The organism is Paenibacillus sp. FSL H7-0331 (assembly GCF_001956045.1).
On the sequence record NZ_MRTH01000001.1, the window covers coordinates 288,356 to 345,610 of the forward strand.

66 protein-coding genes (2 of these 66 only partly in view) are annotated in these 57,255 nt (G+C 46.2%); 11 read left to right on the plus strand and 55 right to left on the minus strand.

The annotated features are described in order from the left end of the window. The 3 genes from xerD to ald all read right to left on the minus strand — a co-directional run. Positions 1-259, minus strand: the 5' portion of a protein-coding gene (gene xerD / locus BK127_RS01375) for a site-specific tyrosine recombinase XerD (RefSeq protein WP_076227789.1). Its footprint begins 653 nt before the window's first position; the window shows 259 of its 912 coding nt (coding positions 1-259); the start codon lies at positions 257-259; the stop codon falls past the left edge of the window. Between the two features lie 100 nt (positions 260-359). Beyond that, positions 360-593 carry a DUF4227 family protein gene (locus BK127_RS01380; RefSeq protein WP_076227791.1) on the minus strand — a complete coding sequence of 78 codons (234 nt, stop codon included), beginning with the start codon at positions 591-593 and terminating at the stop codon, positions 360-362. Positions 594-902: 309 nt separating this feature from the next. Continuing rightward, entirely contained in the window at positions 903-2,057 is a 1,155-nt protein-coding gene (gene ald / locus BK127_RS01385; RefSeq protein WP_076227793.1) for an alanine dehydrogenase, read from the minus strand. 178 nt (positions 2,058-2,235) lie between these two features. On the opposite strand from ald, the gene lepB reads away from it, so the two are divergent. Further along, positions 2,236-2,784 carry a signal peptidase I gene (gene lepB / locus BK127_RS01390; protein WP_076227795.1) on the plus strand — a complete coding sequence of 183 codons (549 nt, stop codon included), beginning with the start codon at positions 2,236-2,238 and terminating at the stop codon, positions 2,782-2,784. Positions 2,785-2,853: 69 nt separating this feature from the next. Here the strand turns inward: lepB and fur are convergent, their stop codons facing one another. The 4 genes from fur to BK127_RS01410 form a co-directional block, all read right to left on the minus strand. Further along, entirely contained in the window at positions 2,854-3,303 is a 450-nt protein-coding gene (gene fur, locus BK127_RS01395) for a ferric iron uptake transcriptional regulator (protein WP_076227797.1), read from the minus strand. Positions 3,304-3,443: 140 nt separating this feature from the next. Then, positions 3,444-4,085, minus strand: a complete 642-nt coding sequence (gene spoIIM, locus BK127_RS01400; protein WP_076227800.1) for a stage II sporulation protein M — start codon at positions 4,083-4,085, stop codon at positions 3,444-3,446. Between the two features lie 69 nt (positions 4,086-4,154). Continuing rightward, on the minus strand, positions 4,155-5,429 hold the full coding sequence (locus BK127_RS01405; RefSeq protein WP_076227802.1) for an endonuclease Q family protein: 1,275 nt from the start codon (positions 5,427-5,429) through the stop codon (positions 4,155-4,157). Position 5,430: 1 nt separating this feature from the next. Beyond that, a complete protein-coding gene (locus BK127_RS01410; RefSeq protein ID WP_076227804.1) occupies positions 5,431-5,991 on the minus strand; it encodes an NUDIX domain-containing protein in 561 nt (186 codons plus the stop codon). A 199-nt stretch (positions 5,992-6,190) separates the two neighbouring features. Between BK127_RS01410 and mciZ the strand changes: the two genes are divergently transcribed. After that, positions 6,191-6,406, plus strand: coding sequence for a Z-ring formation inhibitor MciZ (gene mciZ / locus BK127_RS45655; protein WP_076227806.1), 216 nt, complete (start codon positions 6,191-6,193; stop codon positions 6,404-6,406). On the opposite strand, the gene BK127_RS01420 is transcribed toward mciZ, so the two are convergent. Both BK127_RS01420 and BK127_RS01425 read right to left on the minus strand, forming a co-directional pair. Continuing rightward, entirely contained in the window at positions 6,336-7,517 is a 1,182-nt protein-coding gene (locus BK127_RS01420; RefSeq protein ID WP_076227808.1) for a DUF3866 family protein, read from the minus strand. The two genes, mciZ and BK127_RS01420, sit on opposite strands and share 71 nt — an antisense overlap. 210 nt (positions 7,518-7,727) lie before the next feature. Continuing rightward, positions 7,728-8,864: a M20/M25/M40 family metallo-hydrolase gene (locus tag BK127_RS01425; RefSeq protein WP_076227810.1), complete on the minus strand. Its 1,137-nt coding sequence runs from the start codon at positions 8,862-8,864 to the stop codon at positions 7,728-7,730. A 72-nt stretch (positions 8,865-8,936) separates the two neighbouring features. Between BK127_RS01425 and prli42 the strand changes: the two genes are divergently transcribed. Then, positions 8,937-9,032 carry a stressosome-associated protein Prli42 gene (gene prli42, locus BK127_RS43535; protein WP_179097345.1) on the plus strand — a complete coding sequence of 32 codons (96 nt, stop codon included), beginning with the start codon at positions 8,937-8,939 and terminating at the stop codon, positions 9,030-9,032. A gap of 11 nt (positions 9,033-9,043) precedes the next feature. Here the strand turns inward: prli42 and BK127_RS01430 are convergent, their stop codons facing one another. From BK127_RS01430 to lpdA, 4 genes are all read right to left on the minus strand, one after another. Further along, on the minus strand, positions 9,044-10,399 hold the full coding sequence (locus tag BK127_RS01430; RefSeq protein ID WP_076227812.1) for a dihydrolipoamide acetyltransferase family protein: 1,356 nt from the start codon (positions 10,397-10,399) through the stop codon (positions 9,044-9,046). 197 nt (positions 10,400-10,596) lie between these two features. Next, on the minus strand, positions 10,597-11,580 hold the full coding sequence (locus tag BK127_RS01435) for an alpha-ketoacid dehydrogenase subunit beta (RefSeq protein WP_076227815.1): 984 nt from the start codon (positions 11,578-11,580) through the stop codon (positions 10,597-10,599). After that, complete coding sequence (locus BK127_RS01440) at positions 11,580-12,593, minus strand: thiamine pyrophosphate-dependent dehydrogenase E1 component subunit alpha (RefSeq protein ID WP_076227817.1); 1,014 nt, start codon at positions 12,591-12,593, stop codon at positions 11,580-11,582. Before BK127_RS01440 ends, BK127_RS01435 begins: the two co-directional genes overlap by 1 nt. Positions 12,594-12,685: 92 nt before the next feature. Further along, positions 12,686-14,107, minus strand: a complete 1,422-nt coding sequence (lpdA, locus tag BK127_RS01445; protein WP_076227819.1) for a dihydrolipoyl dehydrogenase — start codon at positions 14,105-14,107, stop codon at positions 12,686-12,688. 297 nt (positions 14,108-14,404) lie between these two features. On the opposite strand from lpdA, the gene BK127_RS01450 reads away from it, so the two are divergent. After that, on the plus strand, positions 14,405-14,674 hold the full coding sequence (locus tag BK127_RS01450) for a DUF2627 domain-containing protein (RefSeq protein ID WP_076227821.1): 270 nt from the start codon (positions 14,405-14,407) through the stop codon (positions 14,672-14,674). A gap of 50 nt (positions 14,675-14,724) precedes the next feature. Here the strand turns inward: BK127_RS01450 and BK127_RS01455 are convergent, their stop codons facing one another. The 4 genes from BK127_RS01455 to BK127_RS01470 all read right to left on the minus strand — a co-directional run bounded on the left by BK127_RS01455 (position 14,725) and on the right by BK127_RS01470 (position 17,919). Further along, the gene (locus tag BK127_RS01455) at positions 14,725-15,585 is read right to left on the minus strand and encodes a hypothetical protein (RefSeq protein WP_179097346.1); all 861 of its coding nucleotides are present in this window, start codon (positions 15,583-15,585) and stop codon (positions 14,725-14,727) included. 59 nt (positions 15,586-15,644) lie between these two features. Beyond that, positions 15,645-16,400, minus strand: coding sequence for a glycosyltransferase family 2 protein (locus BK127_RS01460; RefSeq protein WP_076227826.1), 756 nt, complete (start codon positions 16,398-16,400; stop codon positions 15,645-15,647). Beyond that, the gene (steA, locus tag BK127_RS01465; protein WP_076227828.1) at positions 16,388-17,452 is read right to left on the minus strand and encodes a putative cytokinetic ring protein SteA; all 1,065 of its coding nucleotides are present in this window, start codon (positions 17,450-17,452) and stop codon (positions 16,388-16,390) included. The genes BK127_RS01460 and steA overlap by 13 nt, the downstream gene beginning before the upstream one ends. Before the next feature lie 191 nt (positions 17,453-17,643). Continuing rightward, on the minus strand, positions 17,644-17,919 hold the full coding sequence (locus BK127_RS01470; RefSeq protein WP_076227830.1) for a hypothetical protein: 276 nt from the start codon (positions 17,917-17,919) through the stop codon (positions 17,644-17,646). A gap of 175 nt (positions 17,920-18,094) precedes the next feature. On the opposite strand from BK127_RS01470, the gene BK127_RS01475 reads away from it, so the two are divergent. Beyond that, positions 18,095-18,772, plus strand: a complete 678-nt coding sequence (locus BK127_RS01475) for a DUF421 domain-containing protein (protein WP_076227832.1) — start codon at positions 18,095-18,097, stop codon at positions 18,770-18,772. Here the strand turns inward: BK127_RS01475 and BK127_RS01480 are convergent. Together BK127_RS01480 and BK127_RS01485 are read right to left on the minus strand one after the other, a co-directional pair. Then, entirely contained in the window at positions 18,769-18,975 is a 207-nt protein-coding gene (locus tag BK127_RS01480; RefSeq protein ID WP_076227834.1) for a hypothetical protein, read from the minus strand. The two genes, BK127_RS01475 and BK127_RS01480, sit on opposite strands and share 4 nt — an antisense overlap. A 26-nt stretch (positions 18,976-19,001) precedes the next feature. Continuing rightward, positions 19,002-19,904: an ATP-dependent DNA ligase gene (locus tag BK127_RS01485; RefSeq protein WP_076227836.1), complete on the minus strand. Its 903-nt coding sequence runs from the start codon at positions 19,902-19,904 to the stop codon at positions 19,002-19,004. Between the two features lie 182 nt (positions 19,905-20,086). Between BK127_RS01485 and BK127_RS01490 the strand changes: the two genes are divergently transcribed. After that, positions 20,087-20,476 (plus strand): hypothetical protein, encoded by a 390-nt coding sequence (locus BK127_RS01490; RefSeq protein WP_076227838.1) that lies wholly within the window; start codon positions 20,087-20,089, stop codon positions 20,474-20,476. Positions 20,477-21,073: 597 nt separating this feature from the next. Here the strand turns inward: BK127_RS01490 and spo0A are convergent. From spo0A to BK127_RS01580, 18 genes are all read right to left on the minus strand, one after another. After that, positions 21,074-21,877 (minus strand): sporulation transcription factor Spo0A, encoded by an 804-nt coding sequence (gene spo0A / locus BK127_RS01495; RefSeq protein ID WP_076227841.1) that lies wholly within the window; start codon positions 21,875-21,877, stop codon positions 21,074-21,076. A 210-nt stretch (positions 21,878-22,087) separates the two neighbouring features. Further along, positions 22,088-23,419 carry a SpoIVB peptidase gene (gene spoIVB, locus BK127_RS01500; RefSeq protein ID WP_076227843.1) on the minus strand — a complete coding sequence of 444 codons (1,332 nt, stop codon included), beginning with the start codon at positions 23,417-23,419 and terminating at the stop codon, positions 22,088-22,090. A 117-nt stretch (positions 23,420-23,536) separates the two neighbouring features. After that, positions 23,537-25,231: a DNA repair protein RecN gene (gene recN / locus BK127_RS01505; RefSeq protein WP_076227845.1), complete on the minus strand. Its 1,695-nt coding sequence runs from the start codon at positions 25,229-25,231 to the stop codon at positions 23,537-23,539. Between the two features lie 15 nt (positions 25,232-25,246). After that, complete coding sequence (gene ahrC / locus BK127_RS01510; protein WP_076227847.1) at positions 25,247-25,696, minus strand: transcriptional regulator AhrC/ArgR; 450 nt, start codon at positions 25,694-25,696, stop codon at positions 25,247-25,249. A gap of 1 nt (position 25,697) precedes the next feature. Next, positions 25,698-26,171: a hypothetical protein gene (locus BK127_RS01515; protein ID WP_076228368.1), complete on the minus strand. Its 474-nt coding sequence runs from the start codon at positions 26,169-26,171 to the stop codon at positions 25,698-25,700. Between the two features lie 64 nt (positions 26,172-26,235). Further along, positions 26,236-27,072, minus strand: coding sequence for a TlyA family RNA methyltransferase (locus tag BK127_RS01520; RefSeq protein ID WP_076227850.1), 837 nt, complete (start codon positions 27,070-27,072; stop codon positions 26,236-26,238). A 33-nt stretch (positions 27,073-27,105) separates the two neighbouring features. Then, positions 27,106-28,992, minus strand: coding sequence for a 1-deoxy-D-xylulose-5-phosphate synthase (gene dxs, locus BK127_RS01525; RefSeq protein WP_076227852.1), 1,887 nt, complete (start codon positions 28,990-28,992; stop codon positions 27,106-27,108). A gap of 200 nt (positions 28,993-29,192) precedes the next feature. Beyond that, positions 29,193-30,098 carry a polyprenyl synthetase family protein gene (locus BK127_RS01530; RefSeq protein WP_076227855.1) on the minus strand — a complete coding sequence of 302 codons (906 nt, stop codon included), beginning with the start codon at positions 30,096-30,098 and terminating at the stop codon, positions 29,193-29,195. A gap of 1 nt (position 30,099) precedes the next feature. Continuing rightward, positions 30,100-30,354: an exodeoxyribonuclease VII small subunit gene (gene xseB, locus BK127_RS01535; protein WP_076227857.1), complete on the minus strand. Its 255-nt coding sequence runs from the start codon at positions 30,352-30,354 to the stop codon at positions 30,100-30,102. Then, positions 30,329-31,705 carry an exodeoxyribonuclease VII large subunit gene (gene xseA, locus BK127_RS01540; protein ID WP_076227859.1) on the minus strand — a complete coding sequence of 459 codons (1,377 nt, stop codon included), beginning with the start codon at positions 31,703-31,705 and terminating at the stop codon, positions 30,329-30,331. Before xseA ends, xseB begins: the two co-directional genes overlap by 26 nt. Positions 31,706-31,709: 4 nt before the next feature. Beyond that, positions 31,710-32,576: a bifunctional methylenetetrahydrofolate dehydrogenase/methenyltetrahydrofolate cyclohydrolase FolD gene (gene folD / locus BK127_RS01545; protein ID WP_076227861.1), complete on the minus strand. Its 867-nt coding sequence runs from the start codon at positions 32,574-32,576 to the stop codon at positions 31,710-31,712. Positions 32,577-32,602: 26 nt separating this feature from the next. Beyond that, on the minus strand, positions 32,603-33,052 hold the full coding sequence (gene nusB, locus BK127_RS01550) for a transcription antitermination factor NusB (RefSeq protein ID WP_076227864.1): 450 nt from the start codon (positions 33,050-33,052) through the stop codon (positions 32,603-32,605). A 101-nt stretch (positions 33,053-33,153) separates the two neighbouring features. Further along, positions 33,154-33,393 carry a DUF2273 domain-containing protein gene (locus BK127_RS01555; protein WP_076227867.1) on the minus strand — a complete coding sequence of 80 codons (240 nt, stop codon included), beginning with the start codon at positions 33,391-33,393 and terminating at the stop codon, positions 33,154-33,156. Between the two features lie 14 nt (positions 33,394-33,407). Then, positions 33,408-33,968, minus strand: a complete 561-nt coding sequence (amaP, locus tag BK127_RS01560) for an alkaline shock response membrane anchor protein AmaP (RefSeq protein ID WP_076227869.1) — start codon at positions 33,966-33,968, stop codon at positions 33,408-33,410. An 89-nt stretch (positions 33,969-34,057) separates the two neighbouring features. After that, the gene (locus tag BK127_RS01565; RefSeq protein WP_076227871.1) at positions 34,058-34,468 is read right to left on the minus strand and encodes an Asp23/Gls24 family envelope stress response protein; all 411 of its coding nucleotides are present in this window, start codon (positions 34,466-34,468) and stop codon (positions 34,058-34,060) included. A gap of 138 nt (positions 34,469-34,606) precedes the next feature. Next, a complete protein-coding gene (gene accC / locus BK127_RS01570) occupies positions 34,607-35,965 on the minus strand; it encodes an acetyl-CoA carboxylase biotin carboxylase subunit (RefSeq protein ID WP_076227873.1) in 1,359 nt (452 codons plus the stop codon). A gap of 89 nt (positions 35,966-36,054) precedes the next feature. After that, positions 36,055-36,561, minus strand: a complete 507-nt coding sequence (accB, locus tag BK127_RS01575) for an acetyl-CoA carboxylase biotin carboxyl carrier protein (RefSeq protein ID WP_076227875.1) — start codon at positions 36,559-36,561, stop codon at positions 36,055-36,057. Between the two features lie 82 nt (positions 36,562-36,643). Next, complete coding sequence (locus tag BK127_RS01580) at positions 36,644-38,650, minus strand: sensor histidine kinase (protein ID WP_076227877.1); 2,007 nt, start codon at positions 38,648-38,650, stop codon at positions 36,644-36,646. A gap of 127 nt (positions 38,651-38,777) precedes the next feature. Here BK127_RS01580 and BK127_RS01585 point away from each other — a divergent pair, with 127 nt between their 5' ends. Both BK127_RS01585 and BK127_RS01590 read left to right on the plus strand, forming a co-directional pair. Next, positions 38,778-39,464 carry a response regulator gene (locus BK127_RS01585; RefSeq protein ID WP_076227879.1) on the plus strand — a complete coding sequence of 229 codons (687 nt, stop codon included), beginning with the start codon at positions 38,778-38,780 and terminating at the stop codon, positions 39,462-39,464. A gap of 144 nt (positions 39,465-39,608) precedes the next feature. Continuing rightward, entirely contained in the window at positions 39,609-39,845 is a 237-nt protein-coding gene (locus BK127_RS01590; protein WP_076227881.1) for a hypothetical protein, read from the plus strand. Positions 39,846-40,092: 247 nt separating this feature from the next. Here the strand turns inward: BK127_RS01590 and BK127_RS01595 are convergent, their stop codons facing one another. The 9 genes from BK127_RS01595 to BK127_RS01635 all read right to left on the minus strand — a co-directional run bounded on the left by BK127_RS01595 (position 40,093) and on the right by BK127_RS01635 (position 46,640). Then, positions 40,093-40,980: a SpoIIIAH-like family protein gene (locus BK127_RS01595; RefSeq protein WP_076227883.1), complete on the minus strand. Its 888-nt coding sequence runs from the start codon at positions 40,978-40,980 to the stop codon at positions 40,093-40,095. An 80-nt stretch (positions 40,981-41,060) separates the two neighbouring features. Then, positions 41,061-41,693, minus strand: a complete 633-nt coding sequence (gene spoIIIAG, locus BK127_RS01600) for a stage III sporulation protein AG (protein ID WP_076227885.1) — start codon at positions 41,691-41,693, stop codon at positions 41,061-41,063. Positions 41,694-41,761: 68 nt separating this feature from the next. Continuing rightward, entirely contained in the window at positions 41,762-42,622 is an 861-nt protein-coding gene (gene spoIIIAF / locus BK127_RS01605) for a stage III sporulation protein AF (RefSeq protein WP_076227887.1), read from the minus strand. A 39-nt stretch (positions 42,623-42,661) separates the two neighbouring features. Continuing rightward, positions 42,662-43,945, minus strand: a complete 1,284-nt coding sequence (spoIIIAE, locus tag BK127_RS01610; protein WP_083689014.1) for a stage III sporulation protein AE — start codon at positions 43,943-43,945, stop codon at positions 42,662-42,664. A 36-nt stretch (positions 43,946-43,981) separates the two neighbouring features. Next, a complete protein-coding gene (spoIIIAD, locus tag BK127_RS01615) occupies positions 43,982-44,371 on the minus strand; it encodes a stage III sporulation protein AD (RefSeq protein WP_076227889.1) in 390 nt (129 codons plus the stop codon). A 10-nt stretch (positions 44,372-44,381) separates the two neighbouring features. Beyond that, a complete protein-coding gene (spoIIIAC, locus tag BK127_RS01620) occupies positions 44,382-44,585 on the minus strand; it encodes a stage III sporulation protein AC (RefSeq protein ID WP_076227891.1) in 204 nt (67 codons plus the stop codon). Positions 44,586-44,630: 45 nt separating this feature from the next. After that, positions 44,631-45,149 (minus strand): stage III sporulation protein SpoIIIAB, encoded by a 519-nt coding sequence (spoIIIAB, locus tag BK127_RS01625; RefSeq protein ID WP_076227893.1) that lies wholly within the window; start codon positions 45,147-45,149, stop codon positions 44,631-44,633. Continuing rightward, positions 45,143-46,204, minus strand: coding sequence for a stage III sporulation protein AA (gene spoIIIAA / locus BK127_RS01630; RefSeq protein WP_076227895.1), 1,062 nt, complete (start codon positions 46,202-46,204; stop codon positions 45,143-45,145). Before spoIIIAA ends, spoIIIAB begins: the two co-directional genes overlap by 7 nt. A 109-nt stretch (positions 46,205-46,313) precedes the next feature. Then, on the minus strand, positions 46,314-46,640 hold the full coding sequence (locus BK127_RS01635; RefSeq protein ID WP_256711134.1) for a YqhV family protein: 327 nt from the start codon (positions 46,638-46,640) through the stop codon (positions 46,314-46,316). A 145-nt stretch (positions 46,641-46,785) separates the two neighbouring features. On the opposite strand from BK127_RS01635, the gene comA reads away from it, so the two are divergent. The 3 genes from comA (at position 46,786) to BK127_RS01650 (ending at position 48,997) form a co-directional block, all read left to right on the plus strand. Continuing rightward, the gene (gene comA, locus BK127_RS01640; RefSeq protein WP_076227897.1) at positions 46,786-47,619 is read left to right on the plus strand and encodes a phosphosulfolactate synthase; all 834 of its coding nucleotides are present in this window, start codon (positions 46,786-46,788) and stop codon (positions 47,617-47,619) included. 93 nt (positions 47,620-47,712) lie between these two features. Beyond that, complete coding sequence (locus tag BK127_RS01645) at positions 47,713-48,453, plus strand: 2-phosphosulfolactate phosphatase (RefSeq protein ID WP_076227899.1); 741 nt, start codon at positions 47,713-47,715, stop codon at positions 48,451-48,453. A 79-nt stretch (positions 48,454-48,532) separates the two neighbouring features. Then, positions 48,533-48,997 (plus strand): DUF441 domain-containing protein, encoded by a 465-nt coding sequence (locus tag BK127_RS01650; RefSeq protein ID WP_076227902.1) that lies wholly within the window; start codon positions 48,533-48,535, stop codon positions 48,995-48,997. 14 nt (positions 48,998-49,011) lie between these two features. On the opposite strand, the gene BK127_RS01655 is transcribed toward BK127_RS01650, so the two are convergent. The 9 genes from BK127_RS01655 to BK127_RS01690 form a co-directional block, all read right to left on the minus strand. After that, entirely contained in the window at positions 49,012-50,268 is a 1,257-nt protein-coding gene (locus BK127_RS01655) for an aspartate kinase (protein ID WP_076227904.1), read from the minus strand. Positions 50,269-50,446: 178 nt separating this feature from the next. After that, positions 50,447-51,034: a histidine phosphatase family protein gene (locus BK127_RS01660; protein WP_083688963.1), complete on the minus strand. Its 588-nt coding sequence runs from the start codon at positions 51,032-51,034 to the stop codon at positions 50,447-50,449. A 423-nt stretch (positions 51,035-51,457) separates the two neighbouring features. Next, positions 51,458-52,912, minus strand: coding sequence for an MATE family efflux transporter (locus tag BK127_RS01665; protein WP_083688964.1), 1,455 nt, complete (start codon positions 52,910-52,912; stop codon positions 51,458-51,460). A 32-nt stretch (positions 52,913-52,944) separates the two neighbouring features. After that, positions 52,945-53,406: a VanZ family protein gene (locus tag BK127_RS01670; protein WP_076227906.1), complete on the minus strand. Its 462-nt coding sequence runs from the start codon at positions 53,404-53,406 to the stop codon at positions 52,945-52,947. A 57-nt stretch (positions 53,407-53,463) separates the two neighbouring features. Beyond that, positions 53,464-54,372 carry an aminoglycoside phosphotransferase family protein gene (locus BK127_RS01675; protein WP_076227908.1) on the minus strand — a complete coding sequence of 303 codons (909 nt, stop codon included), beginning with the start codon at positions 54,370-54,372 and terminating at the stop codon, positions 53,464-53,466. A 132-nt stretch (positions 54,373-54,504) separates the two neighbouring features. Beyond that, entirely contained in the window at positions 54,505-55,275 is a 771-nt protein-coding gene (locus tag BK127_RS01680; RefSeq protein WP_076227910.1) for a hydroxypyruvate isomerase family protein, read from the minus strand. 71 nt (positions 55,276-55,346) lie between these two features. Beyond that, entirely contained in the window at positions 55,347-56,738 is a 1,392-nt protein-coding gene (locus BK127_RS01685; protein WP_144026333.1) for a glycoside hydrolase family protein, read from the minus strand. Positions 56,739-56,749: 11 nt separating this feature from the next. Next, positions 56,750-56,914, minus strand: coding sequence for a hypothetical protein (locus BK127_RS43540; RefSeq protein WP_179097348.1), 165 nt, complete (start codon positions 56,912-56,914; stop codon positions 56,750-56,752). 258 nt (positions 56,915-57,172) lie between these two features. Next, positions 57,173-57,255: the 3' end of an alpha-mannosidase gene (locus BK127_RS01690; RefSeq protein ID WP_083688965.1), read on the minus strand. It continues 2,602 nt past the right edge of the window; only the last 83 of its 2,685 coding nucleotides appear in the window; its start codon lies off the right edge, out of view; the stop codon is at positions 57,173-57,175.

The following is a 57,255-nucleotide window of genomic DNA, read 5'->3' on the forward strand; positions in this document are numbered from 1 at the left end:
CGCGCACAAGAAATTGATAAAACGCGCGAATGGACACCACCGTTCTGGATTGAGTAGCTGTCGCTCGTCCCAGCTGCTTTAAATGCAGCAAATAATTAGCTATATGTAATTTTTTTGTGTCCTTCAATGTCAAAAATCCCTGTTCACCAAGATAATCGAGATACTGGGAAATATCTCTTTTATAGGATTCCAATGTATTCTTCGACAGTCCCCGCTCTTCGGACAAAAAATGTACAAAATCATGCAATTGGTTTTTCATGCAAAATTCCCTTCCTATTGTCAACCCTATACCACATACTCTTACTGTCTAGAACAAATTCAACATGGAAGATCAGAATCCTTCTTATTTTGTCAAAAGCTTATTCGCCAAGCCAATAAAACAGCTTCAAGCGCTCACCCATAGGCCCCTGATCCGTTAGCTTGGTATGGTTTTGAAATACCTTCACCGATCCGCCGACCGGCTCCTTATACTTCTCCACCGGCTTGATCCATTCGGTCACAAACAGCATCATATGGTACAAAATTGAAGTCAGCACTAAAAAAAACAAAATATACTTCCCCCGAATTAACCAGTCGCGAACATAAATGATCATAGGATAACCTCCTGTGAGTTTTATTAGGAAGCTTGCTTTGCGTTAGCAAAATGAGCATCTAAGTTTTGCAAAGCAAAACTTCTCCTTCTACCTACCACTCTCTTAAAAGTTCGGTGAATGGAAAGCGGAGTGGCCAGTGTGATCTGGAGAAGCGGAGCGCTCGCCTTTGTTTTCGAATTTCAACCTATACATCATTTATACAATCAGGAAATTCGAAAACAACAGCGATCAGAAGAGCACTCTGGCCGCGCAGCGGCACTTTATTCACCAAAACTTTCTCACTCTCATTTTATGCCTTCCTGTCCACATTTATGTTCCCTTGTCCTGATCACCAGACAGCAGGATATCCAACTCTACCCACGGTAGCTTCAAGGCTTCAGCAACTGCAGCATGCGTAACATGCCCCTGGAAAGTATTCACACCCGGTCGCAGCTCAGGATGTACGCGTATCGCTTCTCCAAGCCCCTTCCCGGCGAGCTCGGAAGCATAAGCCAACGTGACATTCGTCAGCGCCATTGTAGACGTCCTAGGTACGGCTCCAGGCATGTTGGCCACAGCGTAATGGATAACACCATGCTTGACGTATACAGGATCGCTATGTGTAGTTACCCGATCGATGGTCTCTATGGTACCTCCTTGATCTACAGCCACATCGACTATTACCGAGCCCTGCTTCATTTGCTGAACCATTTGCTCGGTAACCAGCTTTGGCGCTCGTGCGCCAGGTATCAGCACAGCACCGATTAACAAGTCTGCTCTTTTTACAGCGCTCGCAACATTGTAGGGATTGGACATCAGTGTACGGAGTCTTCCTTGAAACACATCATCCAGATAGCGAAGCCGATCTGTACTGCGGTCGATAATGAGGACATTAGCCCCAAGCCCCATCGCCATCTTGGCCGCATTGGTTCCTACAACCCCTCCACCCAAAATAATGACATCAGCAGGCGGCACGCCTGGAACTCCACCCAGCAATATGCCCCTTCCCCCATTTAACCGTTCCAAAAACTGCGCTCCGATCTGAACTGACATCCTTCCTGCTACCTCACTCATCGGAGTAAGCAATGGCAAGCTTCCGTTCGTCATCTGGATCGTTTCGTATGCAACTCCGGTTACATGAGACTTAATTAGCGCTTCAGCTAGCCTCGACTCGGCAGCCAAATGCAAATAGGTAAACAGTAACAAATCCTTTCTAAAGAAACCGTACTCTTCTGGCAATGGCTCCTTGACCTTCATAATCATATCGGCTTGGCCCCATACATCGGCTGCTTGATCCAGTACTTCTGCACCTTCATTCAAGTAGTCCTGATCCGTAAATCCACTACCCTCGCCGGCCCCTGATTCCATCAGCACCCGATGCCCCTGCACATGCAGATAGGCTGCGCCTCCTGGCGTTAACGCGACACGATTTTCGTTATTTTTGATTTCCTTGGGTACCCCTATGATGCTGTGATGTCCTGTCATTGATTCCAACTCCTCTCGAAAGATCAGCCAGCTTATGAAATCCTAATCACCCTAATTTCCCCTATTTGCCCGTCAATTAATCTTATTTTAAGTGTATTCGCAATCTTTGAAATTGGAGTCTCCAGCGTGTTATACTTTTAATATTCATCATAGCAACCGAAAGGAATTGGCTCTATTTATGAAAAAAATAACTTCAGAGCTCCGCAGCTGGGTTAGTTCGATCGGAATAGCTTTTGGTTGTGCAATGTTAATTGGAGTATTTATTATTCAACCGACCAATGTTCTCGGCCATTCCATGGACCCAACCCTTCATGACGAGCAACGCATCTTCGTTTCCAAAATCTCGCACACCTTGAATCAAGAACCCAAATACGGGGATATCGTCATTATTGACAGCCGTGTAGACCGCACACGCAATCTGATTGATGATTTAGCCGAGCATCCCTTAATTACTTTATTTACAGGAAACAGTGACCGCAGCTTTTATATTAAACGTGTCATCGGCAAACCAGGTGATGTGCTTGAATTTAAAGACCATAAGGTATTTCGCAATGGGGTCGCATTGGACGAGCCTTACCTGAACGAGCAAATGAACTATACGTCCGAGCACTCCATCACAGTTCCCGCCAAACACCTTTTTGTCATGGGTGATAACCGCAACAACAGCAAAGACAGTCGCAGCATTGGATTTATTCCACTGGACCACGTACTCGGAACCAAAATGTAAGAAACTGAAATAAACCGCCAGATGGCGGCAAAAAACCTTCTCACACTTGTGAGAAGGTTTTGTTTGATATTATGAATTGTTTTTGTCACGGCAGCGATGGCAGATACCCTGGAAATCCAATCGATGGTCGAGAACTTTAAAGCGGTACTCGCTCTCCACTCGCTCTTCCAGCTCTGTCAGCCAGTCTTCCATGATTTCATCCACAGTTCCACACTGCACACAGATTAAATGATGATGATGATGACGATTACTTTCATTACGAAGATCGTAACGGGCTACTCCGTCACCGAAATTCATTTTTTCAACCACATGCAGTTCACTCAACAATTCAAGTGTGCGATATACGGTTGCAAGGCCGATTTCAGGCGCCTTGTCTTTGACGAGCATGAACACATCCTCGGCACTAAGATGATCCTCTTCATTTTCCAACAACACACGAACCGTAGCTTCTCGTTGAGGAGTTAGCTTATAGCCATGTGATTGGAGCTGCTGCTTAATTTTTTCGATGCGAGCTTCCATGTTCCTCCCCCTACGGGTTTTGCGACAACAAAACCTGCTACATAAGCTATTGCATCCCGTTATACATAACAAAATAGACCGGGAAATCTGCTGGGCTTCATCTTATATTATAGGGGGAGGAATGCCGGAAAGTCAAACATTTACGGAGTCATCGTAATCAGCATGGGTGTTACCCACTTCATCATAATCGGTGAAACGCTAGCTTCGAACATTGCGACACCCGCCAGTAACAAGCCGGAGAGTAAAATAGTTCCAGCATAACGCATAAAAGGCTCATAAAACATCCCGTTTCGAACCATCAACCGATTTTTGACCAAATGGATGGAAAAAGCTATTGCAGTCACACTGCACACCCATAAAGCAGGTATGACGATCAAATTTTGCGGCGCAATCGATACAAGAGCAAACAAAAGACCCTTCCAGGCAAATTGCCCGACCAGATAACTGACGCTGAAGCCGATCAGCACCCCTTTTAAAAAATCAAGGATAAGGATTAATGGCAGCCCGATTACGGACATACCCAGCACCCATATAATTAAAATCCACTTCATATGCAAACCGAATGACTGGAGGAATGTAGTTCTGACATCCGCCAAGGCCCCTTGCTCCACCGATGAAAAAAAATTGCCTATGAAGCGCATAATCTCCTGCTTTTGCTCCAAAGACAGCGCCCCCGCCATCACGGTTCCGAAAACAACACCTGTAAGAAAAATCACTCCGACAAAAATATACAGCGACAGATGCTCTTTCATATAGAGCTCCATTGAACGATTACGGTTCATGGTGTTGGCCCCCCTTGCACGTTTATAGTACAAGCATATGAGGAGACAGCATCTGTTATGACTAACTGGCTAGGATTTATCGGTGTGAACCATTGCCTGAGTATCTACAGCTTTACCACGTGAATGATTCACCACTTTACCGTATTGCCCCCCACCGCCTGTCTGAAGAGTCAGCTTATCCTCGCGGGCCTGGATGATGAAATCAGCAATATCCTCACCCACCGTCTCCAGCAATTGCTGATGGGTAACATGATGCAATACACGCATCTCTGTTCCGAATTGCTCCAATAGCAGATTCAGCTTTCTGGGACCGAGGCCAGGCATATATTCCAAAGGCACCTGATAGTGATAAGGAGGTCGGCTCGGCGGTTCGGTCATTACATTCTTAGCTGATGAATCTGTCGATGCACTGTCAGCAGCCAGTGAACGATCCGCGATGTCCAGAATACGATCCATCACGCCGCGTACGACTTTCTTGCTGCCACAAAAGATGCACCGCTCAACAGTCGTTTCCCGCTCATCTAGAATCGTACTGCATGCTGAGCAGTAGGTTCGGTGATACTTGCCAAGACGAGGATTCAGGCCATAATTAGCTAACACAGATCTCCCATCCTGGTTCGCCAAGGCTTTACGCAGCTCTTCAAAATTCGGTTCCGCCAGCTGCAGCACGTTGTATTCACGACCGATTTTGGCCAAAGAATGTGCATCCGAATTGGTCAGAAACGTATATCGGTCAAGCTCCGATATCACTCCAGCCATGTCCGAATCAGCGCTTAAGCCCAGCTCAACAGCAGCAATCTTGTCCAGGTCCAGCACATGCTCCATCCGTGTGGAACAGCTACCGTACATGCTTTTATGTGGAGTGAAGATATGTGCAGGAACCAGCAATCCGCCGCGGCCCACAACTTCATCCTGAAGTACCTTGGCAGGAACATAGATCCGCTGCGAGCTGAGTCCTACATTTTTCATATGCTGGGACATCCAACATGTAAACTCCTGCATCTTAGCCAGTGTTGGCAAATAAGCCAACAAGTGCGCAGTGCCCATACCAGGATCACGAATCTCTATCTCACTGCCTAATATGACCGTTGAATGATGGTAGCGAATCCCACCTTCAGCAAGCTCCTCCATTTCGCCTTTATCCAGATAATGCTGCATTTCCCGCTGAACAGCAGGGGATTGACAGTCGATGATACCTACCATATCCATTCCTTTACGATCAGATGCTTCACGGGCAATGTTATAAAACGTCAGATCCTTGGACCCGCTAATTTTTACGGCCTGTCCTTCTTCGGTTCGTCCAATATGAATGTGAAGGTCTCCGTAAAACGGTCTCAGTTCCATCTTAGAAGCTTCCTGTCAGCTTATATACCTGCCATGCATACACAGCGGTAATCGTTTTGGCATCGCTAATCCGCTGCTCACGCATGTATTGCTGAGCTTGCTCGAGCGTGATGCTCTCCACGTCAAGAAATTCGTCCTCATCGAGATGGGCGTCGCCTTTGGTTAGCTGGTCGGCCACATACAAATGAATGATTTCATCGGCAAAGCCCGGGGAAGTGTAAAACGAACACACCAGCTTCATCGTATCACAGCTATACCCTGTCTCTTCTTCCAGCTCCCGCTTGGCCGCTTCCAACGGATCTTCACCGGCATCAAGCTTGCCTGCTGGAATTTCGATCTGGTTTCTTTCCAGCGGTTTGCGATACTGCTCCACTACGAGCATCTTATCGTCCACTAATGCTAATACGGCTACTGCTCCCGGATGCTTGACGATCTCGCGTGTAGCTGTCTTGCCGTTAGGAAGGCGGACTGTATCCACCTGCAGCGAAATGATTTTACCTTCAAAAATCGGTTGGGTAGAAAGCGTAACTTCTTCAAATTTATTATTATTTATTTGCGACATCGATGATTCCTCCGTTTTAAATAACTCAATTTGCTGTAATACTAATAACAGACACTTGACTTAAGGTTTCATTATATCATAGTCACATCCTTGTTATATAGCAGGGTCCGTCGACTCCAATATAAATAAATGACATAATTGCTCCCGGCAGCACATACGGTGTAAAGATCCTATTTTACCGGAAAAGAGGGACAAGATCATGAAAACCTATGTATCCGAAAAGCAAATTAGTATGGTGGGACAAGTATGGGAAATTCGTAGATATTTGCAATTGGCGCAACGGAAGCGTTCCGAGGACACGAGTCTTTTGACGTATTTGGCAGAACAAACCGATTATACCCATACTAATTCCGTGTCTCCAGCCAATAGTCCCATGCAGCCTCCACAGCCGTCCCTATTCCTGCAAAATATGTAGGATCCGCCGACAATCCCCTACCCATTGTAAGTATAGATAAGGCATACGGGGCTATAGCGGCCTCCCACAAGGACCCAGATACCGGAGTACGCCATTCAAGCTCGTGCTTGTGTGATAACAATGCTTGTTCTGCTTGCTGCCTAAGGTACGCACCCTGCTCGTGTTGAAGGTTAGGTAGAACCACTCTGCATCCGGTAGCAGCGATATCTTGCAAAACGGTTAAGGTATGATGGCTGATCCCGTGATGACTGGGACGTGAGTCGGCAAAGCTGATTCTGGGAATAAGCCATGGGAAGCCACCCAAAGCTATTGAGGCATTCATGAGCTCTCCTGTCTCCAATCCGCTGAAGCCCAGCCTCGTACCTGTACCAACACTTCCCGGTCCCATCGTAACGATTACTATATCGGCCTGTAATACATGCTTGGCAGCCAATAACGCTGTATATTTGTTAACGGCTTCTACATCACCTCCATAAGCATGACCATATGTAACAGTACCGACAAGCCAGTTCAGCTTACGCAGCTCGGCTATATGACGGCTGAATGCAATCGGCAGTGCCCCGCCATCCGACATGACATAGACAATACGGCACGCGATTCCGAATTCGCGCGAAAGCTGTTGAAGCCGGCATACCGCAGCAGGCAGCATACTGTGCAGCTCACCGATAAGCACAGGCACCCCCTGCAGTGATTGCCTGTGCTTAAACATCGTGTGATATGGACTAGCCGGCTCCTCAACCGCGAGTACCGGACGCTGCAGTGATGTATACCGCAGCTTCATAATATGTCCGCGGCTACGATCTATCGGTTTGGAATCGAATAGGCATGAATGACACTGGACTTGTTCAAATGCACTTAAGGCATTTGCCTCACAAGTTTCTTCGCCATTTCTTGGCATAACAGCATGGACAATATGATACCCTCCTGTACCCAATTTTAACGAAACAGCTGTTGTATTCAACAGCACTTGATCGTTGACTGTCACCTGACAATGATCGTCTGTATAGTGAATTGCTTTGCTAACAGATCCATTCTGCATCTTGACATTTAGCTCTTGCAAACCATGGCGGTGTTCCAAGATCTGAGTCACTATAGCAATCTCCCATTGCACTTGTGTTCACCCTCCTACAGCTTTCATGTACGACTCATATTCCAGCACTGTGTATTAACTATATGAAGGACTCGCAGTTCGAATGATTGCAACACAACATTTATTGAAGCTTTCGCGAGCAACAAGAAATCGAATTCAACCCAAAAAAACCGTCAATCCAGATACTGGAATGACGGTTTGCTTTGTATACGATTTTCGTGGTGTTGTGGATTATTGCTGCTCTGCTACATCTTTAATAATTTGAACCACTACTTCTGCTACCTTCACCATATCCTTAATAGCGATTTGCTCTGCTGTCGTGTGGATATGCTCATATCCAACGGCCAGATTCACTGTAGGAACGCCCATACCGTTGAAAACATTGGCATCGCTGCCTCCTCCGGAGTGGAAGGTTGTAGGACTTAGACCGATTTTCTTCATTGCGTTCATAGCAAGCTTCACGACTGGTGCCTCTTCGTCAAACATATATGCCGGATAGATCAACTCGCTATGAAAGTTAAGCTTAGCCCCCATCTCTGCCGCGGCTTCCTCACACGCCTTGCGCATAGCCTCCACTTGGCGATCCAGCTTATCCTGAACGATACTGCGCGCCTCGGCCTCAAGCTCTACATGGTCTACGACAATATTCGTTGCGCCATTCACACCACCCGCAAATCGACCGATATTAGCCGTTGTTTCTTTATCTATACGTCCAAGCGGCATCCGTGCAATGGCTTTGCTCGCAACCGTTATAGCACTGATACCCGCTTCCGGATTAACCCCGGCATGTGCGGAACGTCCGGAAAAGCCTATGATGATTTTGGCCTGTGTAGGCGCGGCTACGGCAATATCTCCGATATTTCCATTGGAGTCCAGCGCATAGCCAAAATCAGCTTCCATCCAGCTCGGACTCATGGCACGAGCACCCTTCAATCCGGCTTCCTCGCCTGCCGTAATGACGAACTGAATTTGCCCATGCTTGATGTTCTGCTCCTTCAGCACCCGGATAGCCTCGAACATCGCGGCTAAGCCTGCTTTATCATCACTGCCAAGAATCGTGGTTCCATCACTGCGGATAATTCCATCTTCACCAATCTGTGGCTTGATACCTTTTCCTGGTGTTACTGTATCCATGTGCGAGGTAAAAAATAATCTCGGAACCTTAGCATCCGTTGTTGCTGCCAATGTGCAAATCAGATTGCCGGAGCCGTGTCCGATCTGGGCCGCTACATCATCCTCCACAACCTTTAACCCAAGTGCTGTAAACTTTTGCTTCAAGACCTTGCTAATTTCCTGCTCGAACCTAGTTTCACTATCCACCTGAACCAACTCAATGAATTCCGATACCAATCTTTTTTCCTGAATCATCTCTTTCCTCCTCAGCATGATTTAAGTTAAAATAGAATTATACGATCAAGCCCATATAAGGAGTTGAACTTCATGCGCAACAAACTGGTATTCAAAATTATTATTTACGCAATGTTAGCTTCCATGCTATTGTCCACCATATTGTTTTCCTTAAACTCGTTTTTGTAGGAACCTATCACCTAGTACAATTTGGTTTCCTGGTTATACGACTCCAGGTTCTCTTTAATTCGCTGCAGGAATCGGCCGCATATAACACCGTCCAGAATCCGATGATCCAGGGACAAGCACAAGTTGACCATGGAACGTACAGCAAGCATATCCTGAATAACGACCGGTTTTTTTACAATCGATTCAAAGGTTACAATCGCCGCTTGTGGGTAATTGATGATTGGGTAGGATAATATGGAACCAAAAGCACCTGTGTTATTGACCGTAAACGTACCACCCTGCATATCACTCAGCGTCAACTTGCCGGCTCTGGCTTTTCGGGACAACTCGTCGATTTCCCGGGCTAGACCGGCAATGCTTTTTTGATCAGCCTTTTTAATGACAGGGTTGACGACAAAATCCTCCGTCCCGACGAGAAGCGTAAGATTGATATCGCGTTTCACGATTATTTTGTCCACGGCCCATACCGAGTTCATGATCGGGAAATCTTTAAGGGCACTGACAACAGCCTTCAACAAAAAGGAAAGATAAGTCAGGTTGATCCCTTCCTGCTTTCTGAAATCATCCTTCAGCTTATTACGGAGCTGTACCAGATTCGTAACGTCAACCTCGATCATCGTCCAGGCATGAGGGATTTCGCTCACACTCTGGCGAGTCCGGCTGGCAATCATATTACGAATCGGAGTCACATCGATAAAATATTCATTCCCCGGTTCTCCGGTTGGCTCCTCCACTTCAATCTTGGGCAAGGTCGGATTCTCAGAGAGGTGAATACCTGTCGTTCTCACCATATTTCTACGTGTTTTGAGCTGCTCCGCTTCCTCAGCCGCTGCATTTCCAGATGAGCGCTCTGCTGCCTGATGGTTCGCACCCGCCACTTGCGTATTCTGCTTGCTGGCATACTCCTCAATATCCTTACGCGTGATACGACCGCCTAAGCCTGTGCCTTGAACATTTTCAAGACGAATGCCATACTCTCCTGCAAGCTTTAACACCGAAGGTGAATAACGGCTCCGCATACTCGTATCCGCTGCCTCAGACACATGATTCACGCTGCTGGCAGCTGACTGGGATGGTTTAGGCGTTGTAGACGCGTTCTCTCTTTGGAGGCTGGCCGGTTCTTCAATCAGGCATATCGCTTCACCTACTGCAGCTGTCTCACCGTCTGCTACCAGAATCTGTACCAGACGCCCTGCGATGGGCGAAGGCATTTCTGTAGTTACCTTCTCGGTAATCAACTCACATAATGCATCATATTCCTCTATGTAATCACCGGGCTGCTTAAGCCATTTACCGATGGTCGCCGCAACAAGACTTTCCGCCAGATGCGGAACAGTCACTTCGGTTCCTCGTGTGTTTGGATTCATTGGGTTTCCCTCCTAAGGACTTTCTGTTAAGAAAGTCTTCATCGTAAGCGTAAAACTTTGTTTTCCGTAGGAAAACTATCTTCGTAAGCATAGGCTGGACTTTCTGTTAAGAAAGTCTTCATCGTAAGCGTAAACTTTGTTTTCCGTGGGAAGCACAGGATAGGCTTTCTATTAAGAAAGCCTTCTTCAAGCATAACCTAATATAAGGCAAGCTCCCGCATAGCTTCCTTGATTTTGTCGGAGCTGAGCAAGTAAAACTTCTCCATTGGCGGATTCATCCCAACAGCCGGGACATCAGGTGCACATAATCTTCTGATGGGAGCATCCAGCTCAAACAGCATTTCTTCGGCAATAATTGCCGATACTTCAGCACCAACGCCACCCGTTTTGTTATCCTCATGGATAATCAGGACCTTACCGGTTTTGGCAGCTGCTTCAAGAACTGCCTCTTTATCCAGTGGCTGAAGCGTCCGCAGATCCAGAATATGAGCACTAATGCCTTCTTCCTTACTAAGCTCTTCTGCCGCTTGCAGTGCATAATTCACCGTGATGCCATAGGAGATCACCGTAATATCAGTTCCCTGCCGCTTTACATCCGCTTTACCGATTTCCACTACATAATCGCCTTCCGGAACCTCTCCCGTAATGCCCAGGTAGCATTTTTTATGCTCAAAATAAAGAACAGGGTCCGCATCACGAATGGCTGCTTTCAGCAGTCCCTTTGCATCGTAGGGATTAGAAGGTGCAACCATTTTTAATCCAGGAGTTCCGAAAAAAACCGATTCCGGACACTGCGAGTGATACAGAGCACCGCCTCCTGTAGCACCATACGGGGCACGAATAACAATAGGACAATTCCAGTCATTGTTGGATCGGTAACGTATGCGTGCCGCTTCGCTAATAATTTGGTTGGTTGCCGGAAATATAAAGTCAGCAAATTGCATTTCAGCAATGGGCTTCATCCCGTACATGGCAGCACCAATAGCTACACCTGTTATCGCAGATTCTGCCAAGGGCGTATCCATAACCCGCTCTTCACCAAATTTGTCACGCAGCCCTTTGGTAGCATTCAGTACGCCGCCCTTGCCAACGTCCTCGCCCAATACGAACACATTCTCGTCGCGTTCCATCTCTTCCTGCATGGCGGAACGGATGGCCTCCAAATAAGTAATAACCGCCATTACCGCACCTCCCCTTCTTCTGCATACACATGGCGCAGCGTATCCTCAGGCAAAGGAAATGGTGCCTGATCAGCATAATGCGTAGCATCGTTTATTTCCAGCTTCAGCTGCTCCAGCAGTTCTTCCTCCTGCTCATCACTCCACAGCCCGCAATCGACAAGATATTTACGATATAAAGGAATGCCATCCTTTGCCCGGTTCTCATCGACCTCTTCCTTCGAACGATACAGCATGTCATCATCGGATGTAGAGTGTGGCGATATACGATACATAACTGCCTCGATCAAAGTTGGACCTTCCCCGCGAACAGCCCGTTCACGCGCTTCCTTCATGACTCGATATACCTCAAGCGCATCATTTCCATCAACCTTAACACCTGGAAAGCCATATCCCAGTGCCCGCTCGGCAATGCTGCCGGAAATTTGCTTATGCAGCGGTACGGAAATCGCATACTGATTGTTTTCGCACATGAAGATCGCTGGCAGCTTATGAACACCGGCAAAATTGCAGCCTTCATGAAAGTCACCTTGATTGCTGGAACCTTCACCAAAGGTAGCAAAAGCGACGAAATCCTGCTTCTTCATCTTGGCAGCCAACGCAAAACCAACCGCATGAGGAACCTGCGTCGTTACAGGACTTGAGCCCGTCACAATGTTCAGCTTCTTGTGTCCAAAATGACCCGGCATTTGGCGCCCCCCACTGTTGGGGTCCTCAGCCTTGGCAAAAACGGATAACATCAATTCTCTTAAGCTCATTCCAACCGAAAGCACAAATCCATAATCACGGTAGTAAGGAAGAAAATAGTCCTTGCCCTTCTCCAAAGCAAAAGCGGCGGCAACCTGTGCAACCTCTTGTCCGATACCTGATACGTGAAATCCGATCTTGCCAGAGCGCTGCAATAAAAAGCCGCGTTCGTCAAACTTTCTTGCTCTTTGCATATATGTGTACATCTCAACTGCGCGTTCATCTGATAATCCCAGCTTGCGGTGCTTCATCAATTGTCCGATGGACATGGACGTAACCCCTCTCCACAATAAACTTAATACCAGGTACTAATACTTGGCACTATATATATTATAAACCGTTTCAATGATGAAAACAATTGTTACATGTTAATAGCTCGTCCATCAACTGCAAGCATAGCTTCGCCCAGAGCCTCGGAAAGAGTTGGATGAGGATGAATGGTTTGCCCTACCTCCCAGGCCGTAGCATTCAACAATTGAGCCAAAGCCGCCTCTGATATGTAGTCAGTAACATGAGCGCCAATCATATGTACACCCAGTATATCGTTCGTCGTCTTATCTGCGATTACTTTCACAAAACCGTCCTGCTCACCCTGCACCAAAGCTTTTCCCAATACGGAATAAGGGAATTTACCAACCTTGATCTCGTGCCCTTGCTCAACTGCTTGGGCTTCCGTCCAACCGATAGAGGCTGCCTCAGGTCTTGTATAAATACAACGAGGCACTTGATGCGCCTTTTGGTGATGGGGTTTCTGTCCGCTTGCATGCTCTACAGCCTGAATTCCTTCATGGCCAGCTACATGGGCAAGCTGAAGACCGCCAATGCAATCCCCTATCGCATAAATGTGAGCTTCTGCCGTCTGAAAATTCTCATTAACACGGATAACGCCTCCGGCAAGCTTAACATCCGTATTTTCCAAGCCAATCCCCTCGATGTTCGCCTGACGGCCTACACACACCAATACTTTATCAGCCTGAAGTGCTCTACGCTCGCCCTTACGTTCGACTTCAAGACTCGCTTGTCCTGACTCAATCTTAACCGTTTCTGCGAGTACTGCAGCGTCCGTGAATATTTGAACGCCTCTCTTTTTGAGCAGTCGCTCCATTTCCTTCGACACATCGGCATCCTCAGTAGGCAGCAGTCTTGGAGCATATTCCACAACTGTCACCTTAACACCAAAATCATTCAGCATCGAAGCCCATTCCATACCAATAACCCCGCCTCCGATAATGATCATCGATTCGGGTAGCTGCTCCATCTGCAAAGCGTCATCACTATTTAATATATGATTGCCGTCTATAGTCAGACCTGGAAGTGTACGTGGTCGGGAACCTGTTGCAATAATCAGCTTGTCCGGGACAAGCGTAATAATTTCCCCATCCGCCTGTTCAACCGAAATCGAACCGCTGCGGGGTGAGAATATAGAGGGCCCAATAATTCGACCGTTTCCATAGACAACTTGTATGTTATGTTTTTTCATTAAGTACTGAACGCCTTTATGCATTTGCTCGACAATGCCTGTTTTCCGGGATTGTACTTTAGGAAAATTGAGCTGTACAGAGGCCGCTTCGATTCCGAACCTCTCACTCTCTTGCATCGTTGCATAAACTTCCGCACTGCGCAGAAGTGCCTTGCTTGGAATGCACCCTCGATGAAGACATGTCCCTCCGAGCTTATCCCGTTCCACGACGGCGACCGTTTTTCCTAATTGAGCAGCCCGAATGGCCGCGATATATCCACCCATACCTCCCCCAAGGATAACGATATCAAAAGCTTGCGTCATGTAAAAACCTCCTAAATAGTTTTGCGGAGCAACAACTTGTTGTGCACTGCACCGCTTTAGTTGCAAATCAAAGCTCATTCGTGATCTTCCACTTCTTATGTAAGCATCTGATTGGTTTCCGAAAGAGACGACTGCGTGAGCAGTCTCTGACCTCTGATGTTTATCCTATTGTAACTCTAATAAGTGTGGAAAATATAGTACAATTTACGAAACATACATGAATTGTTGACGATAGTATGTTACCTTAAGGAATGGAATTCCACAATCCGCAAATTCGGATATAGCAAAGGAGCACATATGAAAACTACACTTTCCCGTTTTATAGCTGTATTAATGTTAGTCATTCCTGGACTTATAGCTACCTATGGCTTCTTAGCCATGAAGGATGCTTTTTTTGCACAATTTGGAGCGGCAGAGGCGAACCCTCATGTGTTATGGGGGAAGTTCACAATTGGTTTGATCATGTTTCTGGCCGGGGTTGCTTTTCTCGGGGGGTGGACTTTTTTTCGCGATCGCAAACGCAATTATGTGGCTCCACGCTTTAAGGTCAAGCGCAAGCGCCCTTAATTTATAAAAATATCACTTAAGTCGTTAACAGCACTCTTTGACGGTTCCATCTATCTACTGGTTTTATTTTTATTGCGACCCAGTAAATCGAACCACAGCAGCAGCCGATTGGCTTCAATCGACTGCGATACTGAGGAACGCCAAGCCATGATATGCAGTACCAGCATGAATACAATCAGAACAGCCTGCAGCTGCCAGGCCGATCCAAGGATCACCCAGCAGCCTATTGCAAATCCGAGCATATTGGCTCCCGTATCCCCAATCATCAGTTCGGCCCGAAGATCCGGCCCTAATAAAACATAAGCACCGATGTACACAGGCATTACATAGGGAGCTAGCTTTATTGCCATCTGTAGTAGCTCGTCTATATGAAATTGTCCACTTACAGCGTTTACAATTAACTGGCCTATCGTTCCTGCTACAGTGATCATTAGGAAGCCTTTAAGTGCGCGGCCTGGACGCACGTCCAGTAAATTGACACCATTGGTCATCAGCCCCAGCAGCAGCAAGTCAGCACCAACATGCCACCAAGAGTCGTGTGCTATGACACCGACAAACAAAAGAGACGCAATCCCGGTTACAATTGCTTTTATCAGACCTGTACTGCAAATCTGTTCCTCCTTCCAGAGCCGCCAATGCCCCTTCAGGCCCTTTACTGCCTTATCGCCTATTGCATCGTCTGCAAATCCCGCTAAGGCAACCGCGGACAACGCGGCGACATAGCTTACAAAGGGCACCTGATCAAAGCCAGGCAGCCTCTCATGCCCTCGAAACAGCACTGCCAGTCCATTCATCACTACGGCATTAACTGTTACAAGCAGCCATATGAGTATTCCGCAACCTGTAGCTATTTGCTGTCCTTTATAGTTGGGCTGCAGCATTCCATGATTCGTCATAAACATCCTGATCATTGGAAGTAAGGAGCGCCCCAGCCAGAGCAACCAAGCACACAATAACAACCCGACCATTATCAACATATGGGATACCTGTAACGTTCCCAGAGAGTTCGACCTACCGCAGAAAATTGCTTTCCACGATGAAGCCAGCTCCGCAAGTCCCGCCCACTTTCTCGATGAGAGAAGGATACTTCACATTCTTGAACATGGTACCCGAGCCTCACAGCATCAATCGTCAGGCCTACCTCCACTCCAAAGCCTTCACCAAAGCGTCCTATCTGCTTCATCACATCGCTGCGGATAGCTCTTTGACCTGACAATGGTGCTGCGGGATCGAATCCAGACAACCGGTACACACCGAACTGCGCCAGTCTCCTTACCATCCCGAAGCCGCCCGGTTTGACAGCTTTAGGCAGCTTGGCAATGACCATATCTGCCTGACCTGCCCATACAGGCTCTACAATCAAAGGAAAGCTAGCCGCTGATGAACCGAGATCCGCATCCAGAAATACAAGAATGCTACCTCTTGCCATACGGCAACCTGTGTTCAAGGCTGCTCCTTTACCGAATGAACGTGGATGCGTGACAATGATATCCGCCCAGGACACTGCTATATCGTAGGTGTCGTCGCTGCTCCCATCATTAACAACAATAATTTCCACAGCTTCTGCCCCATTGTCAATACTTGCCGAGCTTCCGCGATGGCTTGCCCATTGTTGAATTCCGGCTCGAATGGCTCGAAGCGTATCCCCGATGAGTCTCTCTTCGTTATAAGCAGGCACTATAATCGAAATCCCCTTGCAAAAGAGCTGATTCGTCACATCAACCATCCCAACAGCCTCCTCAACAAGCGCTTCCAGAGGTGTTCTTGCTCATCAGGAAACAAGCTATGGAAGCCTTTAGCATCAGTCAGCTTACTTCCGACCTTAATTCGGACGAGCATTGAGCTGCCCATACCGAGCCTTCCCTTTTTCATAAAATCAAACATATGATTGTGCGTACCGATCGCAATGATGGATTCGCAATCGTGATCATACGCCAATAGAAGCGCCATATCCTCACTCGTGCCACAGGCTGGAAGCGTGATGGCCTGAAGCCCCATAGCCAGCAGCCTGCGCATACCTGGTGCTGTCCCATCTGAATAAGCTTGCACTACGAGCTCAGCCCCGCATAGCAGTGCTGCATCCGATACGCTGTCCATATCTCCAACAATAAGATCAGGCCTAAAGCCTTGTTCAAGTATAGCATCTGCTCCACCATCCACACCGATAAGGACAGGCTGCTGCTTATGAATATAGCCGTGAAGCGCCTTCAGATCACTAATATAATGATCGCCGCGAATCACGATAAGCACTGGCCGACCTTCAAGTCTCGTTTTCATGGCTTTACAGCGCAGTGGTTTCAGAATTCGTTCCTTTTCCAAGGAAGCAAAGGCAAGCGTATTATCCATAAAAATACTCAGCTGCTCCTGCATAGTGCTTAATGCCTTGTGATAATGTAAAAACCATTTCTCTCGTGTAAATCTCTCACATGGAAGCACATGGTTATCAATGACAATACCAGCCTCAGTCAATTGAAGCTCACTGCGATCAGGGATAAACGGAAGCCACATGGGTTCTATTTGAACAATAGGTATCCCTTTGTCCAACAATAGCAGGGGCCCTCGCACGGGAACTGTTCCTGACATGACGGGACCTGCGTTCACAACTAGTCTCACATCGGCTCGAATCAAACCTTCTGCAGCCAGTTCATCCATATCCATATGATGAATCACAGCAATCATGCCGGGTTCAATATTCCGCATAAGCTGTTTCGTCCGTCTATCAACTTGGGCAATCCCCTTAATATGGCCTGTTAAAGATTCCTCTTTTCTAATTGCCATTGGCACGCACTCCGCTTCTATAGCTCTTGTTCCCTCTATTTTGGGTCAGAACGTGCCATATCATGCATGAATCCGATATTTTATAATAAAAAAGTCCAGGTATGGATATGATCTCTTCTCAGTAGACATATCTTCACCTAGACTTTTGCTTGCTATCTTATGTTGTTGCTTATACCATCTCAAAGAACAAACTATAGAAATAAACTACCTTCAAACCAATCCTTATAGGCCGTAGCTGGCAAACTATGCTGAATATAGCTGACTATCGAGGTTTTTTCCTCCGGTTTAAACTGGTACTTACAGTCCAGTCCATTAAAAAGCAGCTTGATCCCCAAAGAGGTCCCATCTTTACCGAGAATAAGCTGAATGACATAGAGCTCATCAGGCTCATCATCGAATCGGCAGCCAATGTCAATTTCAACAGACTGCTCAGACTCATTTTCGAATTCACAATAATCGAATTTCATTATTTCCTCCCACACAAATGGTTTTTATATACTAATATTTGACAAACTTCTACATCACTTGCATATTGAGCGTTCTCATAATGTCGATAATAAAATACTGTTTTAGGGGATAATACAATATCTAAATTACGCCTTATCTCTGGTTATCATATCACATGTATTGGAGGTCAAAATAATGTCAATTGCTGAAATTCTTCTTCGTTCCGTTATTTCATTTGTTGGTTTAGTATTTTGGGCACGTATTATAGGAAAAAAACTAATATCTCATTTAACTTTTTTTGATTTTGTTGCTGGAGTCACGTTCGGTTCTATTGGTGGTAACCTCATTTTCAATCCCAATGTATCACTATTTGTTGGTGTGATCGGTTTAACCATGTTTTCTATACTTGTTCTTGTTTCAGACTATATTTCTCTAAAAAGTTTTATTGGAAGAAAAATATTAGACAGTGAGCCGCAGGTCATTATCAAAGAAGGTCAAATTTTGCTGGAGAACATGAAAAGAGTCCGCCTAACTATCGATGAACTGCTCATGCTCTTAAGAAAGAAAGATGCTTTTTATATTGATGAAATCGAATTTGCCTTTATGGAAACAGATGGAACCTTATCCATCATGAAAAAAACTAATAACATGTCGATAACCCGCACAGATATGAATATTAAGAGTCAATCACGTGGAATTCCACAGGCATGTATTATTGACGGTAAAATTATTGAAGAGAATTTACAAAATATCCAGAAAGACTCAAAATGGATGAAGAAATTTTTGAAAGATAAAAATATTCAGCTTGAGCATATTTTATTGGCTCAAATCGATCAACAAGATCGTGTGTTTATTACTTTAAAAACAAGCTAAACCTCAATGCTAAATATAATCTTATCTTTGCTTAAATTTCCTAAAGCTAATTGTTTATCTAATTCTTCTTTATCAAGAACTTGGTAACCCTTATTGTTTAAAGAATCGTTTAAAGTTTCAGGTGAATGAATAACAAAATACGATCTATTAGTTTCTCTGGAAAGCTGTTTTGAGCGGTCAATCGCAAGTTCTCTATTCATCATATATCGCCATCTCCTATTATTGTTGTTTATGTCCATCTACATTCCTCTGGTTTCTTATCGAACAAAAATTCCCGAAACACCGTTGTTCTTAATTGATGTGTATCGGTTCTTTCAAGATATTCTATACGACAACATAAACACGGCTCAATCCATTGTGTTTTCTGATCCTTAACCGTATGGAGCTGCTTTGCAAGTCCAAGGAAGTGTTCTTTTTCTTCTGGTTTACATTCTAACTCTACAACACCTACAGGCTTATTTTGAACAGTTCTAAAGTTCAATCCAATAATAAGCTCAAACGGGTTGTCTTTATATCCCAGTATCATAACGTCAATCGTCTTGAAGTGCTTGATCTTTAACCAATCAGGACTTTTAGTGTCCAGATAGTATTTAGATTCCTTGCGCTTTGCCACAATTCCTTCCATATCACGATCTTTGGTCAATTTAAACAAAGCTTGCCCTTGCGCCTCAATATACATGGTGGGTGATATAACAGGCGTTGCAGAGACAATGTCAGTCAGCCGCTGCTTCCGAATCATTAGTGGCTCATTCAAATGCTCACGATCCGTATATAGAACATCAAATACTACAAATGTCGCTGGATGTGTTTTTACCGCATTAGTGATTCTTGATGAAAGGCTTAGTCGCCCTCGATAAGAGAAATCATCAAATACAGGTCTACCCTCACGCAGTACAATACCTTCGCAGTCCAGAATTGCGGAGTGTACTGTTATGGCATCAGAAGCTTCCAATAACTCTGGAAACTTATTGGTTACGATGTTTCCGTTCGGTGTGTAGGCTTCAATGCGATTGCCTTGCTTATGTATAAGTAATCTCCATCCGTCCCATTTGGGCTCGAATATGAACCTTTCATCGTTGAACGGTTCACTGCCTATGCTGACAATCATTGGCTTGATTTGTGTAAAAAGCATTGTGGATCACCTCTTACACTATTTTGATGTTTATTTCTGGTATATAAACGCCTTATTTCGTAATTAAATCCGCTGGTTAACGGAGTCATTCACTCAGGACAACCAGCGATTATTTAAATACTATGTGATGTAAGACGAGTTACAGCAAAAAAGAATTACCATGATGAGAGGGGAATAAAAAAATGGCAGTTTTCGCTTATTCAACCGGTTCTGTATTAAAAACTGCAGCTACACCAGCAGAGGTGCAGGTCACTATCAATAACCGAACTACATCGACTCAGTTATATCGTGTAATTGTCTGGGATACTTCAGTAGGTGTCAAAACACCTATCAGTGATTCAAATCAACAGACTGTTGCAGGAAATAATACAGCACGATTTTCAGTTGCTGTGGGTAATGCTACTTTGACGGCAGCAACACTGTTTGAAGTAGAAATCCGCGTGTCAGACGAGCATATGGCGCCTTTTGCCGAGTTGGTGTTTACACCGGGAGTTGCAGGTGGTGCGGTAAGAACAGATACAATCTATCCGGGCCAGTTTTTGGTCAATAATGATCCTAACGGAACCCCGTAATTCTTTAGGAACTGCCTAACTTAAGACGCTCATGTCGAAGCATTCTCTTAGCCGAGAGTGCTTTTTTATTTGTCATTAACATGACAATGAATATCCGTAGTCACGGCTTGAACCGATCCGGACAGACTTCGAGTTTCTTGTCGCAGCTTACGCAGTTGAACGGAATATGGGCTCTCGCGTCACTTGCTCTCACTGTCATGTTTTACTTTTGTAGTAGCGATAAAAATGTAGATTCAGATACGGATACGGATAGGGACGTTACAAAAACCAAAAATACACAACCCAAACGAAAAATAAGCGTCTTTCCCTGCCAAACGGACAGAGGAAACACCACCCAACGGATGCATAAGGCAAATAGCGCCGCATACGGATACTATCCGCGGAAACAGCGCTACAAATTCACTGCGTATTGTCAAATTTCGGTTACAATGGAACAAGCTGGTATTCCGATAAATTAGACTGACCGGGGAGGTGCAAAACGTACGAAGTTTATCGCAATGATTCGTAAAAGTTTATCGGAACCCCACCGCTAATGGGCGATAAACTCTCACGAACAAACGTTCTAAACAACGAGCAAACTCCGCGTCAGTCGCGCTTTCAAGATACCTTATGCTCAATTCTGAGCTTATCCGCAACCATGGCGATAAATTCCGAATTGGTTGGCTTCGATTTCGAGATATTAATCGTGTAACCGAAAAGGTGCGAGATGCTGTCGATGTTGCCACGCGTCCAAGCGACTTCAATCGCGTGACGGATAGCACGTTCTACGCGGCTTGGGGTAGTTTTGTATTTTTCGGCAATTTGTGGGTACAAGGTTTTGGTGATAGCACCCAAAATTTCTATATTGTTATAGATGATCGTAATGGCCTCCCGAAGGTACTGATAGCCTTTAATATGAGCAGGGACACCAATTTCATGAATAATGGTTGTAATGTTGGCATCAAGATTTTTACCTTTGGGAAGCTGCACAATGTTGGCTCTTGTGCTTGTTGTGTTGGAAGTGACTGAATTACTTTGGTTATTGGAGACCAGCTGCCGGATTCGGCTCGTCAATATTTCCATATCGAACGGCTTTAGTATGTAATAAGAAGCACCCAATTGAACCGCCTTTTGTGTAATGTTTTCTTGACCGAAGGCCGTCAACATGATGATCTTGGGTTGCGGATTCAAATTCATATCACGCAGCTTTTCCAGTACGCCCAGACCGTCCAGATGCGGCATGATAATATCGAGGATAAGTACATCTGGAAGCCGATTGCCTTCTTCGATCAAACGAAGAACATCATTGCCATTATAGGCTATTCCCGAAACACGCATGTCATCCTGCTCATCAATATATTCAGACAGTAAGTTAGTAAATTCTCGGTTGTCGTCAGCCAGCAATACTTCAATCGTTTGCAAAATTAGCTTCCTCCTTCAAAATGGGTAAAGATGGATGTTTAATTGTTTTCTTTAGTATACTTTCGACATGATAAATAAAATTCCTTCTGTCGAAATTTATTTTTCTGGATTTTTTTTTGTATTTATCATATAATTAATATTTTGTTTCAAGATAGCTGAACATTCGACAGGTTTAGTCAAAAAAACAAGTTCCCCCATGAGGGAGAACTTTTAAGATGCTTTCATCGTTTCATTCAAAGTCTGGCGAAGCATAATGCCTGCATCCTGCAGCATCCACTCAATAAAACATCCGTAACCACTAGTCGGATCATTAACAAATACATGAGTGACAGCACCAATCACTTTACCATTCTGAATAATAGGACTCCCGCTCATTCCTTGTACGATACCACCGGTCTTTTCCAGTAAGCGCGGGTCTGTGACTTTAATAACCATACCTTTGGTTGCCGGAAAGTCCTGCTTGGTCACGTGCATAACTTCGATATCGAACTTCTCAACCTTTTGCCCACTCACAACCGTATAAATCTGGGCTGGTCCTTCTTTTACTTCTTCTGAAAAGGCGACTGGTAAAGCTTCCTTGGAAAAGCTGTGATCAGGCAGCTCATTCATTTGACCAAAAATTCCGAATGACGTGTTTTTCTCGATGTTGCCGAGCACTTTACTTTCCTTGGAAAACTGTGCTCTTTTTTCTCCTGGCTCCCCATTTTGACTCTTGGAGATTGAGGTCACATTGGAATGAACAATTTCCCCGGTTCCTACAGCAATCGGTGTTTGTGTGTCCATATCCGTGATAACATGGCCCAATGCTCCATAAACACCTTGATCAGGTGCGTAGAAGGTCAGTGTCCCTACACCTGCCGCTGAGTCTCGAATATACAGCCCAAGTCGATATGTTTTATCCACAATATCGTAGGCTGGCTGCATACTCAGCTCAAGCTCTTCATTATTTCGCTTTACCGTCAAAATAATGGGTTTCTTGCTTTCACCAGCCTCGGATACCAGCTCAGAAACCTTGGACACGTCAGTAATCGGCTTACCATTCAGCTTGACAATCAAATCGCCCAATTGAATTCGGGCATCTTCGCCTGGTGAAATCTTCTTCTCATCTGCTATCGTCACCAAATGATGACCGACAACCAGAACACCAGCTGACTTTAACTTCACTCCGATGGTATGCCCACCTGGAATAACCTTGAGGTCAGGGACCACATTGACCTTGACGGTTTTGAGTGGAATCTTGCCAAAAAGTTTTAGCGTAAGCTCCGCTTGTCCTGCTTTGTAAGATTCCAAAGAAATGGGATGATGAAGATCCACTTGAAATGAGTGCTTGTTCGATCCATTAACTTTCACAATTTCCGGATCATTCACGCTCACCTGGGCGCTAACAGGCATCGCCAACTGAAGACTGGTCTGCTGACCAGTGAACAGTCTTAGTTCTTCTGGAAATGAGGCAAAGCTTTGGAAGGGTGTGGATAGGCTACCCAGACAAACGAAGAAGATAAGCATCAATCCGATCAATCTTTTTCTCCGGTTGGAACTCATGGTGTCACGCTCCCTTGCTTCCTGTGCACGAGCGGCAATGACTCACCGCTTAATGCGTACCCTTAAGGTATCCCCACACCATTCGTTTTATAAGTGAAAATGATCCCACACTTGGGGCTACAAACTTCCTTTCTTGACATCTGCCAGATCCAGCATTTCCTGAGCATGCTGTAAGGTCGTGCCGGTGACCTCTACCCCTCCGAGCATGCGTGCTAACTCGTGAGTACGTCCTTCAGCAGATAAATCGTCTACATGGGTAAAGGTCCGCTTACCGTCGTTGGTTTTATGAATCAGGTAATGAGCATCAGCCATACATGCTACCTGGGGAAGGTGTGTAATTGAAAACACCTGACAATCACGGGACAGCCTGGACATTTTCTCGGCAATTGCCTGAGCTGCACGTCCGCTAACTCCAGTATCGACTTCATCAAATACGAGTACCGGAATACGATCGACTCGGGCAAAAATCGATTTTAAGGCAAGCATCACTCTGGAAATCTCCCCACCTGAGGCGATTTTACTTAAGGATCGTAACGGTTCACCAGGATTGGCTGAAATCAGAAACTCCACTTCGTCCGCACCACTTGCACCGCAAGCTTCTTCATTAAATTTAATTTGAACCTTAAATTGCGTTTTTTCCATATGTAGATCACGCAGCTCGGCCACGATTTCACCAGCCAGCTTGCCCGCTACCTGCTGTCTTTTCTCAGATAAACTTTTGGCGTGCTTGCGTAAATTTTGAACAGCTTGATTTTCCTGCTTCTGCAGTTCCTGCAGCTTTTCATCCTTATTCTCAATCATATCGAGCTCATGCTGTACTTTCTTTAAATATTCAAGAATGTCAGCGATACTTTCTCCATATTTTCGTCGAAGCCCAGCCATGGTATGTAAGCGTTGTTCGATAAATTCAAGCCTTGTCGGATTGAATTCGATGTCATCACGATAATCACGGAGCTGATAAGCAGCATCTTCAAGCTGATAATAAGCATTTTGAACCTGCTCCAGAACAGATTGAAGCTTTATTGGGTCCAAAGCAGCAATATCTTCGATTTTTTGCATCACTTTACTAATCGTTGTAAGACCCGTTCCGGCTCCACTTAAAGAATCGTAAGAATCCGCAGCGTTCTGATATAACTTTTCCGCATTCGCTAGTATGCGTTTTTCTTCGAGTAATGATTCATCCTCGCCCACCTTTAATTGAGCCGAGCTGATTTCCTCAACCTGAAAACGATATAGATCCAACATTTGCAGAGACTTTTTACTGGTTGCCTCAAGCTCCTTCAAGCTTTTACGAATCCCGCTATACGTTAAATAAGCCTTCCCGTATTCGCTTTTTAATGGGCCTATCTCCGCTTCCCCAAACAAATCGAGCCAATTGATATGCTCATCCACATGGAACAGCGATTGATGCTCATGCTGACCATGAATGTTCACAAGCCAGGCACCTACGGATTTCAGTCCTGCCAGGTTAACCATTTGCCCATTAATACGGCTTGTGCTTTTACCTTGTGCTGTGATTTCACGACGTATGATTAAATGCTCTTCCGAATCGGCTTCAATACCAAGCTCCTCCAAGGTTGTCCAAACCGGATGCCCCGACTCGATATGAAATAAAGCTTCAATGGAAGATTTATCGCTGCCGTATCGAACCAAATCGGCTGAGCTTCTTCCTCCAGCTACAAGGGTTAAAGCGTCAATAATTATGGATTTACCTGCACCTGTTTCTCCGGTAAGGACATGAAACCCTTTACGAAAGTGAAGGTGTACGAATTCTATAACAGCTAAATTGCGTATTGTCATTTCAAGCAGCATCGTCAACTCTCCCTGTTAGCTAAGCATGGATAAAATCTGATTTACCACCTTGCTGCTTTGTTCTTTGCCGCGGCAAATCATCAGTATAGTATCATCGCCACAGATCGTTCCCATAATTTCCGGCCATTCCAGACTGTCAATCAACGAACCTATGGCATTGGCCGTTCCTGGAAGGCTCTTTAATACGACCAGGTTATCGGTATAATCGATATGTACAAAATGATCATTCAAGGCTCTCTTCAAACGGTGCAGAGGATTGTAGCGCTGATCGGCAGGAACCGAATATTTGTAGCGGCCATCATCCAATGGAACCTTGATTAAATGTAATTCCTTGATATCCCGTGAAATGGTTGCCTGAGTAACCGTATAACCCGCAGATTTCAATCGATCAACCAGCTCATCCTGAGTTTCAATTTCATTATTCGTAATAATTTCGCGTATTTTGATATGTCGTTGGCCTTTCATTTTATACCTCATCCTCGTTGTCTATTTGAAATCGGATACACTGTATCCTCTGCTGCTGCGGATCTACATAAAGAATGCCTGAAGTTTGCGGATACAGTAAATGGAAGACAAGCAGATGATCACGTATCGAACTTCCTGTGGCTTCCATAGGCTTACGCTCTCTGGCAACCTTTACTGTATAATACAGACCGTCCTGCTCCACGAAGTAATCAATAAACAAACGGCTGTGCAAGGGCTCCCCCTCATTAATCGTAATGTGAATGGGAATACGCTGTTTGCCGCTAATGACCTTGAATCCATTTTCCTCCAGTAACCGAGTAACTTCATCCGACGATACCGGGGTACCCTCCGGAAGTGGAAGTCCTTCCCCTTCACTTTCCATAGTGCCCTTCATTCGATTGCGAATATACAGGTATAACCAGAATCCCACGATCAAAATAATCAAAATTATAACAAAGCCATCGCCACTTTGCATCCCGTTCACCTCAATGGTAAGTATTCGAGAAGCTCGACCAATATCCTCCAAAAAAACAAAAAACTCATCCTCCAGATGAGTTTTGAAGCTTTTGAGCATCGATGACTACTTGCTGAATCCACTCGTCTTTGAGTTGTGATGATACAATTGATTGAGGACTTGCTGATTGAAAATAAGCTAGAAACTCAACGTTGCCTTCGCCGCCGCGTATCGGAGAAAAGGTAAGTCCCTGCAAATAAAATCCTGCTTCCTCCGCGAACCCCAGTACAGTTTGAAGTACTTCTGTGTGAACAGACGGATCACGTACAACCCCCGTCTTGGGAACCTTGTCGCGACCTGCCTCAAATTGCGGCTTGATCAATGCAACGACCGATCCTTGCTCAGCCAAAATGCTTTTTAACGGAGGCAGGATCAGCTTTAGGGAAATAAAGGACACATCAATCGATGCAAAAGCAGGCTGCTGTCCTTCCAAATCCTCCAGCTTCATAAAACGAAAGTTGGTTCGTTCCATTACCTTAACCTGAGGATGGCTACGCATCGACCAATCCAATTGATTATAACCCACATCCACTGCGTATACGTAAGCCGCCCCATGCTGTAGAGCACAATCCGTAAAACCTCCGGTGGAGGCTCCAATATCCAGCATGGTGATGCCGTTCAGATCAATATTGAACAGCTTTAAAGCCTTCTCCAGCTTCAATCCACCTCTACTCACATAAGGATGGATTGCACCTTTAACAAGGATTCTGGAGCTTCTGAGCACCTTAGTACCGGCCTTGTCGATGGGTTCTTCATCCACCTGAACAAGTCCGGCCATGATGGATGCCTTCGCTTTTTCCCGTGTCAGGAAAAAGCCCTGCTCCACGAGTAATATATCTAATCGTTCTTTATCTGCTGCCATGCTGAAGTTATTCCCACTTTCTGCCGAGATGATTCAAGCATGCTGCCGTTTGCGCGGCATCAACGCTTTTACCTCGGATACAAGCCGTTCTGCAGTAAGTCCTACTTCCTGACGCTGCTCTTTTACCGATCCATGCTCGACAAAATAATCGGGGACACCGAGGATTTTGATTTGCAGACCATGACGATTCTGATTCGCATAAAACTCAAGCACTCCGCTGCCGAAGCCGCCCAATGTTGTGCCTTCCTCCAAAGTAATGATAGGCAGGTTTTCCTTGGAGATCTGAAGCAGCATAGCTTCATCCATCGGCTTAATAAATCGTGCGTTAACGACCCTAAGCTGTAATCCATCCTTATTTAACTGCTCAGCAGCCTCTAAGGCGATACCGATCATAGGTCCGACAGCCAGCACTACGGCACTATCACCCGGTCTCAGCACTTCCCATGTACCAATAGGAATCGATTTTAATGGTTCATCCATAGGTACACCGAGTCCATTGGTACGCGGGTAACGAACAGCGATTGGGCCTTCATCATAATCGACTGAAGTCTTAAGCATATGCCGCAGTTCATTTTCATCCTTTGGCATCATCAGCACCATGTTAGGAATACTCCGCAGATAGGCAATATCATACACACCATGATGGGTTTCACCATCTTCTCCGACAAAGCCTGCACGGTCGATAGCAAAGATCACATTCAGATTCGCACGACAAATATCATGAACAATCTGGTCATAAGCTCTCTGTAAAAATGTGGAGTACACAGCAAACACAGGCTTCATACCCTCACTCGCAAGCCCCGCACAGAAGGTAGCTGCATGCTGCTCGGCGATTCCAACATCAACCATCCTTTTCGGAAATTGAGCTGCAAATTTCAGCAAACCAGAACCACCTGGCATCGCAGGAGTAACTGCTATAATTCTTGAGTCCTGCTCAGCCAACTCGATTAACGTATTGCCAAAAACATCCGTATACATAGGATGACCAACAGCCTTGAGCATTTTACCAGACTCTACCTTGTACGGACGTGCTCCATGCCAAGCAAAGGAATCCGCTTCAGCTGGCAAGTAGCCTTTTCCTTTTAATGTCAGCACATGAACCATAACCGGTCCTTCTACCTTCTCGGCCTGCTTAAGCGTCTCAAGCAGCAAAGGAAGATTGTGTCCGTCAACCGGTCCCAAATAAGTAAAGCCCAGTTCCTCAAATATAACTCCAGATACCAGCATATATTTCAAGCTGTCTTTCAGCTTTTCCATTGTCTTGGCCAGCGTCCCGCCAATTGCCGGGATTTTCTTCAACAAATACTCGACTTCTTCTTTGGCCTTCACATAATGCTTATCCGAACGGATTTTCCCCAAATAATTATGCATCGCACCAACATTAGGAGCAATTGACATTTCATTATCGTTCAGAATGACCATCATGTTCTTTTTCTCATGCCCGATGTGGTTCATAGCTTCAAAGGCCATTCCGCCGGTCAAGGCGCCATCTCCGATAACAGCAATGATCTTGTTGTCCTCACCTTTGAGATCACGAGCTACTGCCATGCCCATGGCTGCCGATAACGAGGTACTGCTGTGCCCGGCCTCCCAGACATCATGCTCGCTCTCCGAGCGCTTGACAAAGCCACATAGACCCTGGTACTTCCGCAGGGTATCGAACTGATTCATACGTCCGGTAAACATTTTATGCACATAGGATTGATGTCCCACGTCAAAAATAAATTTGTCTACAGGGCTATTATAAAGATAATGAAGGGCTATGGTGAGCTCGACAACTCCCAGATTGGATGAAAGATGTCCACCGGTTAACGAAAGCTTTTCAACTAAAAACTGCCTCGTTTCCTCTGCAAGCAGTTCTAATTGTTCTATCGTCAGGTGCTTCAAGTCTTGTGGTTGATTGATATGTTCTAGCAGCACGCGTGTTCCCCGCTTTCCTGTTTGGACTGTTGCGTATAACAAACACCCCAATCGCAGGAGTGAATAAGCAATCTATCCCACTAAACGTATGATTTATTATAGCATAGTTGATGATAGGTGCTCAATTGTAAGATGATACGGAAAAATGCAGCTATTGTGCGTGTTCGAATAGCTGGCTTTTTGAATAGCCTCTACAAAGATCACCTGTCTCTTTGTACAATAAAATCAGCAAGCTCCAAAAGTCTTGCTGAATACGGGAATCCAGCATTGATGATCGCCTGCTTGCCTTGTTCAACGAGCTCATTCATTTTGGCCTGTGAGGCTTCAATACCTACAAAATAAGGATAGGTAACCTTTTGCTGCTTCTCATCACTTTTAACCGGCTTTCCAAGTTTCTTCTCATCCCCGACCAGATCGAGAATATCATCCTGAATTTGAAAGGCCAGACCGATATTATAACCGAACTTCTCCAACGCTTGGAGCTGTTTCGGATTAGCACCCGCCAAATGACCCCCAGCCTTCAAAGAAAACACGATTAAATCGCTTGTCTTGTGTGTATGAATATATTCGAGTTCCTCCAAGCGAGTTAAGCCCTGTTCTCCCTGCATATCCGCTGCCTGGCCGCCAACCATCCCTGGAGCACCCGCCAGTCTGGATAAATCCTCAACGATGTCCAGCACCCGTTCAGCCGGAACCTCATAAATCCGATACGCCTGAACAACTGAATAAAATGCATGGGTAAGCAGTGCATCACCGGACAAAATAGCCATCGCTTCACCATATACTTTATGGTTCGTCAGCTTGCCGCGGCGGTAATCATCATCATCCATCGCAGGCAAATCATCATGAATCAATGAATAGGTGTGAATCATTTCAACTGCACACGCAACCGGGATTGCCGATTCCGTGCTTCCATTTAGTGCCTCTACTGCTGCAAGCATCAAAATTGGACGGAGACGTTTGCCCCCGGCCATTAGTGAATACATCATTGATTCCCTTAAGGTTTCAGGAATATTCCAGATACCCGGAATCGATTCAAGCAGTTCCGCTTCGATCAGCTCGACTTTTTGGTCAAGGTATTGCTTTATCGTCGTTTCGGTGCTCATGTTAAGCCCCACCCTTTTCGTCTGCTCCCGGATTGAATGGTTTTTTGACCAATCCGCCCTCTTGCTCCATCAAAATTTCGATCTTGTGCTCTACCTGCTCCAGCTTGCTCCCACACAATTGGGACAGCTTCATACCTTCTTGAAACAATTCAATCGCCTGCTCCAAGGGTACATCTCCACTCTCGAGAAGTGCTACGATCTGCTCCAATTTATCCATCGCCTCCTCAAAGCTAGGCGTCGTTTCCTGTTTTGACATTTTCTTTTCCCTCCATTGACCACACATGGCAATCTACTTGCCCATCCGTCAATCTAAGCTTCAGTACATCACCGATCTGCACCTGCTGGATGGATTTGATAAGCTGCTTTTGATTTTCATCATACACAAGACTGTAGCCTCGCTGCATGACTTTTAATGGACTAAGCGCATCCAGCTGACGGATAGCACTGACCAGTTCTTGGCGCTTTTGGCTTTTGGCTGTCTGAATCGCTTGCTGTAATTGACGCACGGTTGAACCCAGACGACGCTTGGCAAACAGAACCTGTTCCTTCGGATTGTACGAAGACAACAGCTTGTCCAGCTTAAGCTGACGCTCCTGCAGCTTGGTCAGACGTCTGCGCATTTTGTATGCCAGCTGTTCCTTCGTCCGGTCCAACCGTTCCATCGGCTGAACAAGCAGCTGTCTACGGGGATTCAGAAATACCGGTGACCGCCGCGCTCTGCGCAAACGTTCTCGCCCACGCTCCAACTGATTGGACAACCCACCGTTAAGCCTTTGATTATAATAGCTGAGCTGCTGCCTAAGCTCCAAATGATGAGGAACCGCCAGTTCTGCTGCCGCTGTTGGTGTTGCCGCTCTGAGATCAGCAACAAAGTCGGCAATTGTGAAATCCGTCTCATGACCTACTGCGGATATAATCGGTATCTGTGATGCATAAATCGATCGGGCTACTGCCTCTTCGTTAAATGCCCAAAGCTCCTCCAGGGAGCCTCCGCCTCTACCGACGATCATGACATCGACTTCATTTCTTGCATTCATCGTCTCGATCGCTTTCACAATAGAAGGTGCTGCCTGCGTTCCTTGCACCAGCACAGGATACAGCAGTATAGGCACATTCGGATAGCGCCGTTGAAGCGTAATCATAATATCACGGACTGCTGCCCCCGTTGGCGAAGTAATCACCCCGATCGCCTTTGGAAAACGTGGAATCGATTGTTTCCGTTCAACTGCGAACAGTCCTTCATCCGCCAGCTTTTTCTTCAGCTGTTCAAAAGCCAGATATAGACTTCCGATGCCATCAGGCTGCATTTGAGATACATAGAATTGGTATTGACCATCACGCTCATACACGGAAATATTCCCGCAGGCTAACACCTTCGTGCCTTCACGCGGGATGAATCCGAGTCTCTGGTTGCTGGAGGCAAACATGATACTTTTCAACCTGCTGTCCGCATCTTTCAATGTAAAGTACATATGACCGCTGGAGTGATGGGTAAAATTGGAAATTTCCCCGCGGACCCATACGTCCTGCAGGGTATTGTCACTTTCGAGACGCATTTTAATATATCGGTTCAGGTCTTTGATCGAAAGAACTTTTTTTTCTTTCATATGCTTATCCGTTCACTTGGGACTGTAAGGTACGCGCAGCCGCATCAAGCGTATTTCTAAGTAAAATCGTAATGGTCATCGGTCCTACACAACCCGGAACCGGAGTAATATAGCTCGCTGTATCCAATACATCATCGAAATCAACATCTCCTGCCAGCTTGCCTGTATCGAGACGATTGATACCTACATCAATAACGATAGCGCCCGGCTTCACATGATGCTTTTTGACCATCTTTGGTTTGCCTACTGCTGCAATTAAGATATCCGCCTGGCGTGTGATTTCTTCCATATTGGCTGTTTTGGAATGGCATATAGTTACCGTTGCATGCTCTCTGAGCATTAATATAGCCATCGGCTTGCCTACAATATTGCTTCTTCCAATAACCACTGCATGTTTACCCGCGATATCAACGCCAATATGCTTCAATATGGCAATAACACCCGCAGGCGTACAAGGAGCCGGACCTTCCTTGCCAATCATTAAGTTACCGACATTGACTGGGTGGAAACAATCTGCATCCTTTTCAACCGCTATCGCTTCAACGATTTTATCCTCGGAAATATGTTTAGGAAGGGGAGATTGCACCAGAATGCCATGAATACGCGGATTGTGATTCAACTGCTCGATTAGTGCCAACACATCAGCCTCCGACGTGCTGCCCGCAAGCTTATGAACCTCGGAGTAGATCCCTGCTTCTTCACAAGCTTTGGCTTTATTACGTACATAAACCTGAGAAGCGGGGTCTTCGCCCACGATAATAACAGCCAGTCCGGGCTGTACACCCTTGGCTGTCAAATTGGCGACTTCCTCTTTAATTTGCGCACGGTAAGTGCTGACGATTTCTTTTCCGTTAATGACTTGTGCGGACATGATTTGTCCCCTTTCCTGAATGTTTATTAACGTTTGCTTTTGATTTCATCCAGTTCCTTGATCATTTTGCCGAGCACGCCATTTACGAACTTGCCGGACTCCTCCGTACCAAAATGCTTGGACAATTCAATCGCTTCATTGACAACAACCTTGGGCGGAACATCATCACGGTATAGCATCTCATAAGAAGCCAATCGTAAGATTTCGCGGTCTACACGGGAAAGCCTGTCCATCTTCCAGCCCTTTAAATAGTCTTTAAGCAGCTCATCAATGCTCTCCTTGTGGGCAAGCGTCCCATCCACAAGCTCCTTGATTTCCTCTTCAGCAATGATATCCTTCGTTTTGATCAATTCAGACTCATCATCGTTTTGTGCTTCTTCTACAACATGAGTGATCGCCTCTATCACGCTCACCGTGTTCATTTCAACCTGATACAGGCTTTGGAGCGCTAGCTCTCTTGCCAATCTTCTTCTCATCCGGTTTAATTCCTTTCTAAAGGCTTCCTGAGGGAAGCTCGCTTCATAAACAGCAACTTCGTAACATCAAACAAAAAAATCCTTGGCAAGAACCAGGGATTTCATCTAAACAATCTCCATTTGTCCATGATCCAGCGCCACGTCGTTTCAACGGGAATGGCGGGCTCACCCCGCTCTACACGATTCCCTATATGATAACAAGTATATACGATTAGGGCGAAAATTAACATATCCCACAATCCGCAAATTAAATAGATGAGTCCCAATAGTACGCCACCGACTGACCCCAGGGTTTTCCCGCGATGACGTTCCCACAGCAGTTCCCACAGCCCATTCCACATGGAAGAACCCACCTCTACTCTACCCGACTTTTAAATGTAGGTGTTGATTGTTGAATATTGGCGATAAATACGGTAACAACTGCAACCGGAATTCCCGTTATTTCCTCGATATGCTTTTTAACCCCTGCTTGCATCTCTTCGGTTAACTGCGGAATTGAGGTTTCCCCGTCTACGATCGCCCTGATGATAATTTCCAGACCCGCGGGACTTACCTTCACCCGAGCCTTTAAATCCTTCACACCGCGTGTACGCTGTGCTGCCTTCAAAGATAGATTTTCGACCGTTTCCATTGAGATTCGAATATCTCCAAACTCGGTCCGTTGATCTATGGACGGCACTACCGCACTGCTTCGCGGCAGAGATACTATCAGTAAACGAATACTGATCAGCATAATCACGACTGTCAAGGATATAAAGGTTAATGCCGTATGCAAATCAAAGTACACGTCACGGGCAAAATTAACAGCTTTATCGAAAGGAATCCAACCCAAAGCACACAATAACACCGAGCAGCCTACGATCAGAACAACGACGCTGAGAACGAAGAGAAGCAGTCTATCTATCACTTTTACCACAAAACCGGACTCCTTCCGAATGAGAGCAAACCCCCTTACAGCTTGAAGGGGGTTTTCAAAATCGTTTTTTTCACCATTTCAAAACTACATTACTTGACTCGATGTGGAACAACTTCTGTCTCTTCCACTTTCTCAACAGTTTTAAAAATAACATCATGAATGTGTACATTAACTTCCTTAACACTCAGACCTGTCATGGATTCGATAGCGTTCTTGACATTGAGCTGAACACCTGAGGCTACTTCTGGGATACGTGTACCGAATTCGATAACGATGGATACATCAACCGCTGCTTCACGCTGTCCGACCTCAACCTTAACGCCTTTAGATAAATTTTTGCGACCTAGCAGTTCGGCAATCCCGCCTGCAAAGCCACCACTCATTCCTGCAACACCCGGAACTTCAATCGTAGCCATACCAGCTATGATCTCGATAACTTCCGGAGCTATCTGGATCGTACCCATTTCTGTTTTTTCGTAATCCGCAGCAATCATTGTCATGATTTGGGGGCCTCCTAATTTTATAATCCGATTCCTAAGCGTCTATTTCTTCGATCTCTCTATATGTATGCGCGAAGTTAGCAAACTTGTCTTAACCCATACTATATCATCATCATATAGCCATGACAAATAAAAGCTTTACGATTCAGGGTCATTCACGTCATGATCTTCAAGAAATTTGATGTCAAAATCCCCGGAAATAAATTTGTGGTGCTCCAGCAGCTTCAAATGAAAAGGGATCGTCGAGTGAATGCCTTCAACCGCAAATTCGGACAACGCACGCTTCATGCGCTGAATCGCTTCATCACGGTCTCTCCCCCACACAATCAGCTTGGCAATCATCGAATCATAGTGCGGTGAAATCGTATATCCCGGATATGCAGCGCTGTCTACCCTGACTCCAAACCCTCCAGGTGGCAAATAAAATTGAATTTGTCCAGCGGAAGGCATGAAATTACGAGTGGAATCCTCAGCATTAATACGGCATTCAATCGCCCAGCCTTCGATTCTAACCTCATCTTGTGTGAAGGATAACGGGTCCCCTTCAGCAATCCGGATCATCTCTTTAATAATATCTATACGGGTGATCATCTCTGTTACCGGATGCTCTACCTGAATACGCGTATTCATTTCCATAAAATAAAACTGGCCATCGGCTCCCAAAAGAAATTCTAGTGTCCCGGCTCCTGAATAATTAACAGCCTTGGCAGCACGAACGGCAGCTTCACCCATCCGTACACGCACTTCTTCAGTCAAAATTGGACAAGGCGCTTCCTCAACGAGCTTTTGGCGTCTGCGCTGAACCGAGCAATCCCGTTCACCCAAATGGACGACATTGCCATGCTTGTCTGCCAGTATTTGAATTTCGACGTGCTTCATTCCTGTCAAATACTTTTCCAGATAAACGCCAGCGTTTCCGAAAGCTTTTTGAGCTTCCTGCTGGGCATTGGTAATCTGACTAATCAGCATCTCTTCATCGTCGGCAATACGAATTCCCTTGCCTCCACCGCCTGCTGTTGCTTTAATGATGACCGGATATCCAATTTCCTTGGCGATCCTGACTGCATCATCCAAATCCTCAACAAGACCGTCAGAGCCAGGAATAATCGGAACATCCGCCTGCTTCATCGTAAGCTTGGCTACTGCTTTATCACCCATTCGATTGATCGCATCTGGCGAGGGACCGATAAAGGTAATGTTACAGCTCTCACAAATCTCGGCAAAATCGGCGTTTTCAGCCAAAAATCCATAACCCGGATGAATCGCATCGGTTTCAGTCAAGGTTGCTACACTCATAATATTGGTCAGATTCAGATAACTGTCCTTGGATAAAGTGGGGCCGATGCAATAAGCCTCGTCTGCGAGCCGGACATGCAGCGATTCACGATCCGCTTCCGAATATACGGCAACTGTGGATATACCCAACTCATGACAAGCGCGAATAATCCGTACGGCAATTTCGCCGCGGTTGGCAATTAAAATTTTTTGAAACTTCATTCCGATCTCCTCCTACAAGTTTTCCGAAGGAAAACTGACTTCATATGCGTAACCTTAAGTTTTCCGAAGAAAACTGACTTCGCACTTCGTTACTCGGGTTTTACAAGGAACAAGGGTTGGCCGTATTCTACCAATTGGCCGTTCTCTACCAGTATCTCCACAATTTCACCTTTGATTTCTGCTTCGATCTCATTCATCAGCTTCATCGCTTCAATGATGCAGACAACGGACTTCTCTTTAACCTGGCTGCCTTTATTCACAAAATCAGCAGCACCTGGTGATGATGCCGCATAGAACGTGCCGACCATAGGTGAAACAATTTTATGTAAGTTCGCGTTCGCCGCAGGTGCTATCACACCCTCCACCACTGGGTTATGACTTTCCGCCGGGGCATGGATTACCGTTTGTGGTAAGGATTGTTGAGGTGCTAAATGTTGAAATGAGTGCTGCGTTGGTGATGATGCAAATACAACAGATTCTGTTTTGGTAGGTTTGCGAATCAGCAAACGAGAGCCTTCATTTTCAATTTCCAATTCCTGCAGGGAACTTTGATCGATTAATTTAATTAATTCTTTAATTTCGCTAAGTTTAAACACTAGATTCACTCCTTCAACGATGGTGAAACAATAACGTTGCTATTATACCACAATCCCTTAACAAAGAAAGAGTTTCCTCTGACTACAGCATAAGTGGAAGCGATATCACAAATTGAATTGTCCCTTTATCGGGCTGAACGACACGAATCTGTCCCCCATGCAAACGGACAATTTCACTGCAAACCGCTAACCCGATACCTCTTCCACCCTCTTCAGGAACCTGTTGATAGAAGCGATCAAACATGCGGTCAAGTGTTTCATCCGTCAGTGCAGCAACTTCATTTTCAAAAATAATTTCCATCGATTCTTCCTTGTTCTCATAAGACAAACTTACATGGCCAGCAGGAAGCGCATATTTAAGCATGTTAGAGGCGATATTATCGAACACTCGCTCCATTAAAAACAAATCCACCTTTACAAGCAGCGCGTCCGCTTCAAACAAATCGTCCAGCGATTTGTGCGACCACATGAATCCGCCTCCGCGTATGATAGGCTCGGTCCTTTTATAAAGAAACCTCAGCAAACCCTCTGAGCTCATCAGCGCAGGTTGAAAATTCATTTCGTTTTCCTGCAGTCGTGCCAAATCATTCAGGTTCTGTGCCAACCGTACAGCCCATTCGGATTGTTGCCCGATAAGCTTTAAATGGTGAAGTCCATCTTCCTGAACATGGACCTGCAGAAGCTTCGATTGTTGACGAATCAATGCAATCGGTGCATTCAAGTCATGTGCGATATTATGTAATAAACGAGAATTGGACCGATGCGATTCTGTGAGCTGCCGCGTGCGCTGCATAACCTTTTGTTCCAACTGCTCATTGGACTCAGCCAAGCGTAGAGTGAGTGCCGCAGACTCCTGCTTAAGATGGATATAACGCCGGACGGTAACTGCCATCTGCGTAAGTAAATAGATAAAGAAACCGGTATTGATAAGACCTTCCGATGTAAGTGGAATACACAGGTAATAAAAAGAATCACTCAATACAGCGAAAAATGCAATGATACCTGCTATCGCACCAGAACGTGCCCCAAGGCGACGCTGCCTGACTGCCCTTGGATAAACAATACATGAAGAATACAAAAGCGTGCAGGTAATCAACACCGTAAATACGGTAAGCCATTGAGTGAAAATAACAGGTGGTGTTAACAAAACAAATACAGCGAACAACCCAAAGATTAAATAAAGGAACTTCAGTACATATCTGGAAAAATGCTCAGGGAAGATCGAACTCAAGTATTGATTGAGAGCAAGAATGGCTGCAATCTCAACCAAATATTCCAGCTTTACCTGCCATTCCCAGAGTAGGTCCGGAAGAAAGGAAATGACCAAAACTTCACCAAATAAGAATGTCCGCAGTCCTAATAAAATCGATAGAAGCCCCAGAAATAAGGTTGAACGATCAGATATGTATAACGACGCAAATACTAAATAAAACAAACCCATCATCAATAAAGCGCCCGCACTCATGCAGTCTCTAACCAAAGGAGGAAGTGAATCCGATTGAATCGCCCGTTGGCTCCCAATATGAATTCCGCTCCAAATTCCACCTTTGCGCTGGGCGTAATTCGATACCTGTATATCCATTTGCAAGTTGCTGCTCTCAGGGACAAAGTAAACGTATTCAGGGGATTCGTAGGGTACTGATGTTAAGGCCGTTGTACCTACCGTGCCCAGTTCCATTAACAATTGACCGTTGATCCACATCCGGTATGCTGAGGAAATCTGTCTCATATTTAAGCCAATTGTCTGCCCCACATCGTCAGGATGCAGTCGGATTTGTAATCGATACGTTCCGAATTGACGATCCCATGCCTTGTCACCTATGTATGGCGCAAATTCCCAGCTTGCAGGAACATCCATATATCCGGTGTTTGCCTCCGGCCAGCTTTGCTTCGGGTCGACCAGCCTATCGGGAGCGAAGCTCCAATCCCCAGACAACACATAAGAACGGTTCGCACCTGACAATGAAAATCCACTGAAGTCCACCTCTCCCTTGTTCACGCGCGGAATTGACTCCTCCTGGGAACATCCCGTGAGCATAATAACCCATACAAACATGATCACGACCAAGGTTCTCAACAATGTCCTCAACAATGTCCTCCTTCAATTAACAAGCATGGTTGAAAATTTACAGCTGTTTACTATATTACATGATACAATAACTTTGCATAGATTAAAAAGGAGAGCTGCATCCAGAAGGATCAAGCGCAAATGAGCCATGATAAATCACACTATTAAAGTCCTGCTTGCCGAGGATCATTCACTGGTTCGCAGCAGCCTGCAGGAAATCCTGCAATCGAATTCGAAGTATGAGATTATAGCCTCTGTTGCGAGCAGTGAAGAGGCTCTGAGTGCTCTCCAGAACAGCATTATTGTGCCGGAGCTTTGTATTCTGGATATTCAAATGCCTGATATGGATGGAATTGAATGCACCAAAGCGATCAGAGAACTATATCCTCAAATGAAAATTATTTTGCTGACTGCTTTTGATCACGATACTTATATGGAGGAGGGTGCCATTGCCAGGATCAATGGGTATCTGCTCAAGGATATGAATGTCGAGTCCTTTTATCGATCGGTTGACATGGTCATGGAGGGCCAGTTTGTGGCACCGCTCAAGCTGATCAACAACATATCCAGCAGACTCACCCAGCTTAGAGAACTTGAAAAAAACACAACCATCAACGATCTGAGCAAGTTGTTATCCAAGCATAGCTCTTCACTCGATGACAAAGAGCTGGAAATAGTCAGGCTGATTTGGCAAGGCTGGAGTAACCGGATGATCGCTGAGGATCTGTATATTACCGAAGGCACTGTCAAAAATTATGTATCGCGCATGTACCGTAAGCTAAGCATCAACACACGTTCAGAGCTTTTACAAATATTAGCTGTAAAGCAGGAATAATCGCACTTGTAGATTTGGAACAAGCTGTAATCAGAATGTAATCCAAATTTAACAATCATACCCATATATCGACAGCTACTGCAGAACCTCCCTGCTATAGTAGTAGTAGGCTTAGCTCAGCTAAGCACAATTGGAGGGATACATATGAGTGAAGTTGAAAACGAAGCGATTGTGGTTGACGAAGAGGCAACAGCTGCAGAGGCATCGGAGGAAGCAGTAGGCGAAGCCGAGGTTGAGGCAGAGGACGTCCAGGCTGAAGCTGAAGAGGAAGAGGCCGTTGAGGAGGAAGAATCAGACGACGAGGAGTCTGAGGAAGCGGATGGGGAAATTTCCGATTCAGCGGAAGAAGCTGACGATATCGTCACCGAGCCTGTGGAGTAGCACTTATGTATTATTTTTACGCGAAGAGTCCGACCCGTCGGACTCTTTTTTTGCAACCGCTTCCTACAATTGAATTGGCTGGCTAAGATATGCGCTGAGTCAGCTTCTATATGAGCCTGATTATTTTATGCTCAGCACTTTTCAATCGACAAAAAACCAACAAAGAAGCGAAGGATACGACAATCCTTTTCCGCTTCTTTGTGGTTTCTCATTGATCTAAATCGAGTTTGTAGTTGTCAGGATCCCCTTAAGGTACAAATTGCACAACTATTTTATCAGCCGCAACGTTCATTTCCTGCATAACCTTATCAATAATGCTGACTGCCTGGCTTTTTTCCAACTTATTGCTTTGAACAGTGACCCTCCATTTACTGGCTTCCTCCGTAATCACGGCTTGCGGGAATTCCTTCATTAATGTATCTTCCAGGTTGGTCACCTTGGCCTCTTGATCTTGGAGCTTTCTCAGCTCTGCTTCTGCATTCGCTGCGGCTGTGGCGGTCTGCTTCGGATCAGCCAGAATCGTCATCCATTTCTCGGTCAGCTTGGCAAGCTCCTCATTACGTTTCAGCCCAAGACCTGCAAAATAGTCGCTGCCTGACTTGACCTGTGTCATGACCTGCTGCAGCACTTTAGCATCCTCTGCACTCACCGCTTCGTTTGCTTTGACAGTAGGCTGTGCAGTAGCTGCACTGGCTTGGGTTGTACTTTTTGGATCTTTGGCTGCTGCTCCGCTGCTTGCTTTAGGATCGGCAGCAGCTGGCGTCGTTGCTTTGGTTGTTGGCGCAGCTGGAGTTGCTGAATTCGCTGTAGGTGCGGCTGGGGTTGCTGGATTGACCGTAGCGTTCGTCCCAGCACTTGGAGCTGTATCCGTTTTGGCAGCTGCCTGAGGCGTAGTTTTGGATTCAACCGGCTTGACGTTCAGATCATTGGTGTTGATGACGATTTCCTTGGCGGAAAGTCCAGTTGTGCTGTCAGTTCCTTTGGCTGTACCATTTGTTGGAGTACCCGTTGTTGCTGCACCTGTTGATGTAAACTCAAGCTTGCTGACGTCTTCTGTAAACAAATAATAAGCAGATAACACGACCATCAGACTGAGCATGGATACCAACCAAATTGTTTGTCTTTTTGAGTTCATTGTTTTGCCTCCTAAAAGTTTTTGCGCCAGCAAAAACTGGCTTCGTAAGCTTTACTGAGTTTTCGTAGAAAACCTGACGTCTATTGTTTACGGGGGAGTATGGAAATACGGTTGGCAGGAACGTCCAGCCCTCTCTCCACAGCCTCGGTCATCATTTTTTTGACGGTCAGATTTTCGGCTCCCTTGGCCACAACGACAACGCCTCTGATTTTGGGCTTGATCGTTTTGGTCACAAGCGGCTGTTTCCCCCCTGAAACCTCGTAGATGACCACTTCCCCACTTCGTGTGACATCACTGATATGGCGGGTTGCACCATGCTGATCCTTCTCATTTGTTACCTGCTGGGTATCCTTCGTATTGCGCTCGACAGCAATTTCCTCGGTAGAATCAATCGTTACCAATACCTCCACCTCACCCACACCGACAATTTTGCTCAACAACTCCTTCAGCTGTGATTGGTAGGCTTCCTCATATTCACGAAAGGTGCTCCGTTCCTTGCTTGAGGAACCAAATACAGGCTTGGCTGTCTCTGTAGGAGAAGCTCGGCCTTCCCCGATAGGATCCACATCCTTGACATGAATAAAAGAATTAAGCACCATACACGCCGCTCCCACCAGCCCAAGCAGCAGCAGCCAGCGAAATGTCTGTATTCGTTTGGTTCCATTCGGCCCACCACCGAGCCATTTCTCGATCCATTTCATCAGACTTCCCATCGGTTCCACCTCCTCCTGCACCCTTCCCTGATTGAATGAATGCCCGCCGTTCTGATTAACCTGATCAGCTAAAGCTTTTCCCCTGTAACCTCTACATCTATACGGTCCTCCTGAACCTGCCACGTCTTGCTGAGCAGCATGCGGATTTGTGATTGCTGCTGCTCAAAGCCGGTACTTGGCTTCGGCTTCTGTTTATTCCCTGTAGAGCCGTTAGCTTTTACTGCTTTACTATCTGTCTGCCTGTTGTCTCCTCCTCCCAATGAGATACTATCGATCTGACCACTGCTCGCTTCTATCGAAATATCTACGGGCTTAACAGGTTCTACCTGAAAGGTGTTAACCGTCTGCGTCTGCATCTTGGATGGGACCGAAGCCGGTCGATAAGCGACTTGTAAACGGATGCTGCGGATTTGCATCTGTCCGTTTGCATCCTTACCGGTTTCCAGCTTCAAATCCCCTACCTTAAAATCCGGCGTTTGTTCAATATTTTGTTTCATTAAAGTAATGATTTGCTGCTGCATCAGCTTCTGGGAGCGCTCCTCCTGCTGCATTTTCAGTGTTTCCGCCTGCTGTTGAATACTTCCGAGTGTCTGCATGCTGCCGGCCGACCCTTGTGTCTGTAACTGCTGCAATGTTTGTCCCGGACCTCCTGCTTGCGACGCTGGCGATGAAGCCTGGAAAACTGGCAAGGCCGCTCCCGATGCCGAATTGTCTTGAAAAAGCGATTGTGCATGGCTCAGCATGAGATCAACGGAGGTCGACTTTTGAAACAAGGAAAAAAGCGGTTGAAGCAGGGTGAGCAAAATAAAAAGGCTGATGACTGTTTTCACATAACGCTGCATCGTCTGATTCGGCAGCAGGATGTCCACAAAAGTCGCGAGCAGGATCACCATAATGATCGATTTCAACCAATCGGAAAGCCAGCCCATCCTATTCCCTCCTCTGTCATCCCTATCTGCGTGCGACGATCATCGCATCATCACAGAAAGATTGCCTGCTGCTATAAGCATCGTAATTGCCAGAAAAAACATCAATCCAACCACGGCCAAGGCGGCAAAAACATAAATCAGGCTTTTTCCTATCGTATCCAGACAAGCAATGATAGGACTATCCCCAAGCGGCTGCATGACGGCTGCTGACAGGTTGTATATCAAGGCTAACGCCATTATTTTCAATGCAGGAAAAGCACACAAAATGAGCAGGATAACCAGTCCGACAAGTCCCACAGCATTCTTAACCAGTAGTGAAGCGCCTATTACCGTCTCCGAGGCGTCCGAGAACATTTTACCTACGACAGGTACGAAGTTCCCGGCAATATATTTGGCTGTGCGGATTGTGACTCCGTCCACGATGGCGCTGCCTGCCCCACGAACTGAAATGACTCCGAGAAATACGGTAATAAAGACTCCAAGACACCCCACACTTATCATTCTGAGCAGGTTAGCCAGCTGGGTTACCTTGTATTTGTCAGACAAGGAGCTAACAATATGCAGCACGGCTGAAAAGAACAGCAGCGGGAATACAATCAGATAAATGCCCGTCCCAACTGCGTGGATCATAAATACGATTAACGGGTGCAGGACAGAAACGGAAACCATATTGCCCATCGAAGCCAGCAGTGTTAGCAGAAGCGGGACTATCGCGATCATAAAATGGATCATCTCGCTGATTGCCGCATTCGCATAACCGATGGCAACCGTGAAGCTGTTAACAGCCATGATCATCAACACCATAAAAACGATCGCGTACGCCACTTTACTGACGTTGTTTTTTTCAAAGGAGCTCTGCAGTGTCTCGAGCAGCATACTGAATATGGATAACACGACGATGGACGCCAGCAGCTTGCCATTATATACGAGCTCATGGAAGAAATAACGAAAAATACCGGATAAGATCGTACTCATCTGAAAATCCTTGGCCCCGGTCAACAGCTCGTTAAAGGTCGGTGTCTTGCTTTCCGGAAAGTAACCTCCATACGTTTGCATCAGCTTGGTCCAATACTGCTCAACGGGATCGGTTTGCAGCCGTTCGGCCTCTTCCTTGATGATTTGCTCGACCGGACCAGCAGCTTCAACTTGATCTGTACCTGCTGTCACATTCGTAAATCCAATGCCACCCAGCCCCCCTATGAACAGGTACAGGAAGCATACCAGCAGCAGCCAACCCCGTTTGATCCCCAATTTGTTTCTGTCTCCATAAAGGGTAGCTGTAAGCGGTGTGGAGGTATATCGTTTCCAAGTCTTGTAGGGCATCATTAGCTTCATCTCCTGGAACCATGCGACTTTAAGTTAGGCTGGAAGCAGCTTCACGACCGTTTCTATAATGACGGATACGATGGGAATCGCCATCACCATAATTAATACTTTGCCGGATAGCTCGATCTTGGAGGCAATCGATTCCTGACCCGCGTCTCTAACAATCTGGGCACCAAATTCGGCAATGTAGGCAATTCCTACAATTTTGAGAATAGTTTTAAGGAAAATCATATCTATGCTGGCTTTAGTCGCTAAATCCTCCAGTACCTGAATGACCGTTGATATTTTGCCGATAAGAAACAAAAAGATGGTGATGCCCGTAAACGCGACGATCAGAAAAGCAAACATCGGCTTTTGCTCCTTGATGATCAGAACGAGAACGGTGGCGAACAGGCTCAGGCCCACTATTTGTATGATCTCCAAGACGATTCACCTACTGGAATAAGAAAATAGTTTTGATTTCCTTGAACAGGCTGTCCAGCATTCTGACAACCATAAACAGCACGACAACAAATCCGATTAATGTTACCCAATGCGCCATATCTTCTTTGCCCATTTGCTTCAGTACGGTGTGAATCATCGCGATAATAATTCCGATTCCGGCTATCTGAAATATCGCACTCACGTCAACGTTCATTCACGGCACCTCACCTCTAACCTGTAAACCCTTGATCCCATCCCTCTAATACATCAATATGACGACCAGCGCTCCCATCAGCAGCCCAAGGCTGCGCCACATTCCTTCATACCTTTTGCGTTCCTCCACTGCCGTTTCGAGTTCACCCTGCAGCTGTTGAACCGCCAGTCGGATATGCTTGACCTGATCGGCGCTGTCCGATAGTCCTAGTGTGCTCCCCAGCTGACTGAGAATTTCCTGTTCACCCGTTTTTAACACCGTATATTGCCAATGTTCAGCTATCGCTTGCTGCCATATGTGCTGTACTGTCCGACCTGCAGCTACTTTCAATTGTTCTGCGGTATAGCGGAACAGATGACTGACTGGTTGCGGGCAGGCGTTTGCGACCTGCAGCAGTGCTTGAGGTAGCGGGGTCAAGCCATAGGTCATTTCTGTTTCCAACCGCTGCAAGGATCGGATCAGATCGGAAATTTGCCTGGGTCTTCGCGAAAATCGTTGTGCCTGATAAAAACCGAATAACGTTGCCGACAGCATAATCATCATGGCTCCCAGCAGCTTCAGCATAAGGTGATCCCTGACGGTTGACCTGAGCGTGTGGTCATTGTTCGTTCCTGATCAACAGCGACTGTGAGAGCATGACTGCCTTTGGTGGAAGTATTCAATCTTCGCCCTTGACCATCGTAGATACCTTCCAGTGCTCCTACACTCGATTGATTGCTCAGCACAACGATCCTCTTAAAAACCTGATCATGGAGCAATTCCTTTAATACGGGCCTTCTTGAAATATCGTCATAATTCAAACCATGTGCGGTGGCCATCACGGCGATACCGGCATGAATCGCTTCATGGATAGCTGCTGCATCTTCAGGTCTGCCAATCTCGTCCACTATCAGCAGTTCTGGAGACATGGATCGAATCATCATCATCATCCCTTCTGCCTTTGGGCAGCCATCCAGCACATCCGTACGCGGACCCAGTTCAAAGCGCGGCACTCCACGGACGCATGCGGCGATCTCAGATCGCTCGTCCACGATTCCTACCTTGTATCCCCGTCGAAGTGCCGAGCCGCTGCCAGTAACGGGACCCCTGCTGATAATCCTTGCCAAATCACGAATCAGGGTCGTTTTCCCCTGCTGAGGCGGGGATACGATCAAGGTATGAAGAATAGAGCCTTGTCCTGTTGAATCGGTCACATAAGGTAAAATTTGATCGCCGCAGCCCTTATGCTCCTTGGCAACCCGGATATTGAAAGAGCTGATGTCCTTCAGCAGCCTGACCTTGCCCTGCTCCAGCACTGTCCGCCCAGCCAACCCGATGCGGTGCCCACCCGCAACCGTAATAAAGCCTCTTCGCAGCTCCTCCTCAAAGGTATACAGCGAATGCTGCGTCAACATCTCCAGCAGCGCGGCGCAATCCTCTCGATTCGGCCTATAAGCCTCAGCTGGATCGTTAGTTAGTCCGCCTGTCTGTGAAACAAAGCTGTATTGCCTTCCCCAGCCAATCTCAAGAGGGCGCTGCTCGCGAACCCGAATTTCTTGCAAATCCTGTACAATTTGAGAGGGTAGCGCTGCTAGTCTTTGACGTAATGAAACTGAAAATAGCTGAAGTAGTGACTGCATCCACCCATCCCCTTCATTTAAAATGCAGTGAACCCACACTGCTGTTCGGTCAGATTATTCTTCCGTTCACTAAATTATGTGTATGCTTGGCCCACTCAAATATGACCAGTTATTTTCTCAAAATCCCGATAAAGATGCAGCTGACACCAACAAGCACCCAGAGCATTTTGCCTACTGACAGCTTATCCGCAAGCCCTACTAGCCCTAGAGTGGTAGTCGTCAGCAGCACGAAGGGTCCTACCATAGCCAGTCCGGTGTTAACCATCAAAGCTTTTTCAATCTGGTTATAACGGAGCATCAGAAGTGCGGCAATGATCTCGATACTACCTGACATCAAACGAAGTGCGGCCATACTTAATACAATTTTATTAATCAGCTTTCCCCTCTCCTTTCTTAGTGTGTTCAGATCATAAGGGGACATTTGGAACAATTGCATCTTGCTGTAAGGGAACTCTTCTATTTCAGCCTCTCATTCAACTCTATGCGGACATGTCTGCTTTTAGGCATAATGGGCACATCACTACCTCCTGATGCATATGATGACGAAGTAATCAATCCAAGTAACAGCGAGGCGATAAAACATGGAAGCAACGACACAGGTAAAATGGCATCCACTGCTCAGCGATCCGTCAGGTAAACGGACTGACAAACCAAGAATGCTCGGTAAAACCATGGTGATCGATAAAGGCCTGGGAATTCATGCGCTTGACGATTTGCTGCAAACGGCGGGTTCTTATGTCGATATGCTCAAAATCGGATTTGGCACATCACCGCTGTATGAAACGGACATATTGAAGCGCAAAATCGAGATGGCCAAAAAGCACAATATTATCGTGTACCCTGGTGGTACGTTTTTGGAGGTTGCTATTCAGCAGGACGCGGTAGATGAGTTTTTCGATATGATCTCGATTATGGGCTTTAACGGTGTTGAAATTTCCGATGGCACGATTGAGCTGGACAGGAATCTGCGCAGTCAGCTTATTACTCGCGCTGCAGAGGAAGGGTTCACAGTGATTACCGAATACGGCAAAAAACTGTGGGGCTCCTCTATCGAAATTGATGCATTGATTGAAACGGTTACTATAGATGCTGAGCTGGGTGCCAGCCTGATTACGATCGAGGGTCGGGAGTCAGGTAAAGGCGTCGGCATTTATGATGAGCATGGTGAGTGTAAGGAGCAGGACATCGTCAAGGTGCTGGAACGTGTGCCTTCCAAGCATCTGCTGCTGTGGGAAGCTCCTCAGAAGGAGCAGCAGGTCCATCTATTAAATCTTCTTGGAAGCGATATTCATTTGGGCAATGTAGCCCCACAGGATTTGATTTCTCTGGAGGCGCTGCGTAGAGGATTGCGTTCGGATACGATGCATTTTGGTCTGGAGGCACCTTGTGCCTACGTCGGAGATTGGGTTATATAAGGAAGCTTACGAGGTCAGTTTTGCTTAGGCAAAACCGTAGTATCGCTTACGAAGCCAGTTTTGCTTAAGCAAAACTTTAGGAGGATAGCATCAATGGATATTACCGTCATTCCCAGTGTCAACGAGGCGCGTTCGGATGACCTAGTGAACAAAACCGTTATTGTCATTGATGTGCTGCGAGCTACCAGTACCATGCTGACAGCCTTGGCTCATGGGTGCGATGCAATTTATCCGGTCGAAACGGTTCTGCAAGCCAAGCACCTTCTATTAGAACAACAGGACTGGCTAACCGGTGGGGAACGCTACTGTAAAAAAATCCCGGGTTTTGATCTTGGCAACTCCCCATTTGAGTATATGGATGACAAAGTTGCTGGTAAAACGATTATTCTTACGACCGCCAACGGTACACGTGCTATCCAGAAAGCTAACAGATCCGGTACCGTACTTATCGCTTCACTGCTTAACGGCAGAGCCTGCGCCATAGAAGCGGCAGCCTTAAATAAAGATATCGTCATCTTGTGCTCGGGTACGCAAGACATATTTGCATTCGAGGACGGCATCTGTGCGGGTCAACTTATCGAGGAATTACAAGGACTGTCAGGGCAAGGCAAGCCTGTGAATGTTGATGATCTGGGCTTATGTCAGCTGCACGCATTCCGGCAAGTACAATCCGCCATGACAGAAGCTTTGTTAAAAAGCAGTAACGGTAAACGGCTGGATAAGCTTGGTTTCCGCGAGGATGTCATCTACTGCTCACGAATGAATCTCATCCCTCTCGTCCCTATCATGCAGGGTGGGCGTTTGACCTTATTGCCGGTTAAACAGCTGCATTAAACCTTTAATGAAATGAACATGAAATAGCTGCCTGTCTCATACAGTAAAAGTGAAATCCATGAGACAAGGAGTTCTTGCTATGAATGGGGATATATTACTGGTTGCGCTTATTATAATCGGCCTAATTGGACGCTCGAACATCATCACTACAGCAGCCTGCGTGCTATTGATTATCAAGCTGGTCAGCCTGGATCGTTATTTACCGACCATTGAACGCAGAGGATTGGAGCTGGGGCTGTTATTTTTAACCATGGGCGTGCTGGTTCCGTTTGCCAGTGAGAAAATATCACTCAAAGACGTAGCCAGTATGTTTACGACATGGCCAGGTATACTGGCGCTGCTGGGCGGGGCCATCGCTACCTATATGAACGGAAAAGGATTAAGCTTATTAAAAATAGACCCACAATTAATTGTGGGTCTTGTCATCGGTTCGATTTTCGGTATTATTTTTTTGCGCGGCATTCCTGTCGGGCCCTTAATGGCTGCTGGAATTACAGCTTTTTTGTTAAAGGTATTCACCTTTTTATTCGATAAGCTAAGATAAGAGGAAGATCATAATTAACGTCTGTCGGAAGGTCCTCCGACAAATGCCTGCTGCTCAGTGTCCAAGCCATAAGCAGTATGCAGCGCCTGAATCACTTCCGGCAAACGACTGTTGTCAATCACGCATGAGGTTTTAATTTCAGACGTACTGACCATATTGATGCTTAGACCCAGATCCGAAATGACCTCGAACATTTTGGCAGCTACACCTGGCGTACTGACCATGCCGGCACCAACGATGGATACCTTCACCAGATTTTCCTGGGATGAGACTTCATGGAAGTTCACAGTGCTGCGAATGTCTTCAATGACTTTGACAGCTTTGTCCTTATCGGAAAGCGCTACGGTAAATGAGAAGTCAGCAACACCATTCAGAACACCACTTTGTACAATAATATCCACGTCAATCTGCTCTTTAGCCAGTGCAGTAAATACTTTGGCCAATTGACCCGGTTTATCTTCCACACCAAGAATACTGATTCTTGCTACATTCTTATCGCTTGCGATTCCGCGTACTACGATACCTTGCTCCATTGCTGCTTCCTCCTTGACTTGGGTACCTTCATTATGGTTAAAGCTGGATCTGACGACCAGCGGCACATTGTAATTTTTGGCGTATTCCACAGCACGCGGATGCAGTACAGCAGCACCCAGATTGGCGAGCTCCAGCATTTCATCATACGTAATTTCCGGAAGCTTGCGAGCACATTTGACCACACGTGGATCAGTGGAATAAATTCCATCCACATCGGTGAAAATCTCACATACGTCAGCTTTAATCGCAGCAGCCAACGCTACAGCTGTCGTATCGGAGCCACCACGTCCCAAAGTTGTAATCTCGCCTTCCTGCGTCATACCTTGGAAGCCCGCAACAATGACTACATTCCCCTGCTCCAGTGCTTTAAATATACGTTCCGGTTGAATATCCGAAATTCTCGCTTTTCCATGAACAGGCTCTGTGTACATCCCAGCCTGCCAGCCCGTATATGATATTGCCGGTTGACCCATGCTCTGAATCGTAATCGACAATAATGCTACCGATACCTGCTCACCCGTGCTCAGCAGCATATCCATTTCTCTGGCCGGAGGTGTCGACGAGCTGATTTGCTTCGTCAAGTCAATCAAATCATCTGTCGTATCTCCCATTGCTGAAACAACGACCACACATTGATGACCTTCGCGCTGTCTCTCTACGATACGACCCGCTACGCGCTTCATCCGTTCTGCGTCACCAACCGAACTTCCACCGAATTTCATTACTATAAGAGACAAACTGTTCACTCCCTAACCGAAACTTTTACATCACAATGTATTATTATAGCATATCAGCAGTAAAGGATGAAGCACAAAAATGCTCCTCTCCCTGCGGTGTATATTTGAACATGCAGCGATGACGGAGCTGTCTTGGGCCGCTTCCACACTTTCCTACCTGAAAGCGGGAAATCGCCCATCAAACTTTTTGGTAAGAGGACACCGGAATCCATCCTGCATCAGGCAGCAGATCTCTGCGAGTCAGCTTTGTTCCGGTTATCAGCTGCATATACGAGGCTATCGTTCCATCGTGAGAAACGATGTAAAGTGTATCCTTCTCCAGTTTTCTACACCAGTTTATAAATTGCTCGGCCCATTTCTCAAACAGCAGATTAGGCAGTGTATTGATGCCTTGCAGCCACATATAGGGCGGTACATCCTGAGGCAGCGAAAAGTCACTATAGCAATTGGATAAGCAGGAAGGCTCCAGCATTTCATCGCAAGGCAAGGTTTGGAAATCAAAGCGCTGCGGAAATTGTCGAGGACCCGCAGCCGGATGAACATAACGAAGCGCGTGCGAACCTTTACACCAAAGCTGCGCGGTTTGCAGCGTGCGTCTTGTTGGGCTCGCTATGACGGCATGGCGTTCTGTCAGAGGCATGATCGTTCTCAGGCGCTCAGCCTGATGCTTACCGTAATCTGTTAGTCCGGGATTCTCCATTTTGTAGCTTTCTGGTATTTGCTGTGTGTGCTCGCCTTGACCATGACATACAAAAACGATCTCCATCCGGGATCACCCTCTCTGGTTGTTATCTTATTTTATGCAGGCTCAGCCTGCCTCATATCCATGATTCGACGGAATCTTGATGCTTAGGCTCCAATCTTTTTGCATGCATCCAGCTATTTACTATATACCCAGGTCCCTATGCTGCAGAATCGCTACGAATGACAAAAAAACCTCCTCTCAAGGAAGGTTCTGCAGCCATTCAATTCAACATCATCGACATGTAGTTGTATGACTGTAACTTGGGCAAGTCTGGAAGTGCCGTGAATAAGTCCCGCTGTGCGGCCAAATATCCCTCCGATCGCTGTTGTTTCCGTATTTTTATTCATTTTATAAGTTATTTTGCGGTAAAAGTACGGAAACAAAGGCGAACGCTAACGCTTCTCCAGGATCATTTGGCCGCTCCGCTCTTTATTCACCGCACTTCTAAACAGCCGCCATTTTCCACTTACCGCTCTTGTAACGGAAGTAAATAATGGCAGTTCGGACAACCTGATCGACCGCAATCGATAAATAGGCACCGATAATCCCCCAGTGAAAAACGAGCACAAACAACAGGCTGAGCATACCCCGAAATATAAACACACCAACAAAAGTCGAAATCAAGGGAAACCGGGTATCGCCAGCCCCGCGGAGCGCGCCTGCCAGGATGAACTGCGACGCCTGAAAGGTTTGGATCAGCCCAATAATACGTAGTGCACTCGCCCCCGCGCTAATAACAGCCGCATCATGGGTGTACAGCATCATAATGTAAGGTGCGAACACAATAAACACGACGCCCATAATACCGGCAAAAATGCGTCCGAACCTGCTGGTCTCCCAGCCGAATTTTTCCGCAAGCTCGGGCTTTCCCGCTCCCAACCCTTGACCCACCAACGTGCTGGCCGCAAGCGAAAAAGCCATCCCCGGCATAAAGGTAAGCCCCATTATGTTGAAGCAAATCGTATGCGCCGCGAACACTGCCGTACCCAAACCGCTCAGTACCAAAGTAAATACAAGCTGCCCTGCTCGGAGAGCAAGCTGCTCCCCCGCTGATGGCAGGCCGATTTTGACAATTCTACGGATCATCGGGTAATCGACAACCATCAGCTTCCTCCAGGAAAGCTTAATAATTGACCCTTTTCCAAATAACACGAAGACTACCCACAAGGTAGAAATAGCCCGCGCTACCACCGTAGCCACAGCAGCACCGATCAGTCCCATGCCCGGAATGGAGCCAATTCCATAGATAAGCGGATATCCAAGAATGACAACGAGAATATTCGACAATACATTGATTTTCATTGGGGTTCTGGTGTCCCCGGCTCCGCGTAAAATGGCTGACAGGCTTGTCGAAATGACCGTAAAGCTGAGCGACACAAACATCATTTTCGCATAGCTCAGTCCCTCGGCAAGAACATCGCTGGTCGCACCGAGCAGCACGAGAATATTTTCGGCGTATATGTAGCTAAGCGAGATGACCACAACACTCAGCAGTAAGCTGAGCATAAACGTCTGCTGAGCCGTTAGTGTAGCCTCTTCCACATTACCTGCTCCCATAGCTCTTGCAATAATCGCAGTCGTACCTATGTTCAATGCCATAAAGATCGCCAATGCAAAAAACACAGGTTGATTCGTCAAGCCAACCGCCGTGACTGCCTCCGCACCCACATGCCCGACCATGATCATCACAATCATTTGAAGCAGATTCATCATCATGTTTTCAACGAGTGAAGGTCCCGCCAGCTGCAAAATCACTTTACGGATTTCCTTCTTCCCGCCTGTCTCCAGCTTTAACAGCACTTGTGGATCGAGCAAACGTTTGTACTTGCGTGGCTCAGGCGGCGTCGCTGAAACGCTCTCATTATCGATTTGCTGCGGCAAACGTGTTCCTTCTTTCATTTTCCGTCATCAGGCATTATACAGCTTATGCTTCATCTCTTATTCAAACGACGAACTCTTTGCAGCATGGCAAATCCGATCAATCCGCCGATTATATTCAACAAAATATCATCAACATCAAAGCTGCCAACATGGAATAACCACTGGATCGATTCGACAGCCAGCAGCGCCAGAAAAAACCGGGTAATGATTTGTAGGTAGCTCCGAACGCCCGGGAAAACCAGTGGCACCAAAAAACCAAACGGAACAAAAGCTGCCACATTTCCAAACAGGTTAATAACCCACGTATCCAAATTGTAATGATGAAATCCTGTAATATAATTGGAAATCGTTTTAAAAGGAACCAGGTTCATCATTCTTTCCGTTCTGGCAGCTCTGGAGAATCCGAAAAACAATAAATAACACATAAATAGACCATATCCTGTAAAAATAAAGATTGCCAAACTCCTGTACAGCTTGTTTTTAAACCTTAGTGATGTCAATCTGTCCCGCATCCTTTATTATTCAATCAGCAGAGCATGCCCTTAATAGACTGGACTAGTACGCGCATCTTATGCTTTTTCTTCCAATAACTTCTCAAAAACAGCGGCCAGCTCCAGTGATTTCAGGGGGTCGCCAACCTGATCCTCCACACACCACCAGGCAGAAAGTACCGTATGGCAGTAGCCCCAAGTCATTACTCTTACTGGATCTAATGTCAACTCTGTACTAAACAGCTCAATTCTTCGTCTCATGATGTCGATTGGGTGCTTCTCTGGCAAGTTGTTCATTAAAAAAGAAATGACGCCATATTCAAGCTCGCCAATCAGACCCTTAGGGTCGATAGCGATATAAGGCTCACGTTCGGCTGACAGCAGATTCTCATGGTGAAGATCACCATGCAGCAGCTGTGGATTTCTCCAAGTCTTGTGAAGCTTCGCAAACCATTCCTCCGCTTTACGCACCATGCGTTCCGGCAAGGGTCCTGTGGAGCCATGGTAACGGGTACGGAGCTTGTCGAAGCCTTTGGCCCAATCTGCTGTCGATGGAAACAAAGGGCGCAGCGGCGGGGGTACTTGCAGCTTCCTCATTACGGCTGAGGCCAGTCGTACCGCCTCATCATCATCTACGACTGTTTTCAGGGTGTGCCCTGGGGTGGCTTTTTCCAGAATCAAAATACCTTTATCGGTATCCGCATCCCAGAGTCTGGCACAACCATTCCCCTTGTACATGCGCAGTGCTTCCGCTTCCGTGATTAATTCCTTGTTGGGAACTCCCAGCTTGAGTACAGCTTCCGTACCATTGTGAAAAAGCACAGGCGCAACAAAGTTGAAAGAAAGCGGATAAGCCGCCTGTACTTGAAAAGACCATCGGTTCTCGCAGTATTGGATAAGCTCTTCAAAATGCTCCAGCCACAAAGTGCCTTTTTCCTGATGTACGCCCATTATGGTATGAATAAATTTCTCGGGTAGCTGAATCAATCTGTTCATCCCCTTTATTTGGCGTGAAATTCACATATCGATTAACGGTTCAGATCAAAAAGCCTCTTGACCGCTAACGGAAACGAGGCCTTCTTGTCTAGTCACTTACATACTATGATTGCTTCTTTCTAATTATAAACGCTTATCTAACTGCGCAAGACAAGCTCTCAAACCATCCTCCGGTGTCCCTGTAGGAATAAACTCCAGTCCCACATAGCCGGTATATCCAAGCTCTCGCAGCTTGTTCATAACAAAAGGATAGGCAATTTCTCCTGTTCCCAGCTCATGCCTCCCGGGATGATCAGCGACGTGAATATATCCGATCTGCCCGATATTGGCGCTAATTGTTGGCGTCAGATCACCCTCGGTAATTTGCTGGTGATACACATCGTAAAGCAGCTTTACGTTAGGGCTGCCAACCTCGGCAATGATAGCCAACGCTTCTGCAGAGGTTTCAAGAAAATATCCCGGATGATTGACCTTCGTATTCAGCGGCTCCAGAACCAGAATAACGCCTGCCGCTTCCAGCAAGGGAACACAAGCCTTTAATCCGTCGATGATACTTTGGTGCTGTTCTGCTCGTGAAACCCCATCAAGCGTATTCCCCGTTACTGCAATCAAATACTTGCAGTTCAACCGCTTGGCAATCACCAATGTTTCCTCCAGCCCTATTACAAATGAATCGCGAAGCGCTGGATCAAGCAGTGAAATTGACTTGGTACAAAAGGAACCTACATGCAGGTCCAGCTCCTGAACCAACTTCTCCATCAAATCGATATCCCGATTTCCCCAGCCCCAAAATTCAAAAGCCGTAAAACCAAGCTCCTTGACTGTTCGCAAAATCTTGTCCAGATCATAACCGCTGTTCCTGAACACAGCATCAATTGATGGCGAGTAGATCATTGTGTACCTCCTGATTTTGTAAGCCTTTTCTCGTTTTCGCATAAAGGTTTCAAGGTTACTTGCGCAAGCTTTTATTTCGATCCGATTTGAATCTCAAAGTCGCCGCGAATGGCATACAGCTCTCCCGAAGTTACCTCCACTTCAATATGCGTCCGAATTCCATGCAGCGCCGATGGGAGCCTGCCTGATTTCCATACTGGACTATACGCAGTAGTGTCACCACAGAACGGTACACAATCGTCAAAGGCGAAGCCATCATGCGGCTTGCCCTGCGCTTCGGACAACTGCACCCTGATCCTTCCATACGGTGCACGGACATTAAGATTCAGACCATTCCCGCCAAAATCAACGCAGCGTGTCATGACCCTGCCTATCATGGCATGGCTTTCCATATAAAAAAAACCGTCCTTGCGCAGCTCATGCAGCAGCAGGGCCGCATCGTCGAGATTTTGATCCTGAAAATGCTCCGCCTTTGACCCACCCGAATAAAAACGCAGATGACCATCTGGAGCTTGCAGCATCGTACTCGTATATATACTGCCGCCGCCGTGCTCACCGCGCTCATTTCGTGGGATAAAGGGTTCATGTAGCGCACGAAAAAAATGCCGGCCGTCCATGCTGTACGCCAGCGAGCAATCAATCGGACCAAAATCCTTGTGGTACTCGATTTCTCCCGGATTCGTATGAAACATCCAGAGTAGCCCCATAAACAAATGCTCGTATTTATAAACGGGCATTCCATAGAACTGGACCAATGGAGGATCATGCGGCTCGGGATGAATCACAATTTCCGGTTGAGTAAAAGTGCGAAAATCCATGGTTTCAAACAGCGCAATACGTCTGTCTCCGTTATGAACACGGCGGGAAAGCACATAAGTACCTTTAACATCATTATAGAAGCACGTGATCGGTGAATCAAGCGTTACCTCGTCAAGAGGAATAGCCTCCACCTTCCAATGGATAGCATCAGGCGAAACAGCCAGAAACTGCTTGCGATGGCTGGCAAAAAAGTATTTCCACCGGCGCTCAGGATCACGCTCATGAAGATCATAAAATACTGGTGCACCATCACAGTGTTCATCAAGACCAAATACCTGATTAGCTGCATACCGCTTACCCGGAAATGATGCTTGGTCGCTTACGTCCTTTTTCACCCAGTGCACCCCGTCCGAACTCTCGGCATACAGCAGGATCTGATTGCGCAGAAAACGGTTTTTGTTAGCTCTTACGGGTTCAAAATCAACTGCACCGCAGTAAACTGCCTTCCACAGCTGCAAATCCGGCTCATAGACGACAAGTGGAAAGTTCCATGTGCCTTCCGTCAATCCATCGACCAGCGTCCCTTCCCGAATCCATTTGGGTTTGCCAACCTTGCGATCCATATTCGTAATACTGCTTAGCTGCCAATCGTCCAGGAACAAAATCGTTGTATGGGTGCCACTATTCGTTATGCTTGAATTCACAGGCTCCAGACTCATGCTTCATGACCGCTTTCCTGTACGAAGCTAACGCCCATCTTCGGCGATGCGTATTCAGTAAGTACCCTCACTTCATTGACAAGCAGCGGACGGTCTTCATAAGTTTCACACGTGCATATTCTCGGTTCTTGGGCAATAAGCTTTTGCGGCATATCCATCATCCTCTCCGAATTTAAATTCAGATCACAGCAAACCCATCCCTGCGATCACATTTATCATAACGAAGTGCACCCTAAAAAAAGATAGGTGTCAGTTAAGCTTTTATACGCCTTAGTTATCTTTTTTTCAGAAGCAGTCCCGTCTGACCATTCGGGGATATACAAATAAAAGCAAGGCCGAATTTCCCGACCTTGCCGCTTAATTTATTAATTGGGATAACCAAGTCTCCCACCACATAATTGGCCGAATTCGTTATGCCCTCATGTCCAGGGCAGTTCAATAAAATTCGTCTCGACTACAGGCAAGTCGGAAGCATCCGGAATGTAAAAGGTTTTAATCTCGC

Coding starts and splice junctions, on each gene's coding strand:
- BK127_RS01380 (WP_076227791.1), bottom strand. CDS start 593: ATGATCATTTATGTTCGCGACTGGTTAATTCGGGGGAAGTATATTTTG.
- ald (WP_076227793.1), bottom strand. CDS start 2,057: ATGACAGGACATCACAGCATCATAGGGGTACCCAAGGAAATCAAAAAT.
- lepB (WP_076227795.1), top strand. CDS start 2,236: ATGAAAAAAATAACTTCAGAGCTCCGCAGCTGGGTTAGTTCGATCGGA.
- fur (WP_076227797.1), bottom strand. CDS start 3,303: ATGGAAGCTCGCATCGAAAAAATTAAGCAGCAGCTCCAATCACATGGC.
- spoIIM (WP_076227800.1), bottom strand. CDS start 4,085: ATGAACCGTAATCGTTCAATGGAGCTCTATATGAAAGAGCATCTGTCG.
- BK127_RS01405 (WP_076227802.1), bottom strand. CDS start 5,429: ATGGAACTGAGACCGTTTTACGGAGACCTTCACATTCATATTGGACGA.
- BK127_RS01410 (WP_076227804.1), bottom strand. CDS start 5,991: ATGTCGCAAATAAATAATAATAAATTTGAAGAAGTTACGCTTTCTACC.
- mciZ (WP_076227806.1), top strand. CDS start 6,191: ATGAAAACCTATGTATCCGAAAAGCAAATTAGTATGGTGGGACAAGTA.
- BK127_RS01425 (WP_076227810.1), bottom strand. CDS start 8,864: ATGATTCAGGAAAAAAGATTGGTATCGGAATTCATTGAGTTGGTTCAG.
- prli42 (WP_179097345.1), top strand. CDS start 8,937: ATGCGCAACAAACTGGTATTCAAAATTATTATTTACGCAATGTTAGCT.
- BK127_RS01430 (WP_076227812.1), bottom strand. CDS start 10,399: ATGAATCCAAACACACGAGGAACCGAAGTGACTGTTCCGCATCTGGCG.
- BK127_RS01435 (WP_076227815.1), bottom strand. CDS start 11,580: ATGGCGGTTATTACTTATTTGGAGGCCATCCGTTCCGCCATGCAGGAA.
- BK127_RS01440 (WP_076227817.1), bottom strand. CDS start 12,593: ATGTCCATCGGACAATTGATGAAGCACCGCAAGCTGGGATTATCAGAT.
- lpdA (WP_076227819.1), bottom strand. CDS start 14,107: ATGACGCAAGCTTTTGATATCGTTATCCTTGGGGGAGGTATGGGTGGA.
- BK127_RS01450 (WP_076227821.1), top strand. CDS start 14,405: ATGAAAACTACACTTTCCCGTTTTATAGCTGTATTAATGTTAGTCATT.
- BK127_RS01455 (WP_179097346.1), bottom strand. CDS start 15,585: ATGATCAGGATGTTTATGACGAATCATGGAATGCTGCAGCCCAACTAT.
- BK127_RS01460 (WP_076227826.1), bottom strand. CDS start 16,400: ATGGTTGATGTGACGAATCAGCTCTTTTGCAAGGGGATTTCGATTATA.
- steA (WP_076227828.1), bottom strand. CDS start 17,452: ATGGCAATTAGAAAAGAGGAATCTTTAACAGGCCATATTAAGGGGATT.
- BK127_RS01470 (WP_076227830.1), bottom strand. CDS start 17,919: ATGAAATTCGATTATTGTGAATTCGAAAATGAGTCTGAGCAGTCTGTT.
- BK127_RS01475 (WP_076227832.1), top strand. CDS start 18,095: ATGTCAATTGCTGAAATTCTTCTTCGTTCCGTTATTTCATTTGTTGGT.
- BK127_RS01480 (WP_076227834.1), bottom strand. CDS start 18,975: ATGATGAATAGAGAACTTGCGATTGACCGCTCAAAACAGCTTTCCAGA.
- BK127_RS01485 (WP_076227836.1), bottom strand. CDS start 19,904: ATGCTTTTTACACAAATCAAGCCAATGATTGTCAGCATAGGCAGTGAA.
- BK127_RS01490 (WP_076227838.1), top strand. CDS start 20,087: ATGGCAGTTTTCGCTTATTCAACCGGTTCTGTATTAAAAACTGCAGCT.
- spoIVB (WP_076227843.1), bottom strand. CDS start 23,419: ATGAGTTCCAACCGGAGAAAAAGATTGATCGGATTGATGCTTATCTTC.
- recN (WP_076227845.1), bottom strand. CDS start 25,231: ATGCTGCTTGAAATGACAATACGCAATTTAGCTGTTATAGAATTCGTA.
- ahrC (WP_076227847.1), bottom strand. CDS start 25,696: ATGAAAGGCCAACGACATATCAAAATACGCGAAATTATTACGAATAAT.
- BK127_RS01515 (WP_076228368.1), bottom strand. CDS start 26,171: ATGCAAAGTGGCGATGGCTTTGTTATAATTTTGATTATTTTGATCGTG.
- BK127_RS01520 (WP_076227850.1), bottom strand. CDS start 27,072: ATGGCAGCAGATAAAGAACGATTAGATATATTACTCGTGGAGCAGGGC.
- BK127_RS01530 (WP_076227855.1), bottom strand. CDS start 30,098: ATGAGCACCGAAACGACGATAAAGCAATACCTTGACCAAAAAGTCGAG.
- xseB (WP_076227857.1), bottom strand. CDS start 30,354: ATGTCAAAACAGGAAACGACGCCTAGCTTTGAGGAGGCGATGGATAAA.
- xseA (WP_076227859.1), bottom strand. CDS start 31,705: ATGAAAGAAAAAAAAGTTCTTTCGATCAAAGACCTGAACCGATATATT.
- folD (WP_076227861.1), bottom strand. CDS start 32,576: ATGTCCGCACAAGTCATTAACGGAAAAGAAATCGTCAGCACTTACCGT.
- nusB (WP_076227864.1), bottom strand. CDS start 33,052: ATGAGAAGAAGATTGGCAAGAGAGCTAGCGCTCCAAAGCCTGTATCAG.
- BK127_RS01555 (WP_076227867.1), bottom strand. CDS start 33,393: ATGTGGAATGGGCTGTGGGAACTGCTGTGGGAACGTCATCGCGGGAAA.
- BK127_RS01565 (WP_076227871.1), bottom strand. CDS start 34,468: ATGACAATGATTGCTGCGGATTACGAAAAAACAGAAATGGGTACGATC.
- accC (WP_076227873.1), bottom strand. CDS start 35,965: ATGAAGTTTCAAAAAATTTTAATTGCCAACCGCGGCGAAATTGCCGTA.
- BK127_RS01585 (WP_076227879.1), top strand. CDS start 38,778: ATGATAAATCACACTATTAAAGTCCTGCTTGCCGAGGATCATTCACTG.
- BK127_RS01590 (WP_076227881.1), top strand. CDS start 39,609: ATGAGTGAAGTTGAAAACGAAGCGATTGTGGTTGACGAAGAGGCAACA.
- BK127_RS01595 (WP_076227883.1), bottom strand. CDS start 40,980: ATGAACTCAAAAAGACAAACAATTTGGTTGGTATCCATGCTCAGTCTG.
- spoIIIAG (WP_076227885.1), bottom strand. CDS start 41,693: ATGGGAAGTCTGATGAAATGGATCGAGAAATGGCTCGGTGGTGGGCCG.
- spoIIIAF (WP_076227887.1), bottom strand. CDS start 42,622: ATGGGCTGGCTTTCCGATTGGTTGAAATCGATCATTATGGTGATCCTG.
- spoIIIAE (WP_083689014.1), bottom strand. CDS start 43,945: ATGCCCTACAAGACTTGGAAACGATATACCTCCACACCGCTTACAGCT.
- spoIIIAC (WP_076227891.1), bottom strand. CDS start 44,585: ATGAACGTTGACGTGAGTGCGATATTTCAGATAGCCGGAATCGGAATT.
- spoIIIAB (WP_076227893.1), bottom strand. CDS start 45,149: ATGCTGAAGCTGCTGGGAGCCATGATGATTATGCTGTCGGCAACGTTA.
- spoIIIAA (WP_076227895.1), bottom strand. CDS start 46,204: ATGCAGTCACTACTTCAGCTATTTTCAGTTTCATTACGTCAAAGACTA.
- BK127_RS01635 (WP_256711134.1), bottom strand. CDS start 46,640: ATGCAATTGTTCCAAATGTCCCCTTATGATCTGAACACACTAAGAAAG.
- comA (WP_076227897.1), top strand. CDS start 46,786: ATGGAAGCAACGACACAGGTAAAATGGCATCCACTGCTCAGCGATCCG.
- BK127_RS01645 (WP_076227899.1), top strand. CDS start 47,713: ATGGATATTACCGTCATTCCCAGTGTCAACGAGGCGCGTTCGGATGAC.
- BK127_RS01650 (WP_076227902.1), top strand. CDS start 48,533: ATGAATGGGGATATATTACTGGTTGCGCTTATTATAATCGGCCTAATT.
- BK127_RS01660 (WP_083688963.1), bottom strand. CDS start 51,034: ATGGAGATCGTTTTTGTATGTCATGGTCAAGGCGAGCACACACAGCAA.
- BK127_RS01665 (WP_083688964.1), bottom strand. CDS start 52,912: ATGAAAGAAGGAACACGTTTGCCGCAGCAAATCGATAATGAGAGCGTT.
- BK127_RS01670 (WP_076227906.1), bottom strand. CDS start 53,406: ATGCGGGACAGATTGACATCACTAAGGTTTAAAAACAAGCTGTACAGG.
- BK127_RS01680 (WP_076227910.1), bottom strand. CDS start 55,275: ATGATCTACTCGCCATCAATTGATGCTGTGTTCAGGAACAGCGGTTAT.
- BK127_RS43540 (WP_179097348.1), bottom strand. CDS start 56,914: ATGATGGATATGCCGCAAAAGCTTATTGCCCAAGAACCGAGAATATGC.